The organism is Myxococcus sp. CA051A (assembly GCF_013336705.1).
Lineage (GTDB): Bacteria > Myxococcota > Myxococcia > Myxococcales > Myxococcaceae > Myxococcus > Myxococcus llanfairpwllgwyngyllgogerychwyrndrobwllllantysiliogogogochensis.
The window spans coordinates 339,058-396,728 of the sequence record NZ_JABUMS010000010.1; the positions used below are offsets into that span (position 1 = coordinate 339,058).

Below are 57,671 nucleotides of genomic sequence, written 5' to 3' on the forward strand. Positions count from 1 at the left end.
AAGCTGGTGCCCATGAGCTGGAACTGGAGCCCCTTCTCCCGGCAGCGCTTGAGCACGTCCGGGATGCTGGGGTTCTCCATGAAGCCGTAGGTGGCGACGACGCGGACGAAGCCCTGCTCCAGGGGCTCCACCTCCACGCGCTCGGCCGCGGGGATGTGGGGCACGTCCTCGGACAGAATCGTCAGCAGCACCACCTGCTCGTGCAGCACCTTGTTGTGCTTCAGGTTGTGCAAGAGCGCCGGCGGCGTGCCGTCCGCGTTGCCCGTCATGAAGATGGCGGTGCCCGGCACGCGCACGGGCGGGTGGTCGCCGAAGCTGCCCAGCAGCTCCTTCAGGGGGATGCTGGAGGCGCGCAGCTTGGCGGCGAGGATGTCGCGCCCGCGCTTCCACGTGGTCATCAGCGTGAAGACCATGACGGCGAGCAGCAGCGGGAACCAGCCGCCGTCCGCCAGCTTCATCGCATTGGAGCTGAAGAAGGCCAGCTCCAACGCGAGGAAGAAGCCCGCCACCGGCATCGCCAGCTTGCGGCTGACGCCCCAACGCTCACGCGCGACGATGTAGGCCATGACCGAGGTGATGACCATCGTCGTGGACACGGCGATGCCGTACGCGGACGCCAGCGCGCTGGAGGAGCGGAACGTCAGCACCAGGGTGAACACCCCCGCCATCAACGCCCAGTTGATGCCCGGCAGATAAATCTGGCCCATCTCCTCCGCCGAGGTGTGCACCACCTCCATGCGCGGGCTGTAGCCCAGCTGCATCGCCTGGCGCGTCAGCGAGAAGGCCCCGGAGATGAGCGCCTGCGAGGCGATGATGCCCGCCACCGCCGACAACGCCACCAACGGGTACAACAGCCACGACGGGGCCAGCAGATAGAAGGGGTTGCGCGCGGCGCTCGCGTCCCGCAGCAAGAGCGCCCCCTGGCCCAGGTAGTTGAGCATCAGCGCCGGCAGCACCACCCAGAACCAGGCCCGCTTGATGGGCTTGTACCCAAAGTGGCCCATGTCCGCGTAGAGCGCCTCGCAGCCCGTCATGACGAGGAACACGCCGCCCAGCACGAGGAAGCCGTGCCAGCCGTTGTGCACGAAGAACATCACCCCGTGCGTGGGAGACAGCGCGCCGAGCACCGCGGGGTTGTGCACCAGCTCCTTCACGCCCAGCACCGCCAGCGTGAAGAACCACACGCACATCACCGGGCCGAACACCGCGCCAATGCCCGCCGTGCCGTGCCGCTGCACCAGGAAGAGCACCACGAGGATGGCCAGGGTGATGGGGACGATGAACGGCTCGAACACGGGCGTGGCCACGCTGAGGCCCTCCACCGCGCTGAGCACCGTGATCGCCGGGGTGATGAGGCCGTCGCCGTAGAGGAGCGCCGCGCCGAAGATGCCCAGGGTGATGAGCACGGGCCGGGCCGTATGCGCCTGCTGGCCCTTCTGCCGCTGCATCACCAGCGCCATCAGCGCGAGGATTCCGCCCTCGCCCCGGTTGTCCGCCCGCATCACGAACATGAGGTACTTCACCGAGACGATGGTGAGCAGGGACCAGAAGATGAGCGACAGCACCCCCAGCACATTCTCGGGCGAGGGGTGGATGCCGTGCGGGCCGGTGAAGCACTCGCGCAGCGCGTAGAGGGGGCTCGTCCCGATGTCGCCGTAGACGATGCCCAGGGCCCCGAGGGCCAGGAGTGTCGTGCGCTTGAAGGTCTCGGGGCCTTCCCGAACCGCTTCGCCGCCCGGTACTCCGGTGGTGGTGGCTTTCACGGCCCTCCCTTTAGCCGAACCCCTGGGAGGAGCAATGGACGCGGAGACCACCTCCGTGGATTCGAACGCTCGGGTAGGTCCATGTGTGACTAAATAGCCTTCGCCTGCCTCCACCCTACGGTGTGCGACGGAGCGTGCGTCCAGAACGAACAGTCAGACCCGGGCGTATGTTGGTTGGCCATGGCGGAGGGCCCGTGGGGGCGTCGGGGGAATCCCCGGGGACTGCTCTCTCGTGCTCCCATGCTGCCTCGGGGGCACAAGGACCATGTCAGCATCCCGATACGGAGACGCGCGGCACTTCGGGGCCCACGCCCCGGAGGTGGAAGAGCGGCTGGCCCTGCTGGCGGAGGCGTCGCGGGTGCTGGCCGATGCCAGCCTGGAACCTCCCGCCGTCATGGACCGCCTGTGCGCCCTGGTGGTGCCGCTGCTCGGCGCCGCCTGCACGCTGCGGCTCTTGTCCGAGGATGGACTCTGGCTGCGCACCGTGGCCTCGGCCGCCTCCACCCCCGAGGCCCGGCTGCTGTTCCAGACGCTCAGCCCTCCCGCGGTGCGCGCGGACGAAGGCCCTTCCCATGAGGTGCTGCGCACGGGCGAGGCGCTGTGGGTGCCCGACTCGGACCCGAAGGAGCTGCGCCGCCTGGTGCCCCCGCAGCAGCATGGGCTGCTGGAGGATTTCCCCTTCACCCGGCTGATGGTGCTGCCGCTGCGCGCGCGCGGACGGAGCCTGGGCACCCTCACCGTGTGGAAGGACCCGGCGGCGGCGCAGCCCGTCGAGGCCGGAGAGCAGTTGCTGCTCCAGGAGCTGGCGGACCGCGCCGCGCTGGCGCTGGACATCGCGCGCCTGTACGCGGCGGAGAAGCAGGCCCGGCAGGCGGCGGAGGTCGCCGCGGGTCGCCTGGCGAGACTCCAGCGGGTGACGGCGGAGCTGTCCCAGGTGCTCTCGGCGGAGCGCGTGGCGGAGGTCATCGTCGAGCAGGGCGTGGAGGCGGTGGGCGCGGCGCGCGGCGCGCTGTGGCGACTGGAGGCCGGGAACGCGCGGCTCCTGAGGTGCACGGGCTACGAGGACCCCCGGTCCTTCATGGAGGCCTTCGGTGTGCTGCCCCTGGAGGGACGCACGCCCATGACGGAGGCGCTGCTGGAGGCGCGCCCGGTGTGGCTGGAGTCACCCGAGGAGCTGTCGGACCGCTATCCCGAGGTGGACGAGCAACGTCACCGCGTGGTGCGCAAGCCCGCGCCCGCGTCGGTGTGCCTGCCGCTGCTCGTGGAGGGCCGCGCGCTGGGGGTGCTGCTGTTCGCCTTCTCCGAGGCGCGCGTCTTCGACCCGGACGAGCGCGCCTTCCTGGAGCTCCTGGCCCACCACGGCGGGCAGGCGGTGGCGCGAGCGCGACTGCTGGAGCAGGAGCAGCGCTCCCGCGCGGAGCTGGCCGAGGCCAACGAGCGACTGGCGGCCATCATCCAGGCCTCCCCCGCCTCCATCCTCCTGGTGGACATGGACGGCACGGTGCGGATGTGGAACCCGGCCGCGGAGCGCATCTTCGGGTGGAAGGCGGAGGAGGTGCTCGGCACCGTGCTGCCGGTGGTGCCCGAGGGCAAACACGAGGAGTTCCGCCGCAACCTCGAGAAGGCCGGCCGGGGCGAGTCGCTGGGCGGCGCGGTGATGCACCGCAAGCGCAAGGACGGCACGCCGCTGCAGGTAGCGCTGTGGACGGCGCTGGTGCAGCCCGCCGCCGGCGGCCCGGAGCAGGTGCTGAGCATGGCGGTGGACGTCACCGAGCGGCAGCGCAGCGAGGCCGCGCAGCGCTTCCTCGCCGAGGCGGGGGGAGTCCTCGCCACGAGCCTGGAGCAGGAGGAGACGCTGGAGCGCGTGGCGCAGCTGGCGGTGCCGTCCTACGCGGAGTGCTGCGGCCTGTTCCTCGCGGACGAGGACGGCGCGGTGAAGTGCGTGGCCGCGGCCCATGCGAGCGCGGAGTATCACGCGATGGACGGACAGCCCTCGCCAGGCCTGCTCGTCGTCGCCCGGGTGGTGGCCTCCGGCGAGGCGGAGCTGCGCACGGGGCTGAGCGAGGACGCGCCGGAGTGCGTGCGTCCCCCCGACGCGGGTGGCTGCTTCGCGTGGCTGTGCGTGCCGCTCCAGGTGCGGGGACAGACGCTGGGGGCGCTGAGCTTCGTCACCTCTCGGCGGGACTACGACGCGCAAGACCTGGCGCTGGCGCAGGAGCTGGCCCGCCGCGCGGCGCTCGCCATCGACAACGCGCGCCTGTACCGCGAGGCGCGTCAGGCCATCCGGCTGCGCGAGGAGTTCCTCTCCATCGCCAGCCACGAGCTGAAGACGCCCATCAGCGCGCTGCAGCTCCAGGTGCACAGTCTGCTCACGAGCCTGAAGCGCTCCCCCTCTGGCGTGACGCCGGAGCGACTGGAGCGCGCGCTGGGCGTCGTGGACCGACAGGTGAAGCGGCAGACGCGGCTCATCCATGAGCTCCTGGACGTGTCCCGCATCAGCGCCGGGCGCCTGGAGCTGAGCCCGGAGCCGTTGGACCTGGTCATGCTGGTGCGCGAGGTGGTGGAGCGCTTCGAGCCGGAGCTGGAGCGCACGGGCACTCGACTGGAATTGCAGCTGGCGCCGGAAGCAGCGGGGCTCTGGGACAAGTTGCGAATCGACCAAGTGCTGACGAATCTGGTGAGCAACGCGGTGAAGTACGGGCGCGGCAACCCGGTCCTCGTGGTGATGACGACGGGCGAGGCCACGGTGCGCTTGGAGGTGCGCGACGGTGGCATCGGCATTGGCGAGGAGCACGTGTCGCGGCTGTTCCACCGCTTCGAGCGCGCCGTGTCCGAACGCAACTACGGCGGCTTCGGCCTGGGCCTGTGGATTTCGCGCCAGATTGTGGAGGCGATGGGCGGCCACATCACCGTGCGCAGCGAGCTGGGCGTGGGCTCCACCTTCTCCGTGGAGCTGCCACGCACGCGCGGCTGAGGCCGCGCCCCGGACTCACAACGCCAGCAGCAACAGGGTGACCTTCTCCTCGGGGCTCGCCGCGAGGAACTCGTCCGGCAGCCAGACCTCCGACTCGGGCACCGTCGCCATGTCGCAACTGCGCTTGCCCGCGTACGAGCGCCCCGGCTCCCGCGCCTTCAGCCGGTACGTGCAGTCCCGAATGTAGATTTTCATCTCGTCCGGGGTGAGCTTCACGCTCGCCGGACGCCCACCAAAGCCGCCCTCGGCCTCCAGCGTGTCGCCGTCCCGCTTCACCTTGAGGTTCACCAGGGCGCTGCCCAGCGAGCCCCTCACCTCGCCGTCCTTGAGCTTCACGTCCACGACGCCCAGGTACGTCCGCCCCCGCAGGCCACCGGGCGTCCGCGCGACCTGGAAGTCCTGGCCCGTCACCTCGTCGGCCGTCATCACCAGGTTGTACTGCTCACGAGCGATTCGCAGGTTGATGGCGTCCTGCTTGGGCGCGGACACCGCGGCCCCCGCCCCCAACACCACCGCCGCCACCAGCACACCCCGCCGCAGCGGGCTCAGAAAGCGTTTCATCGGGAAAGCTCCTTGGCCTGGATGACCAGTCCATGAACGTCACTCTGTGCACCGCATACCGCGACGCCATGCGCCGTGACGCAACCCCCCGGATTTGCATTCAACGCGAGCAGCCACCCGGCCTGCTCGCTCCTCCCCCAGGGGTACGCCTGTGTCACCCCTCGCCTACTTCGTGCCCGTGGCCTCGGGACTCCTGGGCGCGCCCAGGTGCTTCTCGAAGAACATCATCGTCGTCATCTGCGCGGAGTCGCGGTTGGCCTTCTTCTGGAAGCCGTGGCCCTCGTCGGTGGCCAGCATGTACCAGACGTCCGGTGAGCGCTGGCGCACCGCCTGGACAATCTGCTCCGCCTCCGACTGCGGCACGCGCGGGTCATTGGCCCCCTGCTGCACGTAGAGCGCCGCGCGAATCCTGGCCACCGAACCCAAGGGGGAGATGCGCTCCTGCACCTTGCGCACCGCCGGGTCTCGCTCGTCGCCGTACTCCGCGCGCCGCAAGTCACGTCGGTACGCCTGCGTGTTCTCCAGGAAGCTGGGCAGCGAGGAGATGCCCACCACGTCCACCGCCGCCTTGAAGCGCTCCGGATAGAAGGCCACCGACGCCAGCGTCATGTAGCCACCGTAGGAGCCGCCGGAGACGCCCACGCGCGAGGCATCCAGCTCCTTGCGCGAGGCGATGAAGTCCAGCGTCGCGCCGATGTCCGCGAGGCTCTGCTCGCGCTTCACGCCGTCATCCATGGCCCGGTACGCCTTGCCGTAACCCTCCGAGCCGCGCACGTTGGGCACCAGCACCGCCATGCCCAGCTCCGTCGTGGCGAACTGCGCGAAGGTGCTGAACAAGGGCAGGCTCTGCCCCTCCGGGCCTCCGTGGAAGCTGACGATGACGGGCACCTTTCCCGTCGCGCCACGGGGCAGGTAGAGGAACGCCGGCACCTGCACGCCGTCCGTGGACGGGTAGCGCACCAGCACCGGCTCCACGAAGGTGTTCGTGTCCAACCCGCCCACCTCCGAGCGCGTCCACCGCGTCGGCTTGCGCGACTTCAAGTCCACCGTCCACACGTCCATGGGGCTCTTCGCGTCCCCCACCGTCAGGGCCAACAGGTCCGAGCGCTTCAGCGGGAAGCCGATGCCGAACGCCACGCCCTTCGGCAGCGAGTCCAGAGGCGCCAAGGCCTTCGTGCGCGTATCCAGCAGCGACACCTTGGTGAAGCCGTCTTCGTTGAAGGCGACCGCCAGCTTGCGGCCATCCGGCGACAGGGCCAGGTCCGTCACGTTCCACTTCACGGCCTTCGTCAGCGACTCCGGCGCGGCGGTGAGCGGCGCCTTGTCCAGGTCCACCCGGTACAGCTCCGCGAAGTCGCTGTAGCGGTCCGTCGCCAGGTACACGCTCTTGCCGTCATGCGCGAAGACGACGGAGGTGATGCCGCCCTTGCCCTCCTGGGGCGTGATTCGCTGACGCGCGCCGGAGGCCACGTCCACCACGTACAGGTCCGCGTCGTCGACGGCGCGCTCCTGCGCCACCAGCAGCTTCGCGCCGTCGTTCGAGAACGCTATCGGCGCCCAGGAGCCCTCCAGCTCCGTGAGGCGACGGGCCTGACGCGGCTGCGCGGTGGGCGCCACGTACACGTCCGTGTCCTTGCCATTGCGGCCCGTGCCGCCGTACGCCAGCCACCGCCCATCCTGGGAGACCTTCACGTCCGAGTGCCGGCTCTTCCCATCCGTCAGCAGCTCCGAGCGCCCCGTGCGCCGGTCCAACCGGAACACCTGGAAGAACTCCCCACCGCCCTTGTCCTGCAGGAAGTAGATGACGTTCGAGTCACCGGGCTGGAAGAGCGCCCTGTTGATGGGCTCCCTGGCGAAGGTGAGCTGCGTGCGCGCGCCCATGGGCATCTCCACCAGGTGGAGTTGGTTGGTGTCCGCGAAGCGCGTGGTGATGAGCAACTGCTTGCCGTCATCACTGGTGTCCAGGAGCGCCGCGGAGCGGGCCTCCAGGTACTGCTCCATTCGCTGACGGAGCGCCTCCGGCACCGTCGGCACGTTGCTCACCCACAGGTTCGGCTGGCCGGGCAGTGGTGCGATTCCTGGCACCTGCGAGGGCTTGCTGGCGGAGGCCTGGGCCTTGGGGGCCTGTGCCGCCGGAGCGGGCGCGGGCGCCTGCGCGGCGAGCAGGGACACGACGAGAGGAAGCAGTCCAGGGTTCATGGTGCGCGCACGCTAGCAGCAGCGCTCCGGCTGTCGCGCCCGCGCCGCGTCATTCCACATCCGGACCGGCGACTGCTCGCGGGTGGACAGTCATCCGACGCACCGTGCCGGACACACGGTACCAACCAGGTTTCACGGCTCGTTCCGTAAGGGCCCTCCGAAGACACGGTCGCGCTCCCCATGGGCGACGGCCACACCCCTGGAGTGGAACATGACGAAGAGCCCTTGGAGTCGTCATCGCAGCCTCACTGCGGCGCTCGCCGCCACGCTGTCCACGCTCGTGGCCTGCGGCGAGGACGAGACGCCGCCCGACCAGACGCCGTCCAACCAGGCGAAGCTGCGCGTCATCCACGCCTCATCGGACGCCCCCGCCGTGGACATCTACGCGGAAGGCCAGTCCACGCCCCTCTTCACCAACGTGAAGTACGGCGACGCCACCGCCTACGCCACCGTGCCGGCGGGCACGTACAACGTCCAGGTGCGCGCGGCGGGCGCCCTGGCCTCGTCCGCGCCCGTCTACTCCACCGGGCCGCTCGTGCTCGGCACGGGCCACACCGTGAGCGCGGTGGCCGCGGGGCTGCTCGCCTCCACCGACGCGACGAGCGCCTTCCGCGTGCTGCCCCTCACCGAGGGCTTCAACCCTCCCGCCGACGGCAAGACGCGGGTGCGCATCGTCCACGCGGGCGCGGACGCGCCCACCGTCTCCATCGACGTGGGGGATGACGGCTCCTCTGAAATCACCGGCCTGCAGCGCTTCCAGGACACAGGGGCCACGGGCGTGGAGCTGCCCTCCGGACAGGCGCTCCAGGTGGGCATCCGCGCGGCCAACCAGCGGGTGACGGCCTTCACCGTGCCCGCCCTGCCCTCGCGTGGGGAGGTGTTCGTCATCGCCACCGGACAGCTTTCCCAGAAGCCGAGCGCCGCGGGGGGCTTCGGCCTGCTGGCCGCGGGTGTCGGACTGGTCCGCCAGAATCCCGTCGTCTATGCGCTTCACGCTTCGCCGGACGCGCCCGCCGTGGACCTCTTCCTGGGCAACACGGAACTTGTGAACAACCTCGCCTTCGGCCAGCTCTCGGCTTCCCTCCAGGTGCCTCCTGGCAGCTACACGCTGGACTTCTTCGCCTCCGTGCACGGCGGCACGCGTCCCGCGGGTGCCCCCGTCGCCTCCCGGACCACGCCCGCGCTGGTCGCCGGGGAGTCCTATCTGACGGTGGCATCGGGCTTCCTCAGTCAGGACCTGGCGGACCCGACGGGCGCCCCCTTCGAGCTGCTCGCGTTCTCCGAAGGCTTCACCGCCGATGCGAGCAACGTGCGGCTGCGGCTGGTGCATGCCTCGCCCGACGCGCCGATGGTGGACGTGTCCCCACTGGAGGGTGGGCTCGTCCCGGCGCACGCGGCCTACAACGACGTTCCCTATCGACTCGCCTCCGCGCCGGAGGGCCTGTCGCTGCCCGACCTCAAGGTGTACGTGGGCGTGGCGGCCTCGGCGGCGTCCAGTCGCTCGCCGACGGCGCGCTTCCAGGTGCCCTTCGGGTTCTTCGCGGGCCGGGGCGTCTTCGCGGTGGCCGCGGGCGCCCTCTCCCCCAGGCCTGGCATCGATGCGGGCTTCCGGCTGGTGACGGTGGACACGAGCACTTCACCGTGGAGCGCACTCAATCTCTTCCCGCTGCCGTAACGTTCCCCTGGCTCATTCGTTCAAGGAATACCCTGTTCAAAGGGCGGGCGCCGCGGAGCCACTTTCTCCGCGGCGCCCGCCTGTCTCTTTTCTTGAGAGTCGAGTCCCATGAAGCGTCGCGTTGGCCTCCTCGTGCTGCTCCTCGCGTCGACCAGCGCGTGCCTGGACCCCATCCGGAGCACCACGGCCGAGGACTGCGACGAGGACGTCGCCGCCTGCCCCGACACCGACACCGAGCAGCGGGGCCTGGCCCGGCAGGTGTCGGTGGGCAGCCAGCATGCATGCGCGCTGCTGGAGACGGGCGGCGTGCGGTGCTGGGGCGGAGTCGGGCTGGTGGGGGATGGGACGCGCGCGCTGCGGGCCCAGGCGGTGGACGTGCGGGGGCTGGGCTCGGGCGTGCTCGCGCTCGCCGTCGGGGGACAACACACCTGCGTGGTGGTGGAGGGGGGCACCGTGCGCTGCTGGGGGGACAACTCCCTGGCACAGCTCGGCAACAACACCACGATGGCCGCACTGGAGCCGGTGGATGTGCCGGGCGCGGGCACCAACGCGGTGACCGTGGTGGCGGGGCTGGGGCACTCCTGCTCGCTGCACGCGGGGGGACAGGTGATGTGCTGGGGCGAGAACAACTTCTTCCAGCTCGGCGGAGCGTTCGCGGGGAAGGCGCCCAGGCCCGTGCCCGTGCTGGGGCTCCCCGCCAACCTCACGGTGCTCGCGTCGGGCGCCAACCACACCTGCGCCGCCACCGCCGATGGAGAGGCGTGGTGCTGGGGTGACAACACGTACGGAGCGCTGGGCACGGGCCTCGCCAGTCCCACGCCCGAGCCTGGGGCGGTGCGGGTGAGAGGGCTGACCGGGCCGGTGCGCGCGCTGACGGCGGGCCTGAGCCACACCTGCGCGCGCGTGGGCATGGGCGACATCGAGTGCTGGGGATTCAATCGCGAGGGACAGCTGGGGGATGACACCGCGCTGGACAGCGCCACGCCGGTGCGGCCGGTGGGGCTGTCTTCGACCATGCGGCAGGTGCGCGCGGGCAATGCCTTCACCTGCGCGCTGGACGCGGAAGGTCGCGTGCGGTGCTGGGGACTCAATGACGACGGACAGCTGGGCGATGGGACACGCATCCACCGCGCGGCGCCCGTGGACGTCACGGCCCTGGGCGACAAAGTCGTGGACCTGTCCGCCGGAGTGACGAGCACCTGCGCGGTGATGCGGGATGGACAGGTGCGGTGCTGGGGCGGCAACGCCACCGGCCAGTTGGGTGATGGGACGCAGTCGGACCGCGTGGAGCCGGCCGTGGTCCAGGGGCTTGGGGCCCCCTGAGAGGGAGGACGGCATGTCGCTGTTGAGGGAAGACCCGCTGTTGCTGGAGGCCTTTCGCCGGGGAGAGCCGGGGGCGTTGACCCGCGTGTACCGGGCCTACTCCGGGCATGTGGCGCGGTTCCTGTCGCGCACGTACGTGTCTCGCGGACCTGGGGGGCTCGCGCGCGTGGGGCCGTTGGATTTGGAGGCCGCGCACCAGGAGACCTTCGTACGCGCGTTCCGCGAGCAGGCCCGGCTCACGTATGACGGCGTGCGGCCGTACTCCATCTGGCTCAACGCGCTGGCGCGGCAGGCGGCGGTGGATGTGCTGCGGGCGGCGGGGCGCATCGCTCGCGAGGCGGTGGCGCTGGATGACACGCCGACGGCGGAGCGGCTGGCCAGCAACGCACCTTCGCCCGAGGACCGCGCGCTGGAAGCAGAGACGCGCGAATTGGTGCACCGCTTCCTCGCGGGACTCGACGAGGCGACCCGTCGTCTCGCGGACCTGCGCTTCGTGCAGGGCCTGTCCCAGGAGCGCGCGGGGCTGGTGCTGGGATTGTCCCGACAGGAGCTGCGGACGCGGGAGACGAAGCTGCGCCGCGCGATGACCGACTTCCTCCTCAACGAAGGCTGGCTCACCGCTGACTCGCCCGATGCATTGCCCTCCGCCGCCGCCACGGCCGCGGTGCTGGCGCTCCTCTTCCCCCTCTTCGTGCCTTGATTCGAGTGAGTTCCCCCATGGCCCTGTTCACCCAGCACGTGGACCGACAGCTCGTCCACCTCGCCAACGAGGGCGTCCTGCCTCCTCGCCAGTGGAGCCGCGTGCTGCGTCATGCCCGCGGCTGCGCGCGGTGTGGAGCGCGCTACGAGCGGGTGATGAACCTGCGCCGCATGTTCGCCAGCGACACCGTCACCGTGCCCACCCCGGGGGAGCTGGCGTCGCTCGAGTCGCGCGGGCTGCCCTCGGTCCTCGCCACCGTGGCGAGGGAGTCGTCGACCGAGTCCTCGGGACAGGCAGCGCGAGCGGACCGGCTGCACAAGGACCTGGGGGAGCCATGGAGCCTGGCGCGGAGGCTGTGGGCCCGGGTGCTTCAGGCGTGGAACTCGCCGTCGCTGGGGCATGTGGGCGGCGCGTGGGTGGTCAGCTTGATGGCGGCAGCGGGACTGCTGTGGCTGAGCCTGCCGAGCGACACGACGGAGTGGGGCGCGCGCGGCGAGGGGCAGGGCGCGACGGTGATGCGACTGTTCTGCGTGCCAGCGGAAGCGGAGCTTCGGGAGGTCCGAGGTCAGGGCGACTGTCCCGCCGGCGCGGCGCTGGCCTTCGCGGCCGGGGCACGTGCGCCCTACACGCATGTCGTGGTGACGGTGCGCACCGACAAGGGGCTGAAGGTGGAAGGACCGTTCGAGGTGAAGGCGTCTCCGGGCGCGGAGGCGGCGCTGGACCTCACGCCGAGACTGCCCGACACGGGAGAGGTGGAGCTGACCGCCGTGTTCGCGAGCAGCGCGTCCGACGCGCTCGCCGCCGCGCGCGGAGAACCCGTCCGAGACGTCGTGCGCGTGCAGCATCGCGTCCGCATTGCGGGGAAGCCATGAGCCACCGGCTCCATCGAGACGCGGCTGTGCTCGCGGAAGGAACACCATGAGACCCAGCACGGTTCCGGTGCCCAGCGGTGTCGTCGTCCTGTGGCTCGCCTGCTGCGCGACGGTGTCCCTCGCCGAGCCGGCGACCTCATCCTCGGGACCACCTCCCGTGCGGCGCGCCCTGGTCGTCGCCTACAACGGAAGCGACTCCCCGGGCATGCCTCCCCTGCGCTACGCGGACGATGACGGCGTGCGCTGGATGGAGACACTCCAGCGGCTGGGCGTAGAGGTGGTGCTGCTCACCGTCGCCGATGCCGACACCGCCGAGGCGGAGCGTGAGCGATTGACGGGGGTGCGCGTGCCCACGCTCGCCGCGCTCGATGAAGCCGTGGCCTCGCTGGCCCAGCTCAACGCGGCGGACCGCGCCGCCGGACGCACCGTGGACTTCCTGTTCGTCTACGTGGGCCATGGACGCACCGGTGAGTCCGCGCGCGCCTACCTCACGCTCGCCGACGGCAGACTGGACCAGGAGGGCCTGTACACCCGGGTCGTGGAGCGACTCGAGGCGGACTATGTCCACCTGCTGGTGGATGCCTGCCACGCGGCTGGCGTCGTGGGCAGCCGGGGCGCCGACCCGCTGGTGCTCCGCAGGTTGCGACGCGCGCTGGAGCAGGAGCAGCTCGCGGGCCACCCCAGCGTGGGCGCCATCTTCGCGGAGAGCAACGAAGGCGAGACGCATGAGTGGTCTCGCATCCGCGCGGGTGTCTTCAGCCATGCGGCGCGCTCTGCGCTGCTGGGTGGCGCGGACGTCAACGGTGACGGGCAGGTCGAGTACAGCGAGCTCGACGCCTTCGTCGCCGCCGCCATCCGGGGCGTGAAATCTCCGCAGGCGAGGCTCGCGCTGCGCACCTTCCCGCCGATGCTCAATCCCTCGCGCGCGCTCATCGGCCCCATTCCAGAGGGTCCCCGCCTCGACCTGCCGGCGACGCCCGGGGGCGCGCGCATCTCCGTGGAGGACACGAATGGCGTGCGCCTCGCGGATGCGCATCAGTCCGAGGGAGAGCCCCTGGTCCTCGCGTTGCCGAAGCGCGACGCGTACTGGTTGCGTACGCCCGGGGGTGAGGCCCGTGTGCGGCTCGCGGACCTGAAGGCCAGACGACTGCCCCGCCCCTCTCCTCCCGAGGTGGCCCAGCGCGGCGCGGCCGAGGAGAGTCTGCTCCAGGGCCTCTTCGCCCTCCCCTTCGGACGCGATTTCTACGAGGGCTATGTCGCTTCGGCGGGAGGGCCCATCGTGGACTTCTCCAATCCGGTGACACCCGGGGACCCATCGAGCCTGCCGCACTCACTGGGGCTGGAGGTGGGCCTCACGCTCGGCGCTCCGCCACTGGGAGGTCGTGGTGTGGCACGCGGACTGTCGCTGGCCTGGCGCGTGCCGGGCCCTGGCATCGTCCGGTGGGGCGCGCGGGCCAGCTACTCGCTCGCACCGGATGCGTGGGTGGACAACACCACGCTTCAGCGCGTGTCCGTACTGGCCATGGGCGGACTGAACGGCCGAGGCACGCTGGCCCCGTTCGCGGAGGTGGGCGTGGGCTGGTTGATGACGGTGGTGGACAAGCCCGGCCGCAGAGAAGGCGACTCGCTGGGTCTGTCCGCGCGCGCCGCCGCGGGCCTGCGCTGGAGGGCGGGCGACTTCGCCGTGCGAGGCGCGCTGGGCATGGACCTCGACGGTGTCCGGGTGGATGGGCACCGTCGCGGACACTGGATTCCCGGCGTGGAGCTGGGGCTGGAGCGCTGAGCGACTCACCGCGAGCGGCGCGGAGCCGCACACCGTCGCGGACGCTGCATGGAGCGACTCGCCTCGAACAGCGCGGAGCTGCACACCGTCGCGGACACTGGATTCCCGGCGTGGAGTTGGAGCTGGAGCGCTGAGCGTCCCACCGTCCACGCGGTGCGCGGCACACTGTGAACGCCGTTGACAGTGGCGCCCTGGCGCCCGCTCAAGTCCCTGGAATCAGGCCCGTGCATCCCTGGCAGGGCGCTTGCGTTGGACCCGCTCCGAAAGGGGCGACACATGAACGCGGAGAGCACGGGGTGGGGCGAGGCACGGTGGGACGCGGGCAAGATGCTCCGGTGGAGCCTTCTCCACCTGGGCGCACTCGTCGGCGGCGCGCTGTACTTCTCGTGGAGCGCGGTCGCGGTGTTCGCCGTGCTCACGGGGGTGACCATGTGCCTGGGCGTCTCGGTGGGCATCCACCGCGGCCTCATCCACCGGGCCTTCCGCGCACCGCGCACTGTGGAACGGACGCTGGGCCTCATCGGCACGTTGGCGGGACTCGGCGGCGCCCTCGGCATGAGCCGCATGCACCACCTGCGCGACTTCCACCAGAACCAACCCGAGGCCGACTGCCCCGAGTACTTCGGCTACCGCGACGGCTTCCTCAGCGCGATGACCCACGCCCTCTTCCGCACGTGGCACGCACGAGACGCGAGCGTCTATCCCCCCGTGGACGCCGACCTGGAGCACGACGCCTTCTTCATCGCCCTGGAGCGCGCCGGGCTCTGGCTCCAGGTGCCCCTCGCGCTCGCGCTGTACGCGGTAGGCGGTCCCGCGTGGGTGGTCTGGGGTGTCTTCGTGCGACTGGCGCTCACGCAGGATGGCTTCTGGTTCGTCCACTACGTGAGCCATGTGGAGGGAGAGCAGCCCTACGCGCTGCCCGGGTGCGCGGAGCAGGGACGCAACGCGGGCTGGCTCGCCCTCGTGAGCATGGGTGAGTCGTGGCACAACAACCACCACGCCTACCCGAGCTCGGCGCGGATGGGCTTCGGCTGGCGACAGCCGGACCCGGGCTGGTGGACGGTGAAGGCCCTGGCCACGCTAGGCCTCGTGCATGACGTGAAGACGATGGGGAACCTGCCGCTTCGCCCCGGAGCGCACCGACGCCCCGGCCCCCGAAAACACCCGCGCAGGTGCCTCCGCCGACGCGACGGCGCGCACGGTCTACCGGTGTAGCGCCACGCGACGACTCAGAAGGCCCAGCCCAGCGACAACGCCAGCCGCTCGTCAATCACCCACGAGCGACCCTCGTTCGACTGCTCGCCCACGGGGAACAGCCCTTCGTACCCGGGCTTGGCCGTGACGTTGCTCGTGTACTGACTCGAATCGTGCCGGGCCTCCGCGCCCACGCCCGCCTGCACCGCGAGGCCTCGCCCGAGGATGACGGTGTAGCCCAGCATCGCCGTCGCGCCAAAGCTCCAGATGCGCTGCTCGTTGTCGTTGAGACTCGCCTGTCCTTCTATCTCGAAGCGGCGCCACGAACGGGTGACCTCCAATCCCGGCGACACCCACAGCCCCTCGGGCGCGTCTCCCACGAGGAAGAAGCGGGCCCGGGGACCGACACCCAGGACGAAGGTGGAGCTGCCTGCCTCGTTCTCCCGCTCCCCTGACACCAGGGAGTCGGACCAACCCTTCTGCTGGGTGAACCCGGTGCGCAGCCCCAGGCCCACCGACACGCGGGGACTCACCACCCGCTCTCCCTCCAGCGTCACCACGCCCAGCTCATCGGGAGTGACGGAGACTCCCAGCACCGTCTTGCGCGCGGGCGAGATGGACGGTCCGGCGCTCAGCTCCTGGGCGTGAGCGGCAACGGATGACAGCAACGTCAGACACAGCATGTGAATGGGCTTCATGTTTGGACATCCCCCAATGACGTCCCTGGCACGCTCGTCCAGCGACCCACTCCCCTTGTGCAATGGGCGTGCACAACCTCACTCCAGAGGGAGCCTCAGCTCACGAGCACCCCTCCCCACGACATCGTGTCAACGAAGGCCCGCGCGCCGCGTGACAGGCTGACAGCGCGCCAGCCACCCCGCTCCACACGCCGTGACACCGAGCACTGTCCGCCAGCACGCGAATGGCGTCGGGACGGCGGGCCCACGGACTCGTCACGTTGCGCGATGCACCGGGCATCAAGATACTCCCGCCCGAGCCTTCCCACGGGGAGTCACTCATCCGGGGATGGAGGGAGTCCAAGTGATGCGCATGCGAATGCTGCTGGCGTCCGCGCTGCTGGTGCTCGGTGGCTGTGGTGGTGATGACGACAAGGAAGGCGACGACGGCGACGACACCACGACGGACCATCGGTCCAACGTCACGGGCGCCTATGAGAGCACGGGCACCCTGAGCGCCACCTTCAACGGAGAGACCCAGACCGGGGAGTTGGACGACACGGTGCGAATCTCGGAGGCCTCCGGCTCCAAGACGGCCCTGAGCCTGCGCTCCGAGTCCCTCACCTGCGACCGGGACCTGCGGGCGACGATGACCGGAGAGAACACCTTCTTCATCAGCGAGGGCGCGTGCTCGGTCTTCGACGAGGAGAGCAAGTGCACGGCGGACCTGAGTGTCACCTCCGGGCGAGGCAGCCGGGAGCCGAATGGCCCCCTTCAGCTCACCCTCCAGGGAAAGTTCACGGTGCGCTGCTCCCCGCTGCCCATCGTCGGTGACTTCACCCTGCTGCTCACCGGAACGCGCACGGGCGCGGAGTCCCTGCCTCGCGTCGAGACGCGGCTCTTCCACGTCACGCACCCCTGAGCCATCCGGCGACCGCGCTCCAGGCCAGCACGGGAGCGCGGTCCACCGGGCTCACCGCCTCACAGCGTCACCACGGCCTGCTCGCGACGAAGCTGGAGCACGCGCACGTCGGGGTCCACCACCCAGCGCTCGGGCGGGAAGTCGGAGCGCACCGTGACGTCGGCCTTCTCACCCGCACCCAGCACCACGCGGCTTCGAGCCTCGCGGTAGTCCGGTGACTGCACGTCCGGAGCCTTCGCGTCCGGCCGCTTCGCGAAGCGCTCGCCCTTCACGGCGGCGACCTCCACCGGCATGCGGCCGTCCCCCACGTTCTCCACCGTCACCGTGGCCACCCACTGTCCGCCCTCCTGCTTCACCTGGGCATTCGACAGCCGGTACTGCGGGACATGCACCTCGTGGAACCACTGCTGGACGAAGGCGTCATAGGCCGCCGCGTCCGGCGCGAAGGGGCGCATCGCCGCGGTGAAGTCCTGCAGCACCGGGTGGTCCTCATGGCCCACGTACTTCTGGAGGAACGCCTGGATTCCCGCGTGCATGGCCGGGCGGCCCATCAGTTCCTCCAGCATCGAGAACGCCCAGCCTCCCTTGTCGTAGAGCACGGTGTTGTCGCCGTCGCGCGAGTCGTCGAGCTTCACCAGCGACTGCTCCGCATCCACGTGCCGCTCCCTGGCGTAGCGCTCCTCCAGTCGCTTGGCGATCTCCATCCGCGTCCGGGGACCGTCCAGTTGCTCCATCAGCTTCATCGCCGAATAGTGAGACATGCCCTCCGACAACACCGAGCCGCCGGGCCCCTTGCCAGGGATGAGCATGTTGCCCCACCACTGATGCGCCGCCTCGTGCGCGGTAATCAGCAGGACGGCATTCGACTCCGGCGTGCTGCGCGCGAGAAAGCCGATGCTCTCCGAGAAGGTGATGTTGGTGGCGAAGCCCTGCGCATAGGTATCCAGGCCGGGGAACTCGGACAGCTTCAGCTCCTTCCACGGATAGGGATGGAACCATTCCGAGTAGTACCGGCGTGACGCGTCCAGTCCGCGGCGCATGGCCTCCACGTTGTAGACATGCGCGGGGTGGTGGAAGACGGCGGTGCCCTCGCCGCGCAGCACCGCCCAGCGGCCCGCGACGATGTTGAACATGCTGACCGGCGCGTCGCTGCGCCACACGCTGACCCGACGTCCGTCCTTCACCTCGTCGCTCTCCAGCACGCCCACCGAGTTGAGCGTGTACTCCGCCGGCCCCGTCACGCGGAGGCGCGTGGTGAAGGGCGTGCCCGTTCCATAGGCGGCCTCCGTATGCCCCACGTAGAAGTCGTCCGGGTAGACGCGCGGCTCGTACCGGTTCTCCTCCTTGTCCACGCCGATGTCGTCGCGGAAGCCCACCACCGGCGCGAAGCTCGGCCCGAAGCTGGTCAGCACCACGCCGGAGGGAAGGATGAACTCCGACACCTTGCCGCCACTCTTCGTCACGCCCTTGGGGAACTCGCCGTGGAACTCGAAGCCCACGCGCACCGCCGAGCCGGGTGCCAGGGGCGCCTCGGGTTTGAAGACATACAACCGCGAGCGGTCCTCGGGCGTGACGTCTTTTCCATCCACCGTCCAGCGCACGTCCTCCCAGTGGTCTCCGCCCGTGAGGGCAAAGGACTTCAGCGCCTTCTCTCGCCGGTTCACCAGCGTGTACGTGCCTCGCGTGCGGAAGGCGCGGCCCTCCGGGTCCAGCTCCACCTCCAGGTCCACGTCCTGAATCGCCGGCTGCGGCGCGTCCAGCCACGTGGCCAGGTTCTTCTGCCAGTACTCCTTCGCGCGCTTCTTCGCGGCGTCACCCTGCCAGCCCTGCCCCACCTGCACCGCCGCCGCCACGAGGGCCACCGCGGGCACCACCGCCCACGGCGTCAGTCGCCACGCGCCGCGCAACAGTCCCCCGGGGCGGATGCGCTCCAGCAGGCTCACCGAGTCCGCCGCGCGCCGCCCATCCCACCGCACCGCCAGCGCGGTGAAGAAGGCGGCGAGCCCCAGGACACCCACGCGGTTGAGCACGAGCACGGACCTGTCCAGCTCGAAGGGCCCCATGTCGGACCACTGCACCGCGCTCCACAGCGGCCAGTTCGTCGCCCAGTGGAGGTTGCCGCGCACCGCCGCATAACCGGTGAGGCACAGCGCCGCGAGCGACACGCCATACGCGCCGAAGCGCCCTCCCGCCACCGCGTGCGCCGCCAGCACGAAACACGTCCACGCGAAGAACGTGGGCAACAAGAGCCCCCACGCGAGGACGTACGACGACAATGAGAGCGGCACCTGGCCTTGCACGAGCTGGGCGATGATGCCCGCGAGCCCCGTCGCCACCAGCAGGGACACTCCGACGAGGCTGTTGGCGAGCGCCTTGCCCAGCAGGACGGAGACGGTGCGCACGGGCGCGGCGTCATGGATGGGCGCGAGGTCCGAGGCGCGCTCTCGCTCCAGCGACTCCACCGTGTAGAACATGAGCAGCAGACACGCGAGCGTGGACGCCACGCCCAGGGTGCTCACCGCGAAGAAGCCCGGGGACGTCAGGAGCGAGGTGTCGAACGGGCCCACCTTGTTCAGCGCATTCGCCACCGTCTGCATCAGGATGATGGGCATGAACAGGTAGAGCCCCGGCTGCGACAGGAGGCCCCGCAGCTCCGCGCGCGCCACCACCCACAGGCCAGACAGTGCCCCGGGAGGATGGGCTCGCATGCCCAGCGTCACGAGCGGCGTCTCCTCGCGCGCGCCACCATCCGGCGTCGCCAGGGGAATGTCCGCCAGCGCCTTGCCGTGCGCGCCGCGCACCGGCGCACCACGCAGGCCTCGCGCCACGTGCCGCGCGCTCCACGCCACGCCGCCCAGCCCCACCGCGATGAAGCCCAGTCGACTGAGGACGAACAGCGCGTCCAGACCCACGCGCTCCGCGTTGTAGAAGGCGACCCCTCGGTCGACCTTCACCCATGTCTCGCTCAGCCACCGCATGCCCGCGGGGTCCAGCGCCTGGAGCACCCGGTTCACCCGAGGGTCCAACCACCCGGGAGTCCAGCTCCACAGGAAGAAGGCGCAGACGAACATCAGCACCACCGGCAGGAAGTACACGAGCACCGGGCGCCGAGTGCCCGCGCCCAGCGCGAAGGAGGCACCCGCGATGAACACCAACTGGGGCACGCCGAAGAAGAGCGCGGGCCGCGCGTAGTTGAGCCACGACAGCGGACCGCGATACTCGGCGTGCTCGCCCGCGGGGATGACGTGGTGGAAGAAGACGAGGAAGAGCGCCATCGCCCCGAGCGCCACCCCGTACGCGCTCAGCACCGCCAGGAACTTGCCCCACACGTACTCGCGCGGCGTCAGCGGCGTGGTGTGGAGGAGGGGGCCCACCCGCGCCTCCTCGTCCGCGATGACGCCCATGCCCGCGCCCACGGAGACGAAGAAGCTGAAGAGGAGGAACATGAGCAGCAGGAGCGTCTGAGAGACGGCGAACTCGCTCGTCACCCAGGCCTTCTGCCCGCCCACCTGGCTGGCCCCGGATTCGATGGTGACGTTGCCTGACGACAGGCCCCACACCGACAGGAAGGTGACGAGCAACAGGATGACGAACAGCGGGCGGCGCATCTGGTGCGCCAGCTCCGTGCGCACCACCGTGCCCAGACGGGCCACGTTCATCGCGCCACCTCGCGTGCGGCGTCCACGACGGGCGGCGGCTGCGACGTCGCGGAGGCCTCGCGCGTGTCCTTCATCATCAGCAGATAGGCGTCCTCCAGCGTGGGCGTGACGCGCTCGAAGCCCACGGGCACATCGCCTCCCGTCGAGTGGATGCGCACGCGGTTGCGGCCCTCGAAGAGCACGGCCTGCGTGACGCGGCGGGTGCGCTGCAGCTCCACCAGCTCGGTGGCGGAGGCGGTCCCCTCGAAGATGGTGCCCTGGATGGAGGCCTTCGCCTCGGAGGGCGACGTAATCGCCACCACGCGGCCCTGCCGGATGACGGCGAAGCGCGGACACAGCATCGCCACGTCCTCGACGATGTGCGTGGACAACAGCACCGTGCGCTCGTTCGCCACTTCCGCGAGCAGCCGGTAGAAGCGCAGGCGCTCCTCGGGGTCCAGGCCCGCGGTGGGCTCGTCCACGATGATGAGCTGGGGGTTGCCCGCGAGCGCCTGGGCGATTCCCAGCCGCTGCCGCATGCCACCCGAGTACTCCTTCACCTTGCGCTTCGCGGCGAACGTGAGGTTCACACGCGCCAGCAGCTCCGCGCACAATGACTTCAACCCTCGCGGCGCGGTGACGCCCTTGAGCTTGAGCAGGTACAGCAGCATGGCCTCGCCCGTGAGGTACGGGTAGAAGCCGAACTCCTGCGGCAGATAGCCCAGGTGGGGCCGGAGCGCTTCCGGGTGGCGGACGATGTCCAGTCCATCCAGCGTCACCTCACCAGAGGTGGGCTCCAGCAGGCCCGACAGAATCTTCATCAACGTGGATTTGCCCGCGCCGTTGGGACCCAGCAGCCCGAACATTCCACGAGGTATCTCCAGGTCCACGCCACGCAGTGCGGACACCGGGCCCGGGTACACCTTCACCAGATTGCGGAGGGAGAGCATGCCCCCCGTACACCTGGAGGGCCGTGCTCATTTCACGGGATGTGCGAGGAAACGCAGGAGCTCACGGTGTCCGTCAGGCGCACACCTGGGTGACGCACCGTGGCGCCCCGGTGCGGGCTTGCCCGAGGACTCAGCCGGGGATTCGATGGAGCGGAGCGCAGTGCGGCGCATCTTTCTGAAGCCACTTGCGCAACACCTCGGCGCCCACGGTGTCGCCCGCATGCGCGGAAGCCACTCGAAGCCCCCAGGCACTCATCAGCCAGGCCACGGGGAGATTGGTCTGCTGGTTGTGCACTTTCAGAGCCGCGAGCGAGTCGGGGGTGGCCGTGCCGGTGAGCACCTCGCCGATACCCACGCAGATCTCGTAGTAGGCGCGCCCCTCGTCCGAGCCGGCGACCGGGCTCGGAAACTCCACCATGGAGAGGGCCTCCTTCGCGAGCGCGAGCCCTCGCGCGGGGTCGTCCTCGCACAGCATGACGATGCTCGCCTCACCCACTCGCTCCATCGCGCGGATGACAGGGGGACGCGCTGACCAGTCGACGCTCGCCAGCTCCCGGCGCGCGGAGGCCGCGTCACCGTAGCAGGCATGGGCCAGGGCGCGGGAGCTCGCTCGGTAGAAGGCGACATCCGGAAACCGGCTGCTCGACGCGTACACCTGTTCGTAGACGGCGAGCAGGGCGCTCACGTCGGGATGCAGAAAGGCCGCGTCGATCTTGCGGTGTGCTGACCATCGTCTCCAGAAGATGGAGCCCAGAGTGCCCACCGCGAGCACGCCTCCAACCAGCAAGACGAAGCCCAACTGAGACCCGGACCGACTCAGCTCCTCGGTGGATGGCAGCTTCGGCGTCTTGCCGCCAGTGACCATGAAATACGCGGCGACGTAGGCAACGAGGATGAACGGCAACAGCTTCATCCAAAGCTTGATGGGCGCGAGAGCACTGCGTGGGCGAATCGATTCGAGGTAGCGGGCGTTCTCGTCACGGGACATGCGCGCACTTATAGCCAATCCCTCTCGCGCCACCACGGACTCGCGAAAGGAAGGAGGCTCCTCATTCGAGACATTGATTCAACAGAACGCTGAGGGTGTTGCTCTCGTAGTTGGCCGTGACGACGTCCAGCCGCCCGTCTCCATTGAGGTCCGCGCTCATCACCGCGAACGGACGGCCACCGGTGGCAAAGTCCTTCCGGGGTTTGAAGCCGCCTGTCCCAATCCCCTGGAAGACACTGATGAAGCGGGCGCTACCGGGGGTGTTCTCGACATCGTAGTTGGCCACGACGATGTCCGCCGCGCCATCCCCGTCGAAATCACCGGTCGTCACGCCGTAGGGGTTGCGCCCCACATTGAGTCTCTGTTTCAGGGAGAAATCACCCAATCCATCCCCCTGCATCACACTGACGGTATAGCTGGCGGCGCTGGGACTGTCCGCGAGGGCAACCGCCGCATCGACGTATCCATCGCCATTGAAGTCCGCGAGCGAGAGTCCTCGCGGACGCCCTCCCGGATACGGACTCGACAGCGCCGTGAAGGAGCCGTTGCCGAGGCCCCGCAGCACCTGGAGGACATTGGAGGAGCCCACCACCACGAGGTCCAGCTTTCCATCTCTCGTGACGTCCGCGCTGGCGATGGCGACCGGGTTGCTCGTCCCACTGGAGGAGGTCCGCGCTGGAAGCAGGCCCCCCAGGCCGTTCCCGGGCAACATGCTCACGGTGCTGGAGCTGGTGTCCGCCGTGACGACATCCATGAAACCGTCGCCATTGAAGTCCGCGCTGATGACCGAGTGCGGAAACCGGCCCGTGTCGAACTCCGTGCTCGCGCCAAAACCGCCTGCTCCATCCCCTAGCAACACGCTGACGCTGCCTCCCAGCGTCGAGGGGGAGTTGCCGTTGCCGTTCGCCACGACCAGGTCCAACCTGCCGTCCCGGTTGAGGTCCACCACCACGACCGAGGTGGGATTCCTCCGGGTGGGGAAGTCCCGCCGCGGCCCGAAGCGACCCGCGCCAACCCCCAGCATCACCCCCACGGAGTCGCTGGACTCGGAGGTCACCACGAGGTCTGGATTGCCATCTCCATCGAGGTCACCACTGCTCACCGCCGTGGGCTGCTGGCGGGTGGCGTGGTCGCGCCAGGTCAGAAACGCTCCCGTGCCATCTCCCTTGAGCAAGGTCATGACCGACTGCAATTGATTCGACAGCGCGAGGTCGATCCGGCCATCCCCATTGAAGTCCCCAGCGGCAATCGACGACGGGTTCTTGAGCGTGGCGAAGTCCTGTCTCCCGGAGAAGCCACCCGTGCCATCTCCGAGCAGCACGCTGACCAGACTCTCACTGTTGCTGTACTGGACGATGTCCCATCGGTCATCCCCGTTGACGTCCGCGAGCAGCATCCCGGAGGCCACCACTCCGACGTGCGAGATGCGCTCCGTCCCGAGGCGCCCCGCCCCATCCCCCAACAACACGCCAACACCCTGGCCTCCCATGTTGGAGCCGATGACATCGAGCCTTCCATCCCCATCGACGTCCTCGAGCCGCAAGGTACTGGGGCGCACCGTCACGGCGAAGTCCTCTCGCGCGGACAACCCGCTCGAGGCATCTCCCAGCATCACCGCGATGGACGACGCTCCATGACCCACGACCAGGTCTGAGCGGCCGTCGCCGTTCAAATCTCCCGCGGCCATCAAGCCCAGCGCGGCACCGAAGAGGATGTCCCTCCGGGGCGAAAAGCCACCGGTCCCATCCCCCAGGAAGAGGTTGATGTCCTGACTGACAATGTTGGCCACCACGAGGTCGGCATTGCCGTCCCCATTGAAGTCCCCGCTCGTCACGGAGAGCTGCGTCTGCCCCACACCCAGGTCCACCTTCGAGGTGAAGCCGCCACGCCCATTGCCCATCACGACGCTGACCATCGTGGAGCCATGAAGACCGGGCGTGTACAGCACCATGTCCAGGTTCCCATCGTTGTTGAAGTCCGCGAGCGCCGAGCCAGTCCCACTGATTGAAACGGGGAACGCGACCTGCTCCACGAACGCCCCCGAGCCATTCCCCAACAGCACCCCGGCATACCGAGCCGAGGGGCTCTCGCTCCGGCCGACGCCGAGGTCCGGAATGCCATCGTTGTTGAAGTCCGCGACCGCCACCGACAAGACCGAATGCCTCGCCAGGGGCCACCCTCCCAATCCCAACCCACAGGACGTCGTCACCTCACATGCAGCGGAGCGCGGGCTGTCGCCCACCGCGTTGGTGGCCTGCACCGTGAAGGTGTAGTGCGTCGCGCCGTCCAGCCCTCGCACGGTCGCGGAGGTGGCGCTGCCCGCGGCCGAAGCCGAGAACCCTCCTGGACTCGCCCGCACCGTGTAACGGGTCATGGGGCTGCCGCCGTCGGACACAGGGGGCGTCCAGCTCACCGTGGCCTTGCCGCCTCCGAGCGCGACGGCGCGCGACTCCCGAGGCTCGCTGGGAACATCAGGCGTCAGCACTTCGCCCGAGGGTTCTGATTCGGCGCTCGGGCCCAAGGCATTCACCGCGATGACAGTCACGCGATAGGCCGTCCCATTCACGAGCCCGGTGAGGGTCGCCTCCCGAGGCTCCGCGTCGACAGTGACGGGCGTGCCCGCCGTCCCCGCGCTGTACGGTGTCACCCGGTAGGCCGTCACCGGCGAGCCACCATCCGACGCAGGCATGGCCCAGGTGACGCTCAGGGAGCGGATGCCAGCCGTGGCCACCACCTGTGTGGGGGCATCGGGCGGGCGCGGCAATGTCACGGCCGAGGAAGGCTCCGATGACGCGCTGTCACCGCGCGCATTGGTGGCCACCACGGTGAACGTATACGTCTCGCCCGGGGTCAGCGTGGTGAAGGTCACCTCGGTCGAGGAGGCATCGACCGTCGTGGAGGCACTCGCCGCGCCACCGCCTTCGTGAGCTGCCACCGTGAAGCCCGTGAGCGCACTGCCTCCATCGAAGGCAGGGGCCGTCCAGCGCACGGTGACGAGGGAGAGGGCCACGCTCGCGGTGACGTGGGTGGGGGCATCAGGCACCGTGGAGGGAGTCACCGGTGCGGACGGCGCGGACTCCGGGCTGTCACCCGCGACGTTCGTCGCCCTCACTGTGAATGTGTAGGCCTGTCCATTGGTGAGCCCCGTGACGACGGCGCTCGCGGTGGCCACAGTGGCCGAGTGCCCCCCGGGGCTCGCCGTCACCGTGTAACTCGTCACGGGGGCGCCATGGTCCGCGGGAGCGCTCCAGGAGACCGACGCGCCACCTTCTTCCGCCGTGGCCACGACCTCCGAGGGCGCGGCGGGAGGCGTGCGCGGCGTCACGGGCGCGGAAGGTGACGACGACGCGCTGTCCCCCACGGCGTTGGTGGCCACGACAGTGAAGGTGACCGGCTGCCCCAGGGTGAGTCCGGAGAACGCCCCGCGCGTTTCCGGTGCGGAGATTCGAAGCGTCGCGCCACCCGTCGAGGCGGTGACGGTGTAGCCCGTCACGGGGTTTCCCTCATGGGACGCAGGCGCGGTCCACGCCACCTCCACTCCACCGGCGTCATCCACCGTGGCGTGGACCTCCGAGGGCGCCGCCGAAGTCGACCAGGTGATGACCGACGTCGTGGCGGGAGCGCCTTCGCCCACGTCGTTCGTCGCCGTCACCGTGACGGAGTACGGCGTGCCATCCGCGAGCCCCGTCACCTCCGCGTGCGTATCCGTGACGACGACACGCGCGGCGTCGAGGGGAGGAAGGATGCTCACGGTGTAGCCGGTGATGGGACTTCCATGGTCGTCCGGAGCGCTCCAGTCGAGCCGCGCGCCACGCACTCCTGGCCGGGCAAGGAGATCGACCGGTGCTCCCGGGCGCGCGGCGGGCGTCACCGGCAACGAAGGAAGGGACGGCACGGAAGGCCCCACGGCGTTCGTGGCCACCACCGTGAAGGTATAGGGGGTTCCGTTCGCGAGGCCCGTCACCAGGACCGAGACCGAATCGCCTGGGACGTTCGCCACCGCGCCACCCGGGGAGGCCGTGACGGTATAGCCGAGGATGGGACTGCCGTGGTCCTCGGGCGCCAACCAGGACACCTGCGACGAGGCATCACCACGCACCGCGACGACCTGCGTGGGAGCGGATGGAACCTCCGCGCGCGGTCCCGCATCCGTTTGCTCACCGGCGTCCGTGGGGCCGGCGTCCGTAGGGCCTGCATCCGTGGGGCCCGCGTCCGTGCCGTCGCCCGCGTCCGTGCCGTCGCCACCATCTGTCGAGCCCGCGTCCGCGACGCCCGCGTCCGTGCCGTCACCCGCGTCCGCCACCTCGACGGGTGGACGCGGTGGAATACCCGCCTCGCCACAACCCACGCCAACCGCGAACACAACGAGGAGCATCCAGACGCATTGGCGGAACGACATTGAAACTCCCCGGTAGAGGCGGGGCTTTGTAGCAGCGCGTCGGCCACTCCCTCAAACGCGGCTCGACGGCGTCCCCAAACGAGTCCACCTCAGTGTACCCCTCTCACACATCGAGTGAGGCGCATCGGGAGACGGGCTTGCTCCCGAAAACCAGACATGCCCAGAACCTCCCCCCGGAGTCCTGCATGAACGAGCGCGGACGAGACTCATCAGCCCCAGCAGCGTGACGACCAGGACTCGCTTCAGCCAGCAGCCACTGTCTCCCTCACGAGTGCCGCACCAACCGCAGTGACGCGCGCGACGCCGTCGAAGCAGAGGCCGAAGCGGACGCCGAGGCCAGCAGCCCCACGTCGGGCCACGCGGTTTCCGGCTTCCCCTCCACGAGGAAGTCCACCGCCTGCGAAACGACCTCCGGCGCGTACAGGATGCGGTGATGCCCCAGCCCCTGCGTGCGCGTCAGCCGCGCGCCCGGCCAGGCGCTCGCCACCGACTCGCCCGCGACGAGCGGCACCTCCCGGTCTCCCACGTCGTGAAACACATGCAGCGGCACGTGCCCCAAGAGCCGCACGAAGTTCGGCAGGGCCAGGTCACGCAGCCGCACGTTGAAGTGCGCCTCGATGCGCTGCTCCATCCGCATCCACACGCCATCCGTCAGCCCCATCGCCCGCGCGAAGGCCTGGATGCCACCCCTCGGGTCCGCGGGCGGCGAGACGAACACCGCGCGTCCCACCTTCAGCCCATCCCGCATCGCCACCGCCGTCGCCGCCGCGCCCAGCGAGTGCGCAATCACCGCGTACGGCCCGCCCGTCGCCCGCGCCACGTCCGCCACCAGCTCCGCCATCTCCGGCAACGAGCTGGTCCTCCCCGACGACTGCCCGTGCCCCGGCGCGTCGTACGTCACGACGGAGAAACCCGCCGACACCAGCGGCTCCACGAAGGCCGTGAGCTGCCCGCCATACCCGCTCCACCCGTGCACCAGCAGCACGCGCGGTCCCACGCCCCAGCTCCACACCGCCACCTCCTCGCCCCCCAGCGTCAGCATCCGCGGCTGCCCCCGCGCCAGCACCGCCTCCGCCGTCTTCGAGCGATGCGGCCTCCGAGGCGTCCGGAACATCCGGTCCGCCCACGCCGCCGTCAGCCCCGGCGCCACCGCCCCCATGCTCAACGCCGCCGCCCGCACGCCCCACATCGCCAATTTCGCCCGAACGTTCGTGCTATTTTTTGCCATGACGAGGTCCTCCTCGGAACGACACACAGCCAAAGAAATCTCAGGAGCCTTGGGGACGGGCGGCGCGCAACAGCGCGTCGAAGGCGCGCCGGGCCCACGTCTCCGCGCGCGGCTCTTTCAACAGGCGCGCGGAGTGGTGAAAGCCCAGGAGCAGCGCGTTCTCATCGTGGGCGAACTGCTCCACGTCCACGTCCTTGTGGAAGTGCCCCTCCGCGACGGCGATGCGCGCGGCCTGGGCCAGGCAGTCCAGCCAGTCCCGCTGCGTCTGCACCAACCTGTCACGCGCGGGCCCGGGCGCGTCGTCCAGCTCCGTGGCCGCCGCCACGAAGATGCACCCGCCCTCCGGCACCAGCTCCTTCTCCCACGTCAGCCACTGCTCGAAGAGGGCCCGCACCCGGGGCTCGCCTCGCGGCTGCGTGAGCGCCGGGCGGATGACGCGCTCGGTGAACAGCGCCGTCGCCGCCTCCAGGATTTCCACCTGGAGCGACGTCTTGGAACGGAAGTGCGCGAACAGGCCGCTCTTGGAGAGCTGCAGCTCCTCCGCCAGCCCGCCAATGCTCAGCCCCTGGAGCCCCACGCGGCTGGCGAGCTGGATGGCCCGCTCCAGAATCGCCTGATGGGTGAGCTCTCCCTTGCGCATGGGCTCTTTCTAAACGCCCGTGCTTTTTTCCGCAAGTCGATGAACCACGGGGCTGCTCAGCCCTCGGTGTTGCGCAGGAAGTCCGCCACCTGGGCGAAGCGGTCATCCAGGAAGCGGCGCAGGCCGCCGGTGACTCCCCGGGCATCCAGGGCCTTCCCCATGGCGCGCAGCCACGCGTCGCGCATGGAGAGATCCACGGGCACATGGCCATGACGCATCCGCAGGCGCGGGTGGCCGTGGCGCTCCGCATAATGCTGCGGCCCGCCCAGCCAGCCGATGAGGAAGAGGCCGAAGCGCTCGCGCGTCCCCCCGTTCACCCGGCCCTGCTCGTCCAGTTCGTGCAACTTCGCCAGCACGGGCTCGTGCGCGTCCATCGCGTCATAGAAGGCCCCCGCCAACGCCATCACCGCATCCGCGCCACCGATGCGCTGATACGGCGTGTCCTCCAGCGTGGGCACCCAATCATCAGAGGAGGGAATTTTGAGCTCAACAGGCATGACATCCTTCAACATCCGTGCGGGCACGGGGTTTTCCCCTCCCGAAACGAGCGCTCGGCGTGCCGCTCCGAGGGGTGTCGAGAGGCCGACAGGTTGGCAGGCACCTCGCGGGTTGCCCATCGAAGATTTGACCCAGGCAAGAGCCGGTTGCTAGAGCCCTGCCCCACCCGTGCACCCTTCCACCAACTCCAAGCAGGCCAGGGCGATGCCTCCGCCCCGAGTCTGGGTCCTCGACGACAGCTCCGTGGAAAACGAGGCCATTCGCCGCGTGCTCACTCCCACCTGCCGGGTGGAGACGTTCACCGACGGGGCCGCGTTGCTGGAGGCGCTGGGGCGGGAGCACGGAATGCTCCCCGAGGTGCTCGTCCTGGACTGGTACCTGCCGGGCATGTCGGGCCTGGAGGTGTGCCGCTTCGTGCGCTCGGGCGCCACCACCTCGCTGATTCCGGTGCTGCTGCTCACCGTCAACACCCGCGCGGACGACGTGGTGGAGGCGCTGGCGGCGGGCGCCAACGACTACGTCTTCAAGCCCTTCCGTCCGGTGGAGCTGGAGGCGCGCGTGCTGGCCCTGGCGCGCCTGGAGCGTCAGCGACGCCAGCTGCTCGAGGACGAGCGCGCGCGGCGCATGCTGGCGGAGGGCACGCTGACGGAGGTGCAGGCCGCGGAGGAGCGCGCGTGGCGCAGCGAGCTGCGCTTCCGGCTGGCCGCCCGGGCCACGCGGGACGCGGTGTGGGAGTGGGACCCGCGCACGGACACGGTGGACTGGACCAGCGGCCTGCACGAGCTGTTCGGCCACGTGTCCACGAACATCCGGGACACGCGCGACTGGTGGGCGGAGCGCCTGCACCCCGAGGACCGGGACCGCGTGGTGCGCGGCCTGCGGCTGGCCCTGGCCAGCGAGACCCACGAGTGGCAGGACACCTACCGCTTCCAACGCGGGGACAGCACGTGGGCCCACGTGGTGGACCGGTGCCACATCGTCCGGGACGGGGACAACCAGGCGGTGCAGGTGGTGGGCGCCATGCAGGACGTCACCGAATGGCAGCAGACGGAGGCCGAGCGCCTGCGCCTGCTGGCCGAGGTGCACGCGCAGGCGGACTTCGAGCGGCAGCTCATCGGCATCGTCAGCCATGATTTGCGCAACCCCCTGGGCGCGATAACGCTGGCCGCGTCCCTGCTGGCGCAGCGCCCGGACGCGGACGACCGGCAACAGCGCAACGTGCAGCGAATCCTGCGCGCGGCGGAGCGGGCGACGCGGATGATTCGCGACCTGCTCGACTTCACGCGGGCCCGGCAGGGCCGCGGGCTCCCCATCTATCCGCGCGCCATGGACCTGCACGAGGTGGTGCACGCGGCGCTGGACGAACTCCAGGCGGCCTGGCCCGAGCGCCGCATCGTCTCCGACTACCAGGGCAGCGGCGCGGGCGCGTGGGACCCCGACCGGGTGGCGCAGGTGCTCGGCAACCTGGTGGGCAACGCGATGCAGTACAGCCCGCCGGACACCGTGGTGCGCGTCATCGCGAGGGGCGAAGACACGGGCATCGTCCTGGAGGTCCACAACGCGGGCCTCCCGATTCCGGGCGACCTCCAGTCGCGCATCTTCGAGCCGCTGGAGCGCGGCGTGGAGCGCCCCGAGGACCGGGGCGTGCGCAGCATCGGACTGGGGCTCTACATCGTGCGCAGCATCGTCGTGGCCCACGGCGGCACCGTGGAGGCGCGCTCCACCCAGGAACACGGCACCACCTTCACCGTGCGCCTTCCCCGCCAGCCGCCCGTCGCCCTCGCGGCCCAGGACGACGACGGACAGGCCGCGGGGTAGTCCGCCTCAGTCCACCCAGCGCTTCGGCCTGCGCTTCATCGTGGTGACGCCCAGCCTGTCGCAGAGTGACTCGAACACCTGCCGGGGCACGCCCCGCCACGCCACGTCCTCCAGCGTCTTCGTGCCGGGCAGCGGAGCATCCGTCACCAGCGTGGCGAGCCGCCGGTACAGCAGCGCCTCCTCGCGATGCGCGCGCAGCGTCGCCGCCAGCTTGTCCGCGCCACGCGGGCGCGCCGTCCACGTCGCCGCGTCGTCCGGAATCGCCTCCAGTCTCCCGTAGGCCGCCAGCAGCGACGAGGCGCCCTTCTCCCCGAAGCCCGGCAGCCCGGGGATGCCATCCGCGTCGTCGCCCATCAGCGCGAGCAGGTCCGGCACGCTCGTGGGGGACACGCCCAGCTTCGCGCGCACCGCGTCCTCGTCCAGCACCTTCTCCTGACGCCGGTCCACCTGCACCACGCGTTGGCCGCGCACGCACTGCCCCAGGTCCTTGTCCGGGGTGAGCAGCCGCACCTGCTCCACCGCGTCCGCCCACTTCGCCGCCGCCGTGGCCAGCGCGTCGTCCGCCTCGTGCTCCTTCATGGACCACACGCGCACGCCCAGCGCCGCGACGGCTTCCTCGGCCAGGTTGAACTGCGCATGCAGCTCCGGCGGGACGCCCTCGTCGCTCTTGTAGCCGTCGAACATCGCGTTGCGGAACGAGCGGATGGGGTTGTCGAACGCCACCGCCACGTGTGTCACCGCTTCGTCCGTGTCGTGCAGCAGCATGAGCAGCGAGGACATCAACCCCACCGTCGCCTTCACGTCTTGCCCGTCCGGCGCGGCGTGGCCGGGCCGGGGCGAGAAGTGGGCGCGGTACAGCTCGTACGTGCCATCCACCAGGTGCAGGCGCATCCCGCCGTCCTATCGCTCCCGGCGCCTTCCGACCAGCCCGGCCGCACCGTCACGAGGCCCTCCGCGCGCAAGGACTGCTCGCCGCGCCCCGGGGTCGCCCGGCCGCTCCCCGGGCGGCTTGTCCCGGTGAGGATTGCCGGGTTGTCGGCCCGAGCACACTTCAGGACCTGGGGCGCGACACCCGCGCTCCATCCGGCTGCTGGAGGTAGACCGTGCGCCCGAAGCTGCTTGCCGCGATGCTGTGCGCCACCCTGTTCGGGTGCGCCAGCCAGAGCGTGACACCCGTCTCGAACACCAAACGAACAGAGGCCATCGCCTCCATGCGCGCCGCGGAAGGAGCAGGCGCGTCGCGCATCCCCGAAGCCGCTCGCCACCTGGAGTTCGCCCGCCAGCAGGTCAACAACGGCGAGCAGCTGATGATGGACGAGGACATGGAAGGCGCGGAGCTGAGCTTCATGCAGGCGGACGCGGACGCGGACCTCGCGCTGGCGCTCGCACGTGCGTTGCCACTGGAGCGGCAGGCGCAACAAACCACCCAGCAGGCCCAGGCGCTGCAACGCGGCCTGCAGTGAGCCCGAGTCCCGGAGGAAACCGTCATGGTGCGAAGCAAGCGTGGATGGAAGGCCCTCGTCGGAGCCACGACGCTCCTCGCCGCGGGGAGCGCGAGTGCCGCTCCACCCAAGGAGCTCGTGGAGGCGCGGTCGGCCTATCAGCAGTTGATTGCCAGTCCCCAGGGGCGTGAGCGTCCCCGGGAGGTGACCGAGGCGCGCGATGCCTTGCGCCAGGCGGAGCAGGCGTACCAGGACGACAAGGACGCCACCCGCACGCGAGTGTTGTCCTACGTGGCCCTGCGCAAGGCGGAGACCGCCGGCGCCTGGGGCAGCGCGGAGATCGCCGCCAGGCAACAGGCCCAGGCCGAAGCGGCCTTGAGCCAGGCCCAGGCCCGACAGGAGCAGCAGCGGCTTTCGCAGGCCCAGGCCTCCCAGCAGCAGCAGGCCAATGACCAGCGGCTGTCGGAAGAGTCCTCCCGTCGTCAGGAGTTGGAGGCCGAGGCCCAGCGCCTGGCCCAGCAGAACCAGGAGTTGCAACGCCAGACGGCGGAGCTGCAGGCGCAGCAACAGGCGCGAAGCCAGACGGAGCAGCAGAGCGCCCAGCAACTGGAGGCGGAGCGACAGGCGCGCGTGGAGGCCGAGCGCAAGGCCAGCGAGGTCCTGACGCAGCTGGACCGCGCGAACAAGGACCTCAAGGTCCGTGAGGAAGCCCGAGGCACGGTGCTGACGCTGTCAGGCAGCGTCCTCTTCGCCTCCGGTGCGTCGGACCTGCTGCCGGTGGCCCGCGACAGGCTGGCGGACGTGGCGCAGGTGCTGAAGGAGGGCGACAAGCCACTGCTCATCGAAGGGCACACGGACTCGCAGGGCTCGGACGCGCTCAACGAGCGGCTCTCCTATGCGCGCGCCGAGCGCGTGAAGGAGTTCCTCATCAACCAGGGCGTCCCCGCCAATCGCATCGAGGCGCGCGGCATGGGTGAGTTCCGGCCTGTGGCCACCAACGCCACGGCCGAGGGCCGCGCGAACAACCGCCGCGTGGAAATCGTCGTCGAGCGCGGCGGGCAGCGCGCCGTCGGCGGCAGCGGCCAGGGCACGGGCGGCGCCGGCTCCGAGCAGCAGAAGCAGGCTCCGGAGTCAGGCTCCTCGAACGACACCCTGCCGCCCCAGGAGGACACGAGCGGCGCGGTTCCCTCCGGACAGCAGGGCACCTCAGCGGACCATGAAGACTTCCCGGGCACCGGTGGCGGTGGTGCGCCTTCGGAGAGCCAGGGACAGCAGGGCACGTCGGCCGACCACGAGGACTTCCATGGCACGGGTGGCTCGGACGGCGCGAATCAGGACGTGAAGCAGTAACCCCGCTGACACCCGCCCGGCCCAACGCCGGGTGGGTGTGCGAGGCACGTTGCTCCTGGTGGTGTGCGTGAAGAACCCTCGCTCCGGACCTGCGCGCGGCTCTCATGCCCGGACAGGCCCGGAGCGCGGCCTTTCGGCCCCGTCGAGCACCTGTCACCCGGAGCGCTCCGTCCCGCTTGCGGCGCTCCGGTTCCGGCGCGCGACGCGATAGCCTGCGCGCCGCTCTCGTCATGGCCTCCGACAAACCCATCGTCCTGCTCACCACCGAGCGTTTGAGGGTGACCCAGCTGCCTCCCGACGGGGCGGCGCGCGTCGTCGCCTATTTCGAAGCCAACCGGGACCACCTGGGCCCGGTGTCCCCCACGCGGCCCGCCCACTTCTACACCCTGGCGTACTGGCGCACGCGGCTGGCACAGGACCTGGAGGACGCGCGCTTCGACAGGTCCCTGCGCATGGTGGTCCTCCCTCGCGCGGAGCCGCTGTCCTCCGCGCCCGTCATCGCCAACATCTCCCTCACGAACATCGTCCGGGGACCGCTCCAGGCCGTGACGCTGGGCTACGGCCTGGACCACCGTCACGAGGGCCAGGGCCTGATGACGGAGGCCCTGCGCGCCGTCTGCACCCACGCCTTCACCACCATGGGCCTGCACCGCATCCAGGCCAACCACCTCCCGGAGAACCTCCGGAGCGCCGCCGTGCTGCGCCGGCTGGGCTTCGCGGTGGAGGGCTACGCGCGCGACTTCCTGCGCATCGACGGCCGCTGGAGGGACCACATCCTCACCTCGCTCGTCGCGCCCGAGGGAAGCCCCACCGCCGAGTAGTCGCGGCCACGCATCACGCGTTCAAGTCAACCGTCGTGAATCCCTCGACGGACGCAGGACGCGCTGGCGAAGGGACAGCGAGCCTCGTACAGCTTCGCCACGGAGGTGGAAGCGTGGCGTATCTGTTCCTGTTGGGGGCCATCGCCTGTGAAGTGGTGGCGACGAGCCTGCTGAAGTCCACCCAGGGCTTCACCCGCCTGTGGCCCACCGTGGGCTGCCTGTCGGGCTACGCGGTGGCGTTCCTGCTGCTGGCGCAAGCGGTGAAGCAGGTGCCGGTGGGCGTCGCGTACGCGATGTGGTCCGGCCTGGGAACGGCCGCCATCGTCACCATCGGCGTCATCTTCCTGGACGAGCCGTTGAGCACCACCAAGGTCATCGGCGTGGCGCTCATCATCGGGGGCGTCGTCCTGCTCAACCTGCGCGGCGCGCACTAGCGCCGCGCGGAGTTCAGCGAGGGAGCGCGGCGGCCCGAGGGGCGCCGTTGGGGCCCGCGGGCAGGTGCGTGTCGAGCCACTCCACCGTGCGCCGCATCCGGTCCACCATGTGCTCCGGCTTGCGCAGGGTGTGGCCCTCGTCCGCGTAGACGACGAACTGGGTCTTCACCCCCAGCTCCTTCAGCGCGTGGTGGAACTCGTAGCCCTGCGTCACGGGCACCTCCACGTCCCGCTCGCCATGCAGCACCAGCGTGGGCGTGCGCGCCAGCTTCACGTAGTTGATGGGCGAGCTGCGCGTGTACACCTCCGGCTCCTCGTACACGGACGCGCCGAAGTACGGCCGCATCCACGCGTCGATGCGGTTGGTGCCGTAGTAGCTCTGCCAGTTGGCGATGCCCGCGCCCGCCACCGCCGCGCGGAAGCGCTGCGTCTGCGTCACCGCCCACATCGTCATGAAGCCGCCGTAGCTCCACCCCGTCACCCCCAGCCGCGAGGGGTCCACCGGCGCGTGCGCCAGCACCGCGTCCACGCCCGACACGATGTCGCGCAAGTCACCGAAGCCAAAGTCGCGCCGGTTGGCCTGCGCGAAGTCCGCGCCCTGGCCGAAGCTGCCCCGGTAGTTGGGGAGGAAGACGTAGTAGCCCCGGGCCGTGAAGAGCAGGACGTCCGGCCGGAACTGCGGCACCACGCCCGCCGCCGGCCCGCCGTGAATCATCGTCACCATGGGCGCGCGCGTGCCCGAAGGAGGCGCCATCGACGCGGCGGGCGCCACCAGCCAGCCCTGCACCTCCGCGCCGTCGCTCTTCCACGACAGGTCTCGCGTCTCGCCCACGAGCGCGCGCAGGTCCTCCTCGCGCCGCGTGACTCGCTCCCAGTCCCCCACCGGCCCCACCCACACGTTCTGCGCCTGGGTGAAGGACTCGCGCACCACCGCGCTGCGCTTTCCGTCCCGCGACAGCGACAGCCCCACGGAGCCGCCCGCGCTCAGCCGCTCCGGCCCCTTCCACAGCACCGTCACCCCGCCCTGCGCCGTCGGGTCCACCGAGGCCACCGCCGACTCCCCGCGCACCTGCGCGCCGAACAGCAGCTTCCGGGGCGCCACCCACTCGAGCGTCGTCGCCGTCGCCTTCATCCCCGCGGTGAGGTTGCGCGCCTTGCCGCCCTCCAGCGACACCAGCATCACATCGCCCCCGTTGACGCCCTGGTCGCTCATCAACCCCTCGATGGCGGCCACGTGCTTCCCATCCGGGCTCCACACCGGCTCGGTGAGCTGCCACTTGGGCGCGTACACCAGGCGCGAGCGGCCGTTGGCCGTCTCCAGCACATGCAGCTTCGCCAACCACCAGCTCGCGTCTCCTGGAGGCGGCGCCGCGATGAAGGCCAGCCGCGAGCCCTCCGGACTCCACGCGTACTCGTAGACGAAGAGCTGCTCGGGCGACACGACGCGGTGGGCGCCGTCCGCCACGGACACCAGCGCCACGCGCTTCACGGGATGGGACTCCCGCACCACGCCCGTCTCTCGCGCCGCGGGGCCGTTGGGGCCCTTGGCCTGCTCGGCCCCCTCGCCCTGCATCACCAGCACCGCCACGGACGCGCCATCCGGCGACCACTGGGGCGCGGACACCGAGCCCTGGAAGGACGTCAGCTTCCGCGCCACGGATTGCGCCAGGTCCGCGACATACAGCTGGGACTGTCCCCGTTGGACCGCATCGGACAGGAACGCCAACTGCTTTCCATCCGGACTCCAGGCGATGGACGACTCGTCACAGGCGCGCCCGTCGGGACAGACGCTGACGCGCACCGCCTGCGGCTCGCTCACGTCCAGCTCCACCGCGTGGATGAGCGTGCCCCCCGTGGAAGCCACCTCCACCCATGCCACCCACGTCCCATTGGGAGACAGGGCCACCTGGCGGAAGCGCGTGGTGCGGCCCACCGCGCCCAGGATGGACTCCACCGACGGCTTGCCCACCTTCGTCGCCGCGCCGCGAACGACCACCGTCGTCTCGCGGTCCAACGCGGAGGGCGCGGGCATGGACTCGCCCACCTGCGCGAAGGCCGGAGCCACGCACCACAGCGCCACACCCAGGCCGACGACTCTCGCCACCATCCGAATCAACACATCCCCCCACGGGTCTGGAAGAGAGCACCAGACTACATGAGTGGGGCGGCCCCGCGTCCGGACACTTGCTTCTGACACCCCACCTGGAGGCCCTGTCCCGCCTTCCTGGAAGGCCTCCTCATTCGTTGGACCTCGGAAGTTTTGGCGTGCGAGGAGTGACTCAGCGCGTCCATCGTCGGACAGACGTCCCACTTCGACGGAAGCCGTGCGCCAGGCCCAGTGAAGACTGCCGGGCCATGGCACGAACCGAGCGGGAGAAGATGCTTGCGGGGGAGCTGTACAGCGGCTGGGACGCGGAGCTGACGGCGGCCAGGTCCCGGGCGCGCCGGCTCTTGCGCCTCTACAACGACACGCTCATGGACGACGAGGACGCGCGCAAGCAGCTGCTCGACCAGCTCATCGGGAAGCGGGGCACGGGCTGCTACATCGAGCCGCCCTTCCACTGCGACTACGGCACCTTCATCACCCTGGGCGAGCGCGTCTACATGAACTTCCAGTGCGTCATCCTGGATTGCAACCAGATTACCATTGGTGACGACGTGTCGTTTGGCCCCAACGTGCACATCTACGCGGCCACGCACCCGTTGGACGCGGACGAGCGCATCAAGGGCCCGGAACTGGCCAGGCCCGTCACCATCGGCGCGAAGACGTGGGTGGGCGGCGGCGCCATCATCGTCGCGGGAGTCACCATCGGCGAGGGCGTCACCATTGGCGCCGGCAGCGTGGTGACGAAGGACATCCCGCCGTATGTGCTGGCGGCGGGCAATCCCTGTCGTGTCATCCGTTCGCTGCGTTGAGCGTTCAGCGCTTCGTCATGTCGAACAGCGCGCGCGCCTGCGGCCCCAGGAACCCGTCGAAGTCCGGCGCGCGCTGGGCAATCTCGAAGTACGCGTAGGGCCACGGACGGCGGCCCCCCTCGCGCAGCGTCACCGACAGCGGCGCGGCCTGGGTGGCGGTCTGCCGCAGCGACGTGCCCGGCGCGCCCTCGATGTCCGCCTTCATGGGCACGCCCGCCTCCCGCATGCGCTGCTGCCAGACCTCCACGTCATCCACCGAGCCGGTGAAGTGGTTCACCTTGCGGCCGAAGGCCAGGAGCCAGGCGCCGTACTGCGACTCCTTCTCCAGCTCCAGCAGCGCGGCCTCCGACGGCGGCGGCGGCGAGCAGAACCACGCCGCCAGCGCGTCCACGTCCTCGGGCGGCGGCGGATCGTCCGGCAGCGTGCCGAGCAGCTCGCGAGCGCGCGGCGACAGCTCCTCCGACTTCAGCTCGGAGATGAAGACGCGCGGCAGCCCCGCCGGATGCGACAGGTAGATGGCGGACAGGTGCGCGTCGGGGAAGGTGTATGCCCCCGCGGGCTTCCAGCCCAGCCGCTCGAAGGGCCGCGAGAAGAGGGCGATGCCGCCCCCGGGCCGCGCCAGCGAGCGCAGCGCGACATGGTCATTGCGAAAGCTGCCCCCGGAGAGCTGCACGAAGGTGCGGGCAAACGGCACCTCGGAGGCGTAGCGCTCCCAGAGCAGGTCCAACAGCCGGGTGGCCTGAGAAGTCGTCATGGCGGCGCACTCTAATCCGCCCAGAAAAGTGCGGCGGCGCGCGGCCCCGAGCCCTTGGAGGGGACTTCGTTCGGAGACGCGCGCCGCGCGCTAGAGACTCGCCTTGGAGTTTCGAGTCTCTGTACCCTTCTTGGTATGCATTGACTTCCGTTCCGGCCCGCTCGGCGCCACCCGAAGTCGTGCGGCGAAATAGGGTGCGACGTTGGAAAACGCCAGTGCCGCGCAAGAGTGGGCATCAAAGTCGCGTTGCGCCACCCTGTAGCCCGGCTAATTGACAGAATTGTGAGCGTAAAGTTTCCGTAACGCTGTGCCGCGCCACGTCATCGTGGCCTCGCGAGCGCAGGCGAGGGCGAAGACAGGCCCCCAGGCCCACCTCCACCCTCTTCCACCGCGAAACCCCACACCGGGCTCGCGACGGACAACCCCCGAGCGCCTCCGGATGCGCACGCGTCAGCCCCCTCTGGGGCGGGGAGACACGCGCGGAAGGACACCCCGCGAAATGGGCGGACCCGGTCGGCACGCTGATGAACGCGGCCCCCCGGAAATCTTCCCCTCTCGATTTCTCGTTCCGCGAAGACACACTTCATCAGCTCCCGAGAATGACGCACCGCTCCACGAAGGAAGTGGGTCAGTGGAGATGCTCGGGGAGCATGGGCAGGCCGTGGAAGAAGCGGCGGCCACACTCGAAGCGGCGGTGGAAGCAGACGCGGTCCTCCACGTACAGCCGGGCCATGTCCTCCTCGCCGTAGGCGCGGAAGAAGGCGGCGCGGGCCTCGTCGCAGGCGTTCTCGTATTCGGCGAGCAGGGCTTCCCAGTCCTCCGGCGGCGGCTCCTCGTCGTCCTGCCAGCAGCCGTCCTCCATGCCGTACTCGCGCTCCATCAGGTCCAGCTCCAGCGCGAGCCGCTGGACGCGCGGTACCTCCGTCAGCGCCTCGTCCGCCATGGCGGTGAGGATGTGGGCCACCAGGAAGAAGCCCGCGTCCGGAGGAACGACGCCCTCTTCGCGCGCGGCGCGGAAGGCGACGAGCAACTGCGCGTCCATCGCGTCATCCCCCAGCTCCAGCAGCCGCGTGGCGAGCCCTCGCCACCGGTCCTCCGTCTCGCGGGCCTCCTGGAGGGCCAGGGTCAGTTCAGGGTCTCGCGTCTTCTTCATCTCGTGCTCCTGTCGGGATTGCCCCGAAGCTCTCATCCAGGTCTGACGTGTGGACCTCGAATCCACGGACGTCGGTGTTCGCGGTTGCTTCACGGGCACGTCGGATGGCGGACGAGGCCCGCCCGGGGTGTCGAGCGGTGGACGCGTGGCGGCCCGCGCGGACATGCTTCGCGGCACCGTGCCCCTGGCTTCTCGTCCCATCGCCCCCTCCGACAACGACTTCCTCTTCGCCCTGTACGTCAGCGCGCGGGAGGGCGAGCTGGCGGCGTGGGGTTGGACACCCGCGCAGCGCGAGGCGTTCCTGCGAATGCAGTGGCTGGCCCGGGGACGTGACTGGGGCGCGCGGTATCCGACGGCGGAGGACCGGGTGGTGTTGGTGGACGGTCAGCCGGCGGGCAGGTTGCTGGTGGTGCGCGGTGAGAAGGAGTGGCGGCTGGTGGACATCGCGCTGCTGTCCTCGCACCGGGGCGGGGGCCTGGGCACACAGCTCTTGCGCGAGCTGCTGGAGGCCGCGGGCGAGGCACGCGTGTGCGTGCGCCTGCATGTGCTCCATGACAGTCCCGCGCGCGGGCTGTACTCGCGCCTGGGCTTCCAGGTGGAGCCAGGCACTTTGCCCGTGCGGGAAGATTCTCCATACGTGGCCATGGAGTGGACACCCGCGTCACGTGCGGGCTGAGGGCGACAGGGCCCGGCTTGGGGGAAGCGCGCCATGCCCCCGGAACACGAACGGGCCGCGCGCCGATTGCGCGTCACGCGGGCGGTCGCCGGGGAAAGGCGAAGAAGCGCGCGGAGGCCCTGAAGACAGACAACCAGGGGCCCGTCCGCGCGCTTGCTCCGGGGTCATCCGAATGACCCGGGTGATGAAGCCACGAACCGGCACGGGGCCGCTCGCGCCACGTCCATGGCCTGGATGCCAGCGGTCCCCCCGACTCGTCTGCGAGCCGCCCCGTCCGGCGATTCACTGCGCCCAGCAAACCTTCCGCCGCCGGGCCGTGAGGACCGGACGGCGGGATGCGTCCTCCTCCACTTAGAGGAAGATGTTCTCCGGCACGGGAGTCACGGTCTGGAAGGAGAGGCCCGGTGCGCCGGCGCCAGACGTGATGCCCGTGGCACCACCATCGCCACCGTCACCACCCATCGCGCCGCCGCCGCCGCCCGCCGCGACGGCGGTGCTCGGGCTGACGGGAGGAGCGGTGGTACCCGCTGCGCCAGCACTCACGTCGAGGGTGCCCGTCACGGCGGGACTGGTGCTGGAGAGCAAGTGGATGATGCCGCCGCCGCCGCCGCCACCACCACCCTTGCCAGCGCCGCCCGCGCTGTTGCCATCTCCGCCGCGACCGCCCACCGCGCGGATGGAGCCGCCCACCGTCACGCTGGCCTTGCCCACGATGACGACGACGCCACCCGCACCACCACCGGCGCCAGGGGTATTGCCCAACGTCCCACCCGGGTCGCCGTTCGCGTTGATGGCGGAGGTCGGCTGCACCCGCACGTTGCCCTGCGAGAGGATGACCAGCGAGCCGCCACCTCCGGCGCCACTCACCCCCACGGCCTTCGCGCCAGAACCACCGCCCTGGGGACCCGGCCGAAGGAGCTGCGCGCCCTGGAGCGGCTGCAAGCCCAGGCCCTTCTGCGGCTCGCCAGCGGCGGCCCGCGACACGCCCGCCGTCGCGGGGCCCGCGCCGCTGTCTTCGGTGCCCTGGTCCACGGTGATGGTTCCGGAGATGGTGACATCACCCGTGGAGCGGATGACCGTGCCGCTCGGGAGGATGAGGGTGCCAGCGATGGTCACCGTCGAGAACTGGAGGTGCTGCCGCCCCGCCAGGGTGTTGAAACCACCGACCGTGGTGAGGTCCAGCGTGTTGCCGATGGGAACGTTGAGCAAGCCACCCGAGCCGTCACCGTAGACCCCCGTCGAACCCGCCGGCCCCTGCGGCCCCTGCGAGCCCGTGGCCCCCGTCGCTCCTGTCGCGCCCGTCGCCCCCGTGGTGCCCGGCGTACCCTGCGTGCCCTGCGCACCGGGGACACCCTGCGGTCCCTGGGCCCCCGCGCAGACGTACCGGGTCAGCGCCGCGATGACCTCGCCGGCATCCAGCACGCCGTTGCCGTTGGAGTCCTGCCCGAACTGCAGCCGCACACCCCCGGTGGCACAGTTCGCGCCCGCCGGCTCGGCCGCCGTCGCCGCCACCGAGTGGATGCCCGCGGCGCCCTGCGGACCCGTCTGTCCCTGCAGACCTTGCGAACCCTGGTCGCCCTTCAACCCCTGCGGCCCCTGCGGCCCCGCGCACACGTAGCGCGTCAGCGCCGCGTTGACCTCGGAGGTGTCCAGCGTGTTGTTGCGGTTGGCGTCCACGCCCACTTCCAGCTTCACACCGCCGGTGGCGCAATTGGCCCCGGACGCCTCGGCCGACGTGCGCACCAGCGCGCTCAGGCCCGTGGCGCCCTGCTGCCCCTCCGGGCCCGTCTCACCCTGAGGGCCGGTATCACCGCGCGGACCCACCGGACCCGCGGGACCCACCGGACCCGCCGGACCCACGTTGCCCTGCGCGCCGGTCTCACCCTGCTGTCCCTGGACGCCCTGCTGTCCCTGGGGCCCCTGCTGGCCCACGTTGCCCTGCGGCCCCGTGTCGCCCCTCGGCCCCTCGACGCCTTGCGGTCCCTGCGCGCCGTTGCACACGTAGCTGGTGACATCCACCTCGTCGTCATCCAGGTCGTCGTCTTCGTTGTCGTCGACGCCCGCCTCCAGCTTCACGCCACCCGTGGCGCAGTTGGCACCCGCCGGCTCCAGCGTCGTGCGAGCCACCGCGGGCTTTCCTTCCTCACCTCGCGGTCCATTGGCGGGACCCGGAGGGCCCTCGGGGCCTTCGGGACCTTCAGGCCCCGCTGGACCGGCCGGCCCCACGTCACCGGTGTCTCCCTTGGGGCCCAGGTCGCCCTGAGCACCCTGCGCGCCTTCAGGACCCGCGGCGCCTTGAGCACCGGCGGGGCCCGCGGGGCCTTGAGGCCCCTGGGGACCTTCAGGTCCTTCTTCACATGCGGACAACAGCAACAACGCCGTCACCGGTAGCGCGCGGAACCCCCGCGTCCAATACGTGGGGTGTCGCCAGTTCATTTGAGCCATGGGTGGTCTCCTCGTCGTGGAACTCAGGGCCAAGGCACAGAGCAAGTCACGAGCCAGGATGGATTGTGTCGGGGTGCACGCCCCACTCAGCAGGGCGTGAGGGATTGTGGCTCGAAATGGCTCACGCGAAACAGCCCTCCCCCGCGTTCTTCCAGAACGCGACTCGCGTCACACCGGAACGCATGACGCGATGGGGCACGGGACACATGAGACCCCCGTGCCCACTCGGGAAGCACGCGTCCCACAGCGGGGCCTGACTCCAAAACGACCCATGAAAGAAGTGTGGCCGATGCTTTGCTCAGGAGAGCGACACGTGCTGGGTTTCGCGTGAAACACACACACTCAAGCAACGAAAGGCGTACACGTGTCCGAGCCATTTATCGGTGAAATCCGGCTGTTCGGGGGAAACTTCGCTCCGCGCGGCTGGGCGTTCTGCCAGGGCCAGCTGCTCTCCATCGCGCAGAACACCGCGCTCTTCTCCATCCTGGGCACGACGTATGGAGGCAACGGGCAGACGACCTTCGCGCTGCCGGACCTGCGCGGGCGCTATCCGATGCAGCCGGGACAGGGGCCTGGCCTGTCGCCCCGGACCCTGGGCGAGCAGGGAGGGTCGGAGACGGTGACGCTGATTTCGACGCAGATGCCAGCGCACAACCACACCCTCAACGTCAGCTCGCAGCAGGGCGACACGGAGACGCCCATCGGCGTGGTGCTGGCGGCGGACAGCACCGCGACGGTCCTCAACTACCGGGCCGCGCCCATCGACGGGACGATGAACCCGGCGGCCATTGGAGTCGCGGGCGGCAGCCAGCCGCACAACAACATGTCTCCGTTCCTGGCCATCAACTTCATCATCGCGCTGGAAGGCATCTTCCCCTCGCGCAACTGACGTCGTGCGTCGCGGGGCGGGCGCGCCTCTCCAAGAAGGGGCGCGTGCGTCATCGTCACTGTCGGCGCATGAACACGCCATGCCGGAAGTCCCGGGCGCGGGTGGAGTCGACCTGACATCCACTGGCGCCTCCGGGCGGGGAGGCTGGCATCCAGGCGAGGCACTGCATACCCCCACGAGGCGAGGTGTCTGTCGCGTGGGGGTACGGTGGCGGAGCAGGGGGAAACGAGACAGGGCTCCCAGGTGACACCGAAGACGGTGTTCACCGTGTGCTTCGTGGTGCTGGCGGTGCTGGCGCTCGTGGTGCTGGTGGTGCGCACGCGGGTCGCCCTCACGTTGACGGGCATCGCGGCGCTGCTGGCGCTGGCGTTGGAGCACGGCGTCTCGCGGCTGGAGCGGTGGAAGATGCCTCGGGCGCTGGCCATCGCGACGATGCTGCTCGCCGCGATGACGGTGCTGGCGCTGCTGGCGTTGCTGGTGATTCCGGCGGCGGCGGCGCAGGTGGATGCGCTGGTGGTGCAGTGGCCGCATCTCTGGCAGGAGGTGCGCGAGTCGCGTCCCTTCCGGGGGCTGAACGAGCGATTGCAGAACCTGGGCTGGGCACGGCAGCTCGAGGACGCCACGCCGGAGCTCGCCACGGGGACGCTGCCGGGGCTGGTGGTTCATGCCATTGGCAGCATGGTGGGGCTCGTGGGAGGCGCGCTCAGCGTCTTCTTCCTCGTCGTCTTCATGCTGGTGTTCGGCGGCGGTCTGCTGAAGCGACTGTTGGATTTGCCCAAGCCGGAGCACCGGATGCGCTATGTGCGAGTCTTGCGCAACGTGTACCGGGCCACGGGCGGGTACCTGACGGGGCTCACGCTCATCTGCACCTTCAACGCGCTGCTCACGTCCACCGTGCTGGCGGCGCTGGGCGTGCCGTACTTCCTGCCGCTGGGCATCGTGAGTGGCTTCTCCAGCATGGTGCCCTACGCGGGACCGGTGGTGGCGGGAGGCTTCATCACGCTGCTGACGTGGGCGACGGGCGGGATGTGGATGGCGCTGGGGGTGCTGACGTACTTCGTGCTGTACGGGCAGTTGGAGGGCAACGTGCTGGCGCCGCTCGTCTTCCGTCGCACGGTGCACGTCAACCCGCTGCTCATCCTGCTGGCGGTGCTGTTCTGCGCGGAGCTGGCGGGTGTCGTCGGCGCGGTGGTGGCGGTGCCCGTCGCGGCCACCGTGCAGATTCTCGTCCGGGAGATGCTCCTGTTCCGACAGGAGCGCCGCATCGCCCGCGCGGACTCGGTGCTACCGCCCGGGCCGTCCTGACGAGAGCCGAGACACCTCGGCTCCACGACATTTCACGGGGCGCCGTCACCCACCGTGCCCTCCTGACGTGAGCCGAATCACCTCCGGCACCCGCCGCGCGCCGAGGCATCTCGCGGGGGCGCACCGTCAGCCGCGCGCCACCTCGCGCAGCGAGTCCTCCACGCCCGCCAGCAGTTCATCGAGCGCGGCGTCGGGGATGTTGAGCGCGGGCGCGATGTACACGGTGTCACCGAGCGGGCGCAGGTAGAGCCCGCGTCGCCGAGCCGCCTCGTACACGCGCCACCCGCTGCTCGCGAGGTAGCCCCCACCGCCCAGGTCCACCGCGCCCACCATGCCGATGGCACGCGGGCGCACGAGCCCGGGAAGCGTCGCGGCCATGCGCTCGAAGGCGGCCTTCACCTTCGGCGCCTTGCGCGCCACCTGGCCCAGCACGTCCTCGTCGCGATACACGGCGAGCACCTCGCGAGCGACGGCCGCGCCCAGCGGATTGCCGCAGTACGAGTGCCCGTAATACAGCGCGCGCGACGACGCGCCGAGGAAGCCCGAGAAGATGCGCTCGGACGCGAGCGTCACGGCAAAAGGCATCAGTCCGCCCGAGAGCGCCTTGGCCAGACAGAGCAGGTCCGGCACCACGCCCGCCAGGTCCACGGCGAAGCGAGCCCCGGTGCGGCCCAGGCCAGTGAAGACCTCATCGGCGATGAGGAAGGTGTCCACCGCGCGGGTGGCCTCGCGCACCGCGCGCAGGAAGTCCGGCGAGTACATCTGCATGCCCGCGGCGCCCTGGATGATGGGCTCCACGATGACGCCGGCAATCTCGTCCGGGTGCGCGCTCAGCGCGGCTTGCACCTGGGCGAAGGCGCGCTCCCAGCCGCCCTCCTCCGCTGGAGACGGCACATGCACCACGTCGAAGAGCAGCGGCCCGAACACCTCGCGGAACAGGGGCACGCCGCCCACGCTGGTGGAGCCGATGGTCTCTCCGTGGAACGCGCCGGACAGGGTGATGAAGCGCGTGCGGCGAGGCTGGCCATTCTGCGCCCAGTACTGGGCGGTCATCTTGATGGCCACCTCCACCGCGGTGCTGCCGTTGTCGGAGTAGAAGGCGCGCGTCAGCCGCTCACCGGCGGGCAGCTCCGGGCGGTCCGCGCCGGGGGCCATCGCCACCAGCTCCGAGGCGAGCGCGGCGGCGGGCTCGTGGGTGATGCCCGCGAGCGAGACATGGGGCAGCTGGCCCGCCTGCTCCGTGAGGGCGCGCAGGAGGCGCGGGTGGCGGTGGCCCAGGGTGGACACCCACCAGGAGCCATTCGCGTCGAGGTAGCGCCGGCCATCCACGTCGAAGAGGTAGGGCCCTTCCGCACGGGAGATGACGAGCGGGTCCGTCCCCGCGATGTACGCCTCCATGGCGGTGTACGGGTGCCAGACGTGCCCCTTGTCCAGCTTGACGATGTCGGCCCGCTCCACGTGTGCACCCCTGTCGATGAATGTGAGAGGTGCTCCGTACCGGAAATCGAGCCCCTGTCACCGCGCGTCATGCCCTGGCGCAGCGCGTCCGACTGATGGCGGCATGAAGTCAGGGCTCACCCGGTCGTCACCGGGGAGCAACTTCCGGCCGGGGATGACGTGGCCATGACATGGCCGGTGTTTTCCTGGCACTGACACCGACCCGGGAAAGCGCCATGGCCGTCCTCGTCTTCTTCGTCTCGCACTGGCTGCTCTGTGTCTTCTTTCAGAGCTTCTTCCAGCACCGGTACTCCGCGCACCGCATGTACACCATGGGTCCGCGCACGGAGCGGGTGATGCACCTGCTCACGTATCTGGTGCAGGGCTCGTCGTACCTGTCGCCCAAGGCCTACGCGATTCTGCACCGCGAGCACCACGCCTTCTCGGACACGGAGAAGGACCCGCACTCGCCGCACTTCTTCACGGACGTGTTCCGGATGATGCTGCACACGAAGAAGCGCTACGAGGACTACACGGCGGGTCGCGGGCAGCCGGAGGCTCGGTTCCTCGGCGGCTATCCCGAGTGGCCGTTGGTGGACGACACGCTGCGCACGTCCTGGGTGGCGACGCTGTTCTGGGTGGGGCTGTACACGTCGTTCTACGTGGCCTTCGCGACGGCGCCCTGGCAGTTCCTGCTGTTGCCGGTGCACTTCCTGATGGGCCCGGTGCACGGCGCCATCGTGAACTGGTGCGGGCACAAGTACGGCTACCGGAACTTCGACAGCAGCGACAAGTCGCGCAACACGCTGCCCGTCGAGATGCTCTGCATGGGTGAGCTGTTCCAGAACAACCACCACAAGTTCGGCAGCAGCCCGAACTTCGCGGCGCGCAAGTTCGAGATCGACCCCACGTGGCAGGTGATGCGCGTGCTGGCGAAGCTGGGCGTCATCCGCATCGCCACGCCGCAGCGGGCGGTGTGGCCGGAGCCGCGCCGAGAGGCCGCGCACGACACAGGCGCCGCCCGGGCGGCCTGAGCCGCCAGTCGTACCCGGGAGTGAGCCGAACCGAGGGGAAGAGGCCCGAAAGCCTCCTCCCCCGGCGAACGGGCCTCCTGGCGGTTCCAGCAGGGCCGGGCGAAGGCAAGCCCACGGCCAGGCGGCGAGAACGCACGGCGCGCGTTAAAACAGCCCCCCGTGCCCACAGACACCCCTCTCCGCCTCCGCATCCTCGACGCAGTGACAGACGTCCCGGCCGCAGACTGGGACGCGCTCGCCGGTCCGGACGCGCCGCCCTTCGCGCGCCATGCATGGCTGGCGGCGATGGAGGAGAGCGGCAGCGCCACCGAGGAGACAGGTTGGGCGCCGCACCACCTGACGATATGGCGCGGCCCGAAGCTGGTGGCCGCCGCGCCCGCGTACCGGAAGTTCCACAGCATGGGCGAGTACATCTACGACTTCGGGTGGGCGGATGCGGCCGCCCGGCTCGGCGTGGAGTACTACCCGAAGCTCATCGTCGGAGGGCCGCTGTCACCGGCCACGGTGCCGCGCATGCTCATCGCCCAGGGCGAGGACGTGCCCGCGCTGCGCAAGGCGTTGCTGATCGCTGCGGTGGAGAGCGCGCAGGAGGCGGGGTGCTCCTCGGTGCACATCCTCTACCCGACGGACGAAGAGGCGAACTTCCTCGAGGAGCAGGGGCTGGCGCGGCGGGTGACGCTCCAGTTCCAGTGGAAGAACCCGGGCTACGCGAGCTACGACGACTACCTGTCGCGCTTCGACTCCAAGCGGAGACATCAGCTCAAGCGCGAGCGAGCAGCGGCGGCCACACAGGGAATCACGCTGCGCACGGTGCGAAGCGCGGAGCTGACGCAGGCGCATGCGAAGCGCGCGTATGAGTTCTACGAGGCCACGTGCGAGCGGCACTCCTGGGGCCGGGTGCAGCTCACGCCGGACTTCTTCTCGCGGGTCTTCAAGGCGATGCCGGACTCGGTGGAGATGGTGGAGGCGGTGCGCGAGGGCCGGGTCATCGCGGGGGCCTTCAACCTGGCGACGAAGGAGCGGCTCTACGGACGCTACTGGGGGAGCATCGAGGAGCACCCGTTCCTGCACTTCCACGTGTGTCTGTACCACTCGGTGGACGACTGCATCCGAGCGGGCCGCAAGGTGTTCGAGCCGGGCGCGGGTGGCGAGCACAAGGTGTCCCGGGGCTTCGAGCCCACGGCGGTGCACAGCGCGCACGTGATTTTCGACCGCAGGCTGGACAGCGCGGTGCGCGACTACGTGCGGCGCGAGCGGGCAAGGCTGAACATGGCGGTGGAAGAGGCGGAGCAGATTTCAGGCCTCAAGCCCTGGCCCCTGCCGAAAATCCAGACCGGGTGAGGTCTCACGACCCCGAGGACCGTGAAATCTCGAAGTCAGAACCGCTCCATCCCCAGACGATGATTCCATCGTCGGTCATATCCACCTGCAAGAGCCCGCCGTCCTTCGCCTCTCCAGGGGCGGGGCCCTGGCCGTGGATTTCCACCACCTCTCCCGCCGCCAGCAGAGCCACTTCCCCCCAGGGCTCGAGCACCAGTGACGACGGGCGTCCGAGCCTGTTCCGCACACGAATGGTCATCTTGATAGGCACGTCGACGCTCCTCGCGGCCCTGCCTCGATAGCGGGCACGAACCCAGCCGGGATGATGAACCATCGGGAGCCCGAGGTCCTTGAGCTCACGCAACGCTCCTCGGCTCACCGCACCGGGTGCGTCGTCCAGCGCTTCCCATCCGTGCTCGAAGCCAGCACGTGGCTCCCGGCCAGCCACAGCCGGTCATTCCCCACGACGAGCATGCCCACGTCGGACACGTTCCTCGCCACGGACGACTCCTTGGGCACGGCACACCGCTCGAAGCCCGAGGCATCCACGCGATAGACGTTCTCCTCGTCCGCCACATAGAACTCGCCCCCCCACCGCTCGGCCGAGTGGATGCGACCGACGCGAGCGACGACGCGGCACGCCTCCGCCGTACCCAGGATGACGTCCCCCTGCGTCGTCCCGGCGATCACCTCACCCGAGGGGAAACACCGCACGAACGACACCTCCCCGCGCGGGAACGAGTGGACCTCGCGCCAGCCGCCCTCCTCATGCATCCAGAGGCTCCGGCCGCCCGCATAGAGCACCCGCGCCCCAGCCGCCCCTGGACAGTTGTCCAGCGCGAGCACCCGCCCTGGCAACTGCCCCAGCGACTGCGTCCAGCGCATGGCTCCCTCGGCGCGCACGAGCAGCCCCACCTCCGCGGGCGAGTCGAGCTCGAAACCTCGGCTCCCCGCCATCACGATGTCCTCACCGCTGAAGCACACCCGCGTCTCCACCAGCCCCTCCGGAACGCCCTCGTACTCCAGCGACTCCCACTTCCCGCTTTCGCTCGAACGGATGGCCACGAAGTGCGCCGAGCCGCCATACGAGACCAACGCCCCATGGCGGTTGGCTCCCAGTCGACACAGGGCGTCGATGGTCCCCACCACCACCACCTGCTCCAGGGTCCACGCGCCCGCCGTGCGCACCGCTACATGCTGGTAATCATCCACCTCGAACCTGGCGTCGTCCGGGTCGACGCCGGAGTCCTCCTCATCGTCCGGGTCGACGCCGGAGTCGACCAGGTCCTGGTACGCCTCCGCGTCCACGGGCTGGTTCCACTCCCCGACCGGGCCCGGCCCGCCTCCGAAGTCATTGTCCGGATGGGGGTGACTGACGACCAGCATCAGCTCCTGCTCGTCACGGATGCAGCCCCCCGACACGACCCCTCGAAACGCATGCTCCACGTGGCCCTCCCCGGGCGGAGACCTCGCCCCCCGCCTATCCCACCGAGGGGAGACAGGCCAGCGACCCCCGCCTTCCCCGGGGCCTCGGGGGGCGGCCGGGAGGGAGGGCCCCTGTTTCCCACCTGCCAGGTCCGAGGGGGGACCCTCACGGGGAAGTTGAGAAACCGGGGTGACCCTCTAGAGTGGGCCCGTCATGAAAGCACCGGAGACGGACGAAGACTTCATCCAGTGGTACGAAGACTGCTGGGCTGACCGCGATGAAGTCGAGTACCCCAAGATGTTCGGCGCCATTGATGAAGGCGTCTTCACGCTCGACCAGACGGATGCCATCCAGGCCTGGATGGAGAGCGACCTCGCACAGGTAGAAGGTGAAGCAGACCCCAACTGGGGCCCCATGGGCGTGCGCGCCGCGCCGCCGAGCCCGGACTACCCCTACTGGACCTATGTCACCAGCGGGCTGTCCAATCCCTTCACCGTGGCCCCAGGTGACGAGATTACCGACGAGACACCCAGTGGCATCGGTTACGAGATGGTCATCCACACGCCAGAGCAGGCCAAGTGGCCCGTGTTCCGGCTGCTGGACATGATGGCCTACAACCTCGTGACGATGCGCGCCTTCGCCCTCAACCACCGCTACCCGGTGGAAGGCACGCTCGACGGCGGAGACTCCAAGCTGGGAGGCTTCGTCTTCGTCCGGGACCCGTCCCGCCCCGACCACTTCGCCCTGCCCAGCGGCAAGGTGCAGCTGCTCACGCTCGTGGGCGTCACCAAGAACGAGATGGCCTTCGCGCGCTCCAACGGCCTGGACAAGCTGATGGAGAAGCTCGTCACGGCCGGCACCGGGTACATCACCCACCCGGACCGCGAGGAAGTGAAGCTGTAGTCACCCGCTCCGAGCCACGCGCGCCAGCGGCCCCAAGGCCCTGGCGCGCGGAGGTGCTCCCTCCACCAGCGCCCGCAGCGTCCCCGGGTCGAACGGCTTCTCGATTCGAGGCAACGGCACCGTCTGCAGGAACGCGCGCGCCCGCTCGGTGAATGCGCCGCCCGTCATGAAGACGAAGCGCGACAGCAGCTCCGGCCCGCGCGACAACAGCTCCGCGTGCAGGTCCATCCCCGTCACGTCCGCCATCATCAAGTCGCAGAAGACACGGTCGAAGTCCGCGTCCTGCTCCAAGAGCGCCAGCGCCTCCCGCCCGCTGTGCCTCACCACCACCTCGTGGTGCTGCCCCAACAGCCGCCGCAACAGCGACGCGAGCTGCGGCTCGTCGTCCACCACCAGCACCCGCTTGCGCTCGGGCACCTCCTGCGTGGAGCCCTTCGTCACCGCGTCCGGTATCGCCTCCGTCATCGGCAGGCGCACGCTGAAGGTGCTGCCCACGCCCGGCGTCGTGTTGACGGTGAGTTCGCCACGCATGCTGCGCACCATGCCCAGGCTGGTGGACAACCCCAGCCCGCTGCCCTCACCCACCGCGCGCGTGGTGAAGAACGGCTCGAAGACGCGCTCGGCGACCTCGGGCGTCATGCCGTGGCCCGTGTCCGCCACCTCCACCACCACCCACGGACCCTCCACGCGCGTGGAGAGCGTGACGCGGTGCCGGGTGAAGTCCCCTTCCGGAATCGCATGCGCCGCGTTGACGAGCAGGTGCAGGAACACCTGCCCCAGCCGCGCCTCATGCGCCATGACGGTGGGCACCTCGGCGAAGCGCCGCTCCACCTCCGCGCGGTAGCGCAGGTGCGGCATGGCCATGGAGAGGCCGAACTCCAGCGCCGCGTGCACGTCCACCGGGGACAGGTGCGGCTCATCCGCGCGGGCGAACGTCTGCAGGTCGCGGACGATGACGCGGATGCGCTCGGCGCCTTCACGGGCCTCTCGCAGCGCCTCCAGGGCCTCGGCCAGGGGCGCGTTCTTCCCGAGGATGCCCCCCTCCATCGACAGCTCCAACTGCTCCAGCGCGAACTGGAGATTGCCGCTGACGTAGGAGAGCGGGTTGTTGATTTCGTGGCCCACGCCCTCGGCGAGCTGGCCCGCCATGGCCAGCTTCTCCGACTGCACCAGGCGCTCGCGCGCGGCGACCAGCTCCTCGGTGCGCTCGCGCACCAGGGCCTCCGCCTCCAGCCGGCCGGAGTGCTCGCGCGTCAGCAAGGCATCGCGCTCCGCCTCCGCGCGCTTCTTGCCGGTGATGTCGCGCGAGAAGACGGAGACGTTCTGCCCCGAGCACCAGGCATGCACCTCGTGCCAGCGGTCCGGCGCGGTGCGCACCTCGAAGATGGTGGAGGAACCCTCGGCGGCCACGCGGCGCAGCTCGCGCTCGAACAAGGTGCCGACCAGCTCCGGGCACGCCTGCCACAAGAGCCGCCGGAAGACCTGCTCCTGCGTGCGGCCGGTGATTTCGGCGGCCTGCCTGTTGACGTAGGTGATGCGCCACTCCGCATCCACGGTGAAGAAGGCCTCGGGCGTGCTCTCCAGCACGTCGCGCACCCAGTCCAGCGTGTCGCGCAGCCCCTCTTCCATGCGCAGGGCGCTGGTGACATCGCGCAGGCGCAACAGCACGCCGTCCCGCAGCGGCACCGCGGTGCCGAGCAACCACGCGTCGCCCTCCGGGAAGCTGTCCGCGGCGGTCCGGCCTGACTCCACCACCTGCTTGAGCACCGCCAGCCGTCCACCCAGACCCGCGATGGGGGAGATGTCCTTCAGTCGCAGGCCGCGCAGCGTGTCGGTGCCCCGGCCCAGCGCTCGCGACGCGGCGGGGTTGGACCAGAGCCACTCGAAGTCGGTGATGACGCCGGACTCGTCGCGGACGGCACGCAACACCATGCACCCTTCCGAGTCATGGCGCTCCGCTTCCTCCAGCGCATCCAGCAGCGCATCCGCGCCCGGGACTGCCTGTCTCGTGTCCGTCGCCGACATGCCCCGCCCACTCCGGGCTTCCACGTCACCCGGAGGCAAAGCTCCGGAACCCCATCACGGGGCCGCAATTCCTGGAAACGTCCGGAGTCCCCGCATGTCGCCATGAAAGGGCTGCAGGCACAAGCCGAGGCTGCGAGGCACACATCTGCCTCCCTGACACCTGGGAGCACCGGGTTGAATACGATGAACCTACCTCTCGCGTGTCCCCTTCTTTCCAGGGAGCGGACCAGGATGCGCCTCTCGACATGACGCCCACGCTCATCACCGCTGTCCGCTTCACGCCGCTCGACTTGCCGCTGACGGAGCCCTTCGCCATCGCCACGGGGGCGCAGCACATCGCACAGAACGTGCTGGTGCGACTGACACTCGCGGACGGCACGGTGGGGCTGGGCGAGGCGGCGCCGTTTCCAGCGGTGAGCGGAGAGACGCAGGCGAGCACGCTCGCTGCGCTGGAGCAGGTGCACGCGGGGCTCCTGGGCAAGGACGTGCGTGCGTGGAGGCCGTTGTCGGAGTGGCTCGGCGACGGGCTCGCGTTGGCGCCGGCGGCGCGCGCGGGGGTGGAGATGGCGGTGCTGGATGCGCTGGCGCGACATCACCGCGTGCCGTTGTACGTGATGCTCGGGGGCGCGGGGACGACGCTGGACATCGACATGACGGTGACGGCGGGTGACGTGCCGCACGCGGCGGAGTCGGCGCGGGCCATCCTGAAGCGGGGCATCACCACGTTGAAGGTGAAGGTGGGGGCGCTCGCGCCGGACGAGGACGCGGCGCGGATGGTGGCGATTCACGAGGTGGCGCCCCAGGCGCGACTGTTCGCGGATGCGAATGGCGGTTACGACGTGGCGGAGGCGCTGGCGTTCTTGAAGGAGCTGGAGCGGGCGGACGTGCCGCTCGCGCTCCTGGAGCAGCCGGTACCGGCGTCGGACTTCGCGGGCATGGCGGAAGTCGCTCGGCGCTCGAAAGTCCGCATCTGCGCGGACGAGTCAGCGCGCTCGGCGAAGGACGTGCTGCGGCTCATCCGCGAGGGGGCGGCGCACGGCATCAACATCAAGACGATGAAGTGCGGCGTGGTGGAGGCGCTGACGATGTGGAGCCTGGCGCGAGCGGCGGGGCTGGAGCTGATGGTGGGAGGGATGGTGGAGAGCGTGCTGGCGATGAGCGCGTCGGCGCATCTGGCGGCGGGGCTGGGCGGCTTCACGTATGCGGACCTGGACACGCCGCTGTTCATCGCGCGGCATCCGTTCCAGGGAGGGCTGCGCTACGAGGGCGCGCGGCTGCACCTGGACGCGGAGGCGGTGGGGCACGGCGTCACGTTGGCTTGACCAAGGGCTTGGGCGGTCGCGCTAGGATGGGGGCATGAGCGTGGCCGTCTGTGTGGGATGCGGCGAAACGAAGGAAGGCGCTTTCGAGCCTTGTGATGGCTGCGGACTGGACCCCGCTCGCGGTGGGACGGACCGGATGCTCCAGGCGCGCAGCCTGTTGCTCTCGGAGCGCTTCTTCGGTGAGGAGTCGCTGAAGGAGCTCGGGCGGAAGATTCGCACGGGTGAGCCGGTGAGCTACGACACGGGGCGACTGTCGCAGCTCGTGGAGGAGCTGAAGACGCAGAAGCTGCCCGTCATCTCCCGGTCCACGCCGGGTTGCTCCATCGTGACGTGGAGCGTGCTGGGCATGTTGGTGGTGCTCGCGGCGGGGCTCGCATACCTGTACGGCAGCTGGAGACACTGAAGCGGGTTCAGCGCGGGGAGAGCGCGACCGACGCCACGTCGAGGGCCTTGTCGAGCTGCGGGTCCTTGCCCGAGGCGAAGGCCAGTGAGTCGGGGACGTCGACATCCACGGGGACGCCCTGCCCTTCGAGGCGTACGCCGTCAACCTCCACGTCCTCCACTGCGAGGTAGAGCAGGTCTCCGGTGGACAGACGCAGCGGAGTCCCCGCGAGGACCGCGCCAGCGGTGCGCTGTCCCACGAGGGTGGCCAGGGCGTGCTGTTTCATGACGAGGGCCACCATCTCCTTGCCGCTGCGAGAGTTGCCATTGACGAGCAGGACGACGGGCTTGCGCCAGGTGGCGGACCAGGCGTTGCGACGGCCCTCGCGACTGATGCCGGTGAAGACGGGGACGGTGCGGTTGAAGAGGTTGAGGAAGGTGGGATTGCAGCCGCCCCAGCCATCGCGGAAGTCGATGACCAGTGCATCCGCGGCGGAGAAGTCCCCGGCGAGGGTCTCCTCGAGCAGGTCCTGATGTTCGGGGCCCGCGCAGGAGTAGAGCTGCTGGTAGGCCACGCGACGGCCGCCGCGTTCGACGATGCGCGAGCTGGCCTTCTGGGCGTCGAGCCACTCGGACTTCGGGTTGATGAGTCGAGGGGTGATGGTGAGGGTGAGCGGGGTGGAGCCGTGGGTGCGCTCGACGGAGAAGCGCGTGGGCTTGCCGACGCGTCGGGTGAGGGCCGTCACGGAGGTGAAGGGTTTGTCCTCGACGGAGACGAGCCGGTCGCCGCGAAGCAGGCCGGCCTTGGCGGCGGGGCCGTTGGCGAAGACGTGGCGGACGAAGAAGCCCTCGGGGGTTTCCATGACATCGGCGCCGATGCTCGGGGCTTCGTACTTCGGGAGCTTGAGGTAGCGCTGGAAGATGGCGGAGAGGCCGGCGTAGCCCTCGCTGTCGCGCGGGTAGAAGGCGGTGTGTGAGGCGTTGAGTTCGGCGAGGGCGGCGCGCGTGAGGCGGGCGAAGTCCTCCGCGCTGGTGGCGGCGGCGCCATAGCCCTGGTGCTTCGTGGCCCAGGCCTCCCCGCGCTTCGCGTCGAAGAAGCGCTTGCGGACGTGTTCGACGACTTCGTCAGCGGGCTTGAGGAATGGGGACGCGGCGTGGGCCTGGGTGGCGAGCAGGGCGGCGACCAACAAGATTCGAGGATACAGGTGCTTCGTCATGGCTTCGAGTTCCTCCTGAGGCCATCGTTCTTGTGGACAGTACCAAGCGCGTCATTCCTGGGACGACACTTGGAGGTGGAGTAGAACCGAACACCGAACGCGGCTTTTGCGTTCTGCTGGGTTGGAAGGGCTCCCGGCATACGTCGTGGAGCGCACGAGCGAGAACGCATGATTCACGAACTGACCCTGCGGAACTTCAAAGGCATCGAGTCGGCGACGCTCGGGCTGGAGCGACTCACCGTCATCGTGGGCCCCAATGCGTCCGGGAAGACGAGCGTGCTGCAGGCACTCGACCTGATGATGGCTCTTTCCCATCCAGATACCGCATATGGGGATCTCCTCGAGCAGCGTGGAGGGATTTCTGCACTCACCAAGCGAGGAAGCCCCAGCGGAGAAACTTCTCTTCGCCTGTCGGGACGATGGGACAATGCGCAGGGCGCGCTCAAACTCGAGTTGCTCTCGGATGACGCCTTACGCAACACGATCCCTTCCCCGAAGATATCAATTGAGTGGGCGGGCATTCCCGTAATCTTCCGGCCAAATGTCGCCCGAGAGGGCGGGGCTAAATTCCTGCACGCGCGCCCGGATCCACTCCCCGCTGTCCTGAAAAAGTGGGCCGCCTACTCCTTTTTGCGACTGGAAGCCCGAAAACTGGCTGAGACGTCCTACACACCGGATGTCGAGCCACAGCTTGCATCCGATGGCGCGGGCTTGGCCTCAGTCCTCGCGCAGATGGCACTGAGCCGACCGGATGACTTTAAAGCCCTGCTGACAGCCCTGCGCGGCGTTATCCCGCAAGTCCTCCGGGTCAGGCTTTCCCTCGCGGAGGTAAAGCGCCAGGAGAACGAGGCGATTCGTATCAACGACGAATTCGTGACGAGAACCTACGTTCGGACCTACTCGGGACACCGACTGCTGTTCGACCTCACCAACGCGGATGGAATTCCTAGCCAAGGTGCCAGTGAGGGTACGCTTCTGGTACTAGGGCTGCTCGCTGTCCTCTTCAGCGCTCCGCGCCCCAAGCTTGTCCTCCTGGACGACCTGGACCGAGGTCTTCATCCCAAAGCGCAAGAACACCTTGTCGCCCAACTCCGCGAACTCTTGAAGCAAGATCCGGAACTACAAATCGTCGCGACAAGCCACTCTCCTTATTTGATCGACCATCTCGACCCTAAGGAGGTCCGACTGTCCAACGTCCTCCCGGATGGAACCATCCACTTTGCTGAACTGACTCAGCATCCAGATTTTGCGCGCTGGAAAGAAGTCATGCGTCCCGGTGAGTTCTGGAGCACGGTAGGCGAGGGGTGGGTGGGCGACGTGCCGGAGAAGAAGCAAGGATGAGTGACACACCTACGTCCATCGTCCTCATCTGCGAGGGACCCGGCGACCAAAGGACGGTTCCTGCACTCGTGGACCGAGTGCTCCATGAGTCCATTGAGTGGATGGAACCGGAGATGCTCGGTGTCCTTCGCGAGTGGCGAGGACAGCGTCGCGGAGAAGCCTACCTTCCCTGGAAGGAGGTCCACTCACGCGCCAAGGCCGCCAACATCCGCATCAACGGACATTTCAATAGGGAGCCTGGCGCTCACGATGCCTTCGTCACTCGCCGAGCGCTCGCC

At 69.7% G+C, this 57,671-nt stretch carries 45 protein-coding genes (2 of these 45 only partly in view); 24 read left to right on the forward strand and 21 right to left on the reverse strand.

Annotated features, from left to right (window positions below; genetic code table 11):
* Positions 1-1,799, reverse strand: the 5' portion of a protein-coding gene (locus HUA74_RS28510) for a potassium transporter Kup (protein WP_174457118.1). Its footprint begins 163 nt before the window's first position; only the first 1,799 of its 1,962 coding nucleotides appear in the window; its start codon is at positions 1,797-1,799; the stop codon falls past the left edge of the window.
* Positions 1,800-2,028: 229 nt separating this feature from the next.
* On the opposite strand from HUA74_RS28510, the gene HUA74_RS28515 reads away from it, so the two are divergent.
* On the forward strand, positions 2,029-4,737 hold the full coding sequence (locus HUA74_RS28515; protein ID WP_174457062.1) for a GAF domain-containing protein: 2,709 nt from the start codon (positions 2,029-2,031) through the stop codon (positions 4,735-4,737).
* A gap of 15 nt (positions 4,738-4,752) precedes the next feature.
* On the opposite strand, the gene HUA74_RS28520 is transcribed toward HUA74_RS28515, so the two are convergent.
* Positions 4,753-5,298, reverse strand: coding sequence for a hypothetical protein (locus HUA74_RS28520; RefSeq protein WP_141644048.1), 546 nt, complete (start codon positions 5,296-5,298; stop codon positions 4,753-4,755).
* A 165-nt stretch (positions 5,299-5,463) separates the two neighbouring features.
* Positions 5,464-7,497, reverse strand: a complete 2,034-nt coding sequence (locus HUA74_RS28525; RefSeq protein WP_174457063.1) for an alpha/beta fold hydrolase — start codon at positions 7,495-7,497, stop codon at positions 5,464-5,466.
* Positions 7,498-7,708: 211 nt separating this feature from the next.
* Between HUA74_RS28525 and HUA74_RS28530 the strand changes: the two genes are divergently transcribed.
* The 6 genes from HUA74_RS28530 to HUA74_RS28555 all read left to right on the forward strand — a co-directional run bounded on the left by HUA74_RS28530 (position 7,709) and on the right by HUA74_RS28555 (position 15,065).
* Positions 7,709-9,172, forward strand: coding sequence for a DUF4397 domain-containing protein (locus HUA74_RS28530; RefSeq protein ID WP_174457064.1), 1,464 nt, complete (start codon positions 7,709-7,711; stop codon positions 9,170-9,172).
* Between the two features lie 108 nt (positions 9,173-9,280).
* Positions 9,281-10,495, forward strand: coding sequence for a chromosome condensation regulator RCC1 (locus HUA74_RS28535; protein WP_174457065.1), 1,215 nt, complete (start codon positions 9,281-9,283; stop codon positions 10,493-10,495).
* 13 nt (positions 10,496-10,508) lie between these two features.
* The gene (locus HUA74_RS28540) at positions 10,509-11,195 is read left to right on the forward strand and encodes an RNA polymerase sigma factor (RefSeq protein WP_174457066.1); all 687 of its coding nucleotides are present in this window, start codon (positions 10,509-10,511) and stop codon (positions 11,193-11,195) included.
* A gap of 17 nt (positions 11,196-11,212) precedes the next feature.
* Positions 11,213-12,067: a hypothetical protein gene (locus tag HUA74_RS28545; protein WP_174457067.1), complete on the forward strand. Its 855-nt coding sequence runs from the start codon at positions 11,213-11,215 to the stop codon at positions 12,065-12,067.
* Between the two features lie 46 nt (positions 12,068-12,113).
* Complete coding sequence (locus tag HUA74_RS28550; protein ID WP_174457068.1) at positions 12,114-13,850, forward strand: caspase family protein; 1,737 nt, start codon at positions 12,114-12,116, stop codon at positions 13,848-13,850.
* Between the two features lie 276 nt (positions 13,851-14,126).
* Entirely contained in the window at positions 14,127-15,065 is a 939-nt protein-coding gene (locus tag HUA74_RS28555; RefSeq protein ID WP_174457069.1) for an acyl-CoA desaturase, read from the forward strand.
* Between the two features lie 14 nt (positions 15,066-15,079).
* On the opposite strand, the gene HUA74_RS28560 is transcribed toward HUA74_RS28555, so the two are convergent.
* The gene (locus HUA74_RS28560; protein ID WP_174457070.1) at positions 15,080-15,742 is read right to left on the reverse strand and encodes a hypothetical protein; all 663 of its coding nucleotides are present in this window, start codon (positions 15,740-15,742) and stop codon (positions 15,080-15,082) included.
* Between the two features lie 346 nt (positions 15,743-16,088).
* Here HUA74_RS28560 and HUA74_RS28565 point away from each other — a divergent pair, with 346 nt between their 5' ends.
* Positions 16,089-16,643 (forward strand): hypothetical protein, encoded by a 555-nt coding sequence (locus tag HUA74_RS28565; RefSeq protein ID WP_174457071.1) that lies wholly within the window; start codon positions 16,089-16,091, stop codon positions 16,641-16,643.
* A gap of 59 nt (positions 16,644-16,702) precedes the next feature.
* On the opposite strand, the gene HUA74_RS46470 is transcribed toward HUA74_RS28565, so the two are convergent.
* The 7 genes from HUA74_RS46470 to HUA74_RS28600 form a co-directional block, all read right to left on the reverse strand.
* Positions 16,703-20,302, reverse strand: a complete 3,600-nt coding sequence (locus HUA74_RS46470) for a M1 family aminopeptidase (RefSeq protein WP_174457072.1) — start codon at positions 20,300-20,302, stop codon at positions 16,703-16,705.
* Positions 20,299-21,231, reverse strand: coding sequence for an ABC transporter ATP-binding protein (locus HUA74_RS28575; protein WP_174457073.1), 933 nt, complete (start codon positions 21,229-21,231; stop codon positions 20,299-20,301). The genes HUA74_RS46470 and HUA74_RS28575 overlap by 4 nt, the downstream gene beginning before the upstream one ends.
* Before the next feature lie 130 nt (positions 21,232-21,361).
* Positions 21,362-22,219, reverse strand: coding sequence for a hypothetical protein (locus HUA74_RS28580; protein WP_174457074.1), 858 nt, complete (start codon positions 22,217-22,219; stop codon positions 21,362-21,364).
* A gap of 61 nt (positions 22,220-22,280) precedes the next feature.
* Positions 22,281-26,618, reverse strand: a complete 4,338-nt coding sequence (locus HUA74_RS28585; RefSeq protein ID WP_174457075.1) for a fibronectin type III domain-containing protein — start codon at positions 26,616-26,618, stop codon at positions 22,281-22,283.
* Between the two features lie 265 nt (positions 26,619-26,883).
* Entirely contained in the window at positions 26,884-27,846 is a 963-nt protein-coding gene (locus HUA74_RS28590; RefSeq protein ID WP_174457076.1) for an alpha/beta hydrolase, read from the reverse strand.
* 40 nt (positions 27,847-27,886) lie between these two features.
* Positions 27,887-28,486, reverse strand: a complete 600-nt coding sequence (locus HUA74_RS28595; protein WP_174457077.1) for a TetR/AcrR family transcriptional regulator — start codon at positions 28,484-28,486, stop codon at positions 27,887-27,889.
* A gap of 56 nt (positions 28,487-28,542) precedes the next feature.
* Positions 28,543-28,983, reverse strand: a complete 441-nt coding sequence (locus tag HUA74_RS28600) for a group II truncated hemoglobin (RefSeq protein WP_141641173.1) — start codon at positions 28,981-28,983, stop codon at positions 28,543-28,545.
* Between the two features lie 205 nt (positions 28,984-29,188).
* Between HUA74_RS28600 and HUA74_RS28605 the strand changes: the two genes are divergently transcribed.
* Positions 29,189-30,802, forward strand: a complete 1,614-nt coding sequence (locus HUA74_RS28605) for an ATP-binding protein (protein WP_174457078.1) — start codon at positions 29,189-29,191, stop codon at positions 30,800-30,802.
* Positions 30,803-30,808: 6 nt separating this feature from the next.
* On the opposite strand, the gene HUA74_RS28610 is transcribed toward HUA74_RS28605, so the two are convergent.
* Positions 30,809-31,693: a 5'-3' exonuclease H3TH domain-containing protein gene (locus HUA74_RS28610; protein ID WP_174457079.1), complete on the reverse strand. Its 885-nt coding sequence runs from the start codon at positions 31,691-31,693 to the stop codon at positions 30,809-30,811.
* 212 nt (positions 31,694-31,905) lie between these two features.
* Between HUA74_RS28610 and HUA74_RS28615 the strand changes: the two genes are divergently transcribed.
* The 4 genes from HUA74_RS28615 to HUA74_RS28630 all read left to right on the forward strand — a co-directional run bounded on the left by HUA74_RS28615 (position 31,906) and on the right by HUA74_RS28630 (position 34,849).
* On the forward strand, positions 31,906-32,265 hold the full coding sequence (locus tag HUA74_RS28615; RefSeq protein WP_174457080.1) for a DUF4398 domain-containing protein: 360 nt from the start codon (positions 31,906-31,908) through the stop codon (positions 32,263-32,265).
* Positions 32,266-32,289: 24 nt separating this feature from the next.
* A complete protein-coding gene (locus HUA74_RS28620) occupies positions 32,290-33,594 on the forward strand; it encodes an OmpA family protein (RefSeq protein ID WP_174457081.1) in 1,305 nt (434 codons plus the stop codon).
* A gap of 230 nt (positions 33,595-33,824) precedes the next feature.
* On the forward strand, positions 33,825-34,415 hold the full coding sequence (locus HUA74_RS28625) for a GNAT family N-acetyltransferase (protein ID WP_174457082.1): 591 nt from the start codon (positions 33,825-33,827) through the stop codon (positions 34,413-34,415).
* Positions 34,416-34,528: 113 nt separating this feature from the next.
* Positions 34,529-34,849, forward strand: a complete 321-nt coding sequence (locus HUA74_RS28630) for a multidrug efflux SMR transporter (RefSeq protein ID WP_141641167.1) — start codon at positions 34,529-34,531, stop codon at positions 34,847-34,849.
* A 13-nt stretch (positions 34,850-34,862) separates the two neighbouring features.
* Here HUA74_RS28630 and HUA74_RS28635 read toward each other — a convergent pair whose 3' ends face one another.
* Positions 34,863-36,956, reverse strand: a complete 2,094-nt coding sequence (locus HUA74_RS28635) for a S9 family peptidase (RefSeq protein ID WP_174457083.1) — start codon at positions 36,954-36,956, stop codon at positions 34,863-34,865.
* A 248-nt stretch (positions 36,957-37,204) separates the two neighbouring features.
* Here HUA74_RS28635 and HUA74_RS28640 point away from each other — a divergent pair, with 248 nt between their 5' ends.
* Positions 37,205-37,765: a sugar O-acetyltransferase gene (locus HUA74_RS28640; protein WP_141641165.1), complete on the forward strand. Its 561-nt coding sequence runs from the start codon at positions 37,205-37,207 to the stop codon at positions 37,763-37,765.
* 4 nt (positions 37,766-37,769) lie between these two features.
* On the opposite strand, the gene HUA74_RS28645 is transcribed toward HUA74_RS28640, so the two are convergent.
* Both HUA74_RS28645 and HUA74_RS28650 read right to left on the reverse strand, forming a co-directional pair.
* Positions 37,770-38,519: a DUF1338 domain-containing protein gene (locus tag HUA74_RS28645; RefSeq protein WP_174457084.1), complete on the reverse strand. Its 750-nt coding sequence runs from the start codon at positions 38,517-38,519 to the stop codon at positions 37,770-37,772.
* A 628-nt stretch (positions 38,520-39,147) separates the two neighbouring features.
* Entirely contained in the window at positions 39,148-39,672 is a 525-nt protein-coding gene (locus tag HUA74_RS28650; RefSeq protein ID WP_141641163.1) for a hypothetical protein, read from the reverse strand.
* Between the two features lie 49 nt (positions 39,673-39,721).
* On the opposite strand from HUA74_RS28650, the gene HUA74_RS28655 reads away from it, so the two are divergent.
* On the forward strand, positions 39,722-40,348 hold the full coding sequence (locus HUA74_RS28655; RefSeq protein ID WP_371817317.1) for a GNAT family N-acetyltransferase: 627 nt from the start codon (positions 39,722-39,724) through the stop codon (positions 40,346-40,348).
* 351 nt (positions 40,349-40,699) lie between these two features.
* Here HUA74_RS28655 and HUA74_RS28660 read toward each other — a convergent pair whose 3' ends face one another.
* Positions 40,700-42,793, reverse strand: coding sequence for a collagen-like protein (locus HUA74_RS28660; protein WP_174457085.1), 2,094 nt, complete (start codon positions 42,791-42,793; stop codon positions 40,700-40,702).
* Between the two features lie 364 nt (positions 42,794-43,157).
* Here HUA74_RS28660 and HUA74_RS28665 point away from each other — a divergent pair, with 364 nt between their 5' ends.
* Together HUA74_RS28665 and HUA74_RS28670 are read left to right on the forward strand one after the other, a co-directional pair.
* Complete coding sequence (locus HUA74_RS28665; RefSeq protein WP_141641161.1) at positions 43,158-43,682, forward strand: phage tail protein; 525 nt, start codon at positions 43,158-43,160, stop codon at positions 43,680-43,682.
* Between the two features lie 207 nt (positions 43,683-43,889).
* Positions 43,890-44,987: an AI-2E family transporter gene (locus tag HUA74_RS28670; RefSeq protein WP_174457086.1), complete on the forward strand. Its 1,098-nt coding sequence runs from the start codon at positions 43,890-43,892 to the stop codon at positions 44,985-44,987.
* A gap of 126 nt (positions 44,988-45,113) precedes the next feature.
* On the opposite strand, the gene bioA is transcribed toward HUA74_RS28670, so the two are convergent.
* Entirely contained in the window at positions 45,114-46,445 is a 1,332-nt protein-coding gene (gene bioA / locus HUA74_RS28675; RefSeq protein ID WP_174457087.1) for an adenosylmethionine--8-amino-7-oxononanoate transaminase, read from the reverse strand.
* Positions 46,446-46,660: 215 nt separating this feature from the next.
* On the opposite strand from bioA, the gene HUA74_RS28680 reads away from it, so the two are divergent.
* Positions 46,661-47,458, forward strand: a complete 798-nt coding sequence (locus HUA74_RS28680) for an acyl-CoA desaturase (protein ID WP_174457088.1) — start codon at positions 46,661-46,663, stop codon at positions 47,456-47,458.
* Between the two features lie 159 nt (positions 47,459-47,617).
* Positions 47,618-48,799: a GNAT family N-acetyltransferase gene (locus HUA74_RS28685; protein WP_174457089.1), complete on the forward strand. Its 1,182-nt coding sequence runs from the start codon at positions 47,618-47,620 to the stop codon at positions 48,797-48,799.
* A gap of 4 nt (positions 48,800-48,803) precedes the next feature.
* Here HUA74_RS28685 and HUA74_RS28690 read toward each other — a convergent pair whose 3' ends face one another.
* Both HUA74_RS28690 and HUA74_RS28695 read right to left on the reverse strand, forming a co-directional pair.
* Entirely contained in the window at positions 48,804-49,049 is a 246-nt protein-coding gene (locus HUA74_RS28690) for a hypothetical protein (protein ID WP_174457090.1), read from the reverse strand.
* A gap of 104 nt (positions 49,050-49,153) precedes the next feature.
* Entirely contained in the window at positions 49,154-50,224 is a 1,071-nt protein-coding gene (locus HUA74_RS28695; protein ID WP_174457091.1) for a hypothetical protein, read from the reverse strand.
* A gap of 193 nt (positions 50,225-50,417) precedes the next feature.
* Between HUA74_RS28695 and HUA74_RS28700 the strand changes: the two genes are divergently transcribed.
* Complete coding sequence (locus HUA74_RS28700) at positions 50,418-51,107, forward strand: suppressor of fused domain protein (protein ID WP_141641155.1); 690 nt, start codon at positions 50,418-50,420, stop codon at positions 51,105-51,107.
* Here HUA74_RS28700 and HUA74_RS28705 read toward each other — a convergent pair whose 3' ends face one another.
* Positions 51,108-53,132, reverse strand: a complete 2,025-nt coding sequence (locus tag HUA74_RS28705) for an ATP-binding protein (protein WP_174457092.1) — start codon at positions 53,130-53,132, stop codon at positions 51,108-51,110.
* Between the two features lie 245 nt (positions 53,133-53,377).
* Between HUA74_RS28705 and HUA74_RS28710 the strand changes: the two genes are divergently transcribed.
* Complete coding sequence (locus tag HUA74_RS28710; protein ID WP_174457093.1) at positions 53,378-54,454, forward strand: dipeptide epimerase; 1,077 nt, start codon at positions 53,378-53,380, stop codon at positions 54,452-54,454.
* A gap of 34 nt (positions 54,455-54,488) precedes the next feature.
* Positions 54,489-54,857, forward strand: coding sequence for a hypothetical protein (locus HUA74_RS28715; protein ID WP_141641153.1), 369 nt, complete (start codon positions 54,489-54,491; stop codon positions 54,855-54,857).
* A 7-nt stretch (positions 54,858-54,864) separates the two neighbouring features.
* On the opposite strand, the gene HUA74_RS28720 is transcribed toward HUA74_RS28715, so the two are convergent.
* Positions 54,865-56,052: a S41 family peptidase gene (locus tag HUA74_RS28720; protein WP_174457094.1), complete on the reverse strand. Its 1,188-nt coding sequence runs from the start codon at positions 56,050-56,052 to the stop codon at positions 54,865-54,867.
* A 168-nt stretch (positions 56,053-56,220) separates the two neighbouring features.
* On the opposite strand from HUA74_RS28720, the gene HUA74_RS28725 reads away from it, so the two are divergent.
* Positions 56,221-57,393, forward strand: coding sequence for an AAA family ATPase (locus HUA74_RS28725; RefSeq protein WP_174457095.1), 1,173 nt, complete (start codon positions 56,221-56,223; stop codon positions 57,391-57,393).
* 101 nt (positions 57,394-57,494) lie between these two features.
* Positions 57,495-57,671: the start of a hypothetical protein gene (locus HUA74_RS28730; RefSeq protein ID WP_174457096.1), read on the forward strand. 489 nt of this gene lie beyond the right edge of the window; the window shows 177 of its 666 coding nt (coding positions 1-177); it begins with the start codon at positions 57,495-57,497; its stop codon lies off the right edge, out of view.

Bases quoted from the DNA above. Each gene is read 5' to 3' on its own strand.
- HUA74_RS28555 (WP_174457069.1), top strand. From the start codon at position 14,127: ATGAACGCGGAGAGCACGGGGTGGGGCGAGGCACGGTGGGACGCGGGC.
- HUA74_RS28560 (WP_174457070.1), bottom strand. From the start codon at position 15,742: ATGAAGCCCATTCACATGCTGTGTCTGACGTTGCTGTCATCCGTTGCC.
- HUA74_RS46470 (WP_174457072.1), bottom strand. From the start codon at position 20,302: ATGAACGTGGCCCGTCTGGGCACGGTGGTGCGCACGGAGCTGGCGCAC.
- HUA74_RS28710 (WP_174457093.1), top strand. From the start codon at position 53,378: ATGACGCCCACGCTCATCACCGCTGTCCGCTTCACGCCGCTCGACTTG.
- HUA74_RS28640 (WP_141641165.1), top strand. From the start codon at position 37,205: ATGGCACGAACCGAGCGGGAGAAGATGCTTGCGGGGGAGCTGTACAGC.
- HUA74_RS28645 (WP_174457084.1), bottom strand. From the start codon at position 38,519: ATGACGACTTCTCAGGCCACCCGGCTGTTGGACCTGCTCTGGGAGCGC.
- HUA74_RS28680 (WP_174457088.1), top strand. From the start codon at position 46,661: ATGGCCGTCCTCGTCTTCTTCGTCTCGCACTGGCTGCTCTGTGTCTTC.
- HUA74_RS28540 (WP_174457066.1), top strand. From the start codon at position 10,509: ATGTCGCTGTTGAGGGAAGACCCGCTGTTGCTGGAGGCCTTTCGCCGG.
- HUA74_RS28545 (WP_174457067.1), top strand. From the start codon at position 11,213: ATGGCCCTGTTCACCCAGCACGTGGACCGACAGCTCGTCCACCTCGCC.
- HUA74_RS28605 (WP_174457078.1), top strand. From the start codon at position 29,189: ATGCCTCCGCCCCGAGTCTGGGTCCTCGACGACAGCTCCGTGGAAAAC.
- HUA74_RS28620 (WP_174457081.1), top strand. From the start codon at position 32,290: ATGGTGCGAAGCAAGCGTGGATGGAAGGCCCTCGTCGGAGCCACGACG.
- HUA74_RS28705 (WP_174457092.1), bottom strand. From the start codon at position 53,132: ATGTCGGCGACGGACACGAGACAGGCAGTCCCGGGCGCGGATGCGCTG.
- HUA74_RS28600 (WP_141641173.1), bottom strand. From the start codon at position 28,983: ATGCCTGTTGAGCTCAAAATTCCCTCCTCTGATGATTGGGTGCCCACG.
- HUA74_RS28590 (WP_174457076.1), bottom strand. From the start codon at position 27,846: ATGGCAAAAAATAGCACGAACGTTCGGGCGAAATTGGCGATGTGGGGC.
- HUA74_RS28520 (WP_141644048.1), bottom strand. From the start codon at position 5,298: ATGAAACGCTTTCTGAGCCCGCTGCGGCGGGGTGTGCTGGTGGCGGCG.
- HUA74_RS28700 (WP_141641155.1), top strand. From the start codon at position 50,418: ATGAAAGCACCGGAGACGGACGAAGACTTCATCCAGTGGTACGAAGAC.
- HUA74_RS28715 (WP_141641153.1), top strand. From the start codon at position 54,489: ATGAGCGTGGCCGTCTGTGTGGGATGCGGCGAAACGAAGGAAGGCGCT.
- HUA74_RS28535 (WP_174457065.1), top strand. From the start codon at position 9,281: ATGAAGCGTCGCGTTGGCCTCCTCGTGCTGCTCCTCGCGTCGACCAGC.
- HUA74_RS28635 (WP_174457083.1), bottom strand. From the start codon at position 36,956: ATGGTGGCGAGAGTCGTCGGCCTGGGTGTGGCGCTGTGGTGCGTGGCT.
- HUA74_RS28625 (WP_174457082.1), top strand. From the start codon at position 33,825: ATGGCCTCCGACAAACCCATCGTCCTGCTCACCACCGAGCGTTTGAGG.
- HUA74_RS28530 (WP_174457064.1), top strand. From the start codon at position 7,709: ATGACGAAGAGCCCTTGGAGTCGTCATCGCAGCCTCACTGCGGCGCTC.
- HUA74_RS28720 (WP_174457094.1), bottom strand. From the start codon at position 56,052: ATGACGAAGCACCTGTATCCTCGAATCTTGTTGGTCGCCGCCCTGCTC.
- HUA74_RS28565 (WP_174457071.1), top strand. From the start codon at position 16,089: ATGCGCATGCGAATGCTGCTGGCGTCCGCGCTGCTGGTGCTCGGTGGC.
- HUA74_RS28610 (WP_174457079.1), bottom strand. From the start codon at position 31,693: ATGCGCCTGCACCTGGTGGATGGCACGTACGAGCTGTACCGCGCCCAC.
- HUA74_RS28725 (WP_174457095.1), top strand. From the start codon at position 56,221: ATGATTCACGAACTGACCCTGCGGAACTTCAAAGGCATCGAGTCGGCG.
- HUA74_RS28580 (WP_174457074.1), bottom strand. From the start codon at position 22,219: ATGTCCCGTGACGAGAACGCCCGCTACCTCGAATCGATTCGCCCACGC.
- HUA74_RS28575 (WP_174457073.1), bottom strand. From the start codon at position 21,231: ATGCTCTCCCTCCGCAATCTGGTGAAGGTGTACCCGGGCCCGGTGTCC.
- HUA74_RS28650 (WP_141641163.1), bottom strand. From the start codon at position 39,672: ATGAAGAAGACGCGAGACCCTGAACTGACCCTGGCCCTCCAGGAGGCC.
- HUA74_RS28515 (WP_174457062.1), top strand. From the start codon at position 2,029: ATGTCAGCATCCCGATACGGAGACGCGCGGCACTTCGGGGCCCACGCC.
- HUA74_RS28660 (WP_174457085.1), bottom strand. From the start codon at position 42,793: ATGGCTCAAATGAACTGGCGACACCCCACGTATTGGACGCGGGGGTTC.
- HUA74_RS28585 (WP_174457075.1), bottom strand. From the start codon at position 26,618: ATGTCGTTCCGCCAATGCGTCTGGATGCTCCTCGTTGTGTTCGCGGTT.
- HUA74_RS28525 (WP_174457063.1), bottom strand. From the start codon at position 7,497: ATGAACCCTGGACTGCTTCCTCTCGTCGTGTCCCTGCTCGCCGCGCAG.
- HUA74_RS28550 (WP_174457068.1), top strand. From the start codon at position 12,114: ATGAGACCCAGCACGGTTCCGGTGCCCAGCGGTGTCGTCGTCCTGTGG.
- HUA74_RS28595 (WP_174457077.1), bottom strand. From the start codon at position 28,486: ATGCGCAAGGGAGAGCTCACCCATCAGGCGATTCTGGAGCGGGCCATC.